The following is a 54,188-nucleotide window of genomic DNA, read 5'->3' on the forward strand; positions in this document are numbered from 1 at the left end:
TCACAAAAATGGCACTGGAAGGCTAAGGACCAGTGCCGTTTTTCAGATATGAAAGAGCCTTTTGATAAAAGAAAGGGTGCCCCTTTCCTATAAATTTAAAAATTCATAGTTTTGGGACACCCTCCTCAAATTAAATTACATCTTCTTTATTCTCTCGATCGCTGCCACTGTATTCTCGTAGGAGCCGAAGGCTGTCAGCCGGAAATATCCTTCCCCGCTGGGGCCGAAGCCTGAACCGGGGGTGCCCACCACGCCGGCATTCTCCAGAAGGTAGTCGAAGAACTGCCAGGAGGTCATTCCGGAGGGGGTCTCCAGCCAGATGTAGGGAGCGTTGACGCCGCCTGATACATTGTAGCCTGCGTCCTTCAGCCCCTGATAGATAACCTTGGCGTTGTTCATGTAGTATGCCACCTGCCCCTTCAGCTGGGCCTTGCCTGCCTCTGAGTAGACTGCCTCGCCCGCCTTCTGCACGATGTAGGGCGCGCCGTTGTACTTTGTGCCGTGTCGTCTTGCCCAAAGGGAGTGGAGCATCACATCACCGGACTTGATGTCCTTGGGCACGATGGTGGCGCCCAGACGCACGCCGGTAAATCCCGCGTTTTTGGAGAAGCTGCGCAGCTCGATGGCGCAGGTCCTTGCCCCCTCACACTCATAGATGGTGTGGGGAACATCCTCCTCGGAGATATATGCCTCGTAGGCCGCGTCGTAGATAATGACAGCGCCCACCTTATTGGCATAGTCCACCCACTCCTGGAGCTGTGCCTTTGTGATGGTGGAGCCTGTAGGGTTGTTGGGGAAGCACAGATAAATGATGTCCGGTGTCTCCTTCGGAAGCTCCGGCGCGAAATTTGTCTCCTTTGTGCAGGGCATGTAGATCACATCACTCCATGTCTCCGTCTTCGGATCGTAGGTGCCTGTTCGGCCTGCCATGACGTTGGTGTCCACATACACCGGATACACGGGATCGCACACAGCGATCTTGTTGTCCTTTGCAAAAATCTCCTGGATATTTCCGGAGTCACACTTTGCTCCGTCTGAGATAAAAATCTCGTCTGCCCTTATATCGCAGCCCTTGTCCTGATAGTCATTTTTTGCCATGGCGCTGCGCAGGAACTCATATCCAAGATCCGGCGCGTAGCCGTGGAACGTCTCTGCGTGAGCCATCTCATCCACCGCGCTGTGGAGGGCGTCGATGATGGCCGGAGCCAGAGGCTGGGTCACATCGCCGATACCAAGGCGGATGATGGATTTCTCAGGATTTGCCTCCTGGTAGGCCGCCACTTTTTTCCCGATAGTAGAGAAAAGATAGCTGCCGGGCAGTTTCAGATAATCTTCATTTACTTTGAACATCTCTTGTATTCTCCTTATCTTTTACTATGTTTTATACCTCGCCGTCAAACACGTGGACAGCGGGCCCTGTCAGCAAAATTTCGCCGGTATCCTCCCGCCACTGTGCCAACAGGTCTCCTCCTATTAATTTTACCGTAACCTGGCGGTCTGTCAAGTCATTTAATACGCCTGCCGCAAGAACCGCGCAGGCACCGGTGCCGCAGGACAGGGTCTCACCGCTCCCCCTCTCCCACACCCGCACCCTGACAGTCCCCCGATCCTCCACCTGGGCAAACTCCACATTCACCCGCCTGGGAAAGCGGCCGTGATATTCTATGGGCGGACCCAAACGCTGCAGATCCAGCCCTCTCACACGGCCTGTAAAAATGACCGCGTGGGGATTTCCCATGGAGATGGCGGTCATCGGGTACTCCACACCGCCAACCCGCACAGGCTCGCGTATCATGCAGGTGTGCTCCGAGATGGCAGGCACCTGGTCCGCCTCCAGCACCGGCTTTCCCATATTCACCTCCACCATGCGGATCTCCCCGCCTGCCGGAACCTCCTCCCCCGCAAACAGCCGCAGATGCCGGATGCCTGCCCCGGTCTGGATGTCCAGCTCTCTCTTATCTGTCAGCCCTCTGTCGTAGACGTATTTCCCCAGACAGCGGATCCCGTTCCCGCACATCTCTCCCCGGGAGCCATCCGCATTGTACATCTCCATAGCAAAATCCGCTCTTCTGGAAGGGCGGATCAGAATGAGGCCGTCCGCCCCCACCCCAAAATGCCGGTCGCTCAGTCGCCTGGCAAGGATATCCGGCTCATTGACCGTCTCCTCCAGACAATTTACATAGATATAGTCATTTCCCGTGCCCTGCATTTTCGAAAATCTCATAGCACGCCTCTGCCTCCTGCCGCAGACCTTCTCGTTTCATATATACGGCCGTAACTGCCTGTTTTAGAAGCGCGCTGCCCATGAAAACCAGCCTCGGCAAAAAGCGCCGCTGAAGACGAAAAAGCGGAAGCCCGCCAGCCATCCCCGGAGACCGCTCCGGGGCGCCTGAAAAGCTCCCGCCATTGGAAAACAACTTTGATTTACACCTTTGCCGTCAGCGTCTTTGCCGTCACACCGGGCTGCATGCCAAGCTTGCCGGAGAGCGCGCTGGCCACCTCTCCCGGCGCGTCCATCACCACACTGATGATAGACACATTTCTCTGGCGGTAGGGAATGCCCATCCTGCCCACGATGTACTGTCTGTACTCGTGGAGCAGGTCATTCACCGCCGCAGCGGCCTCCTCGTCCCTGACAATGATGCTGACCACCACTACTTTACTCTCCATCCTGCATCTCCTCCACGATCTGCTGCGCAAATGCGTCCAGCTCAGTCTCTCTTCCGTTCTGGAGTGCGGACCTGATGGAAATCTTTGTGTCCAGGAGAGTGATATTCTTCATCTCTTCCAGCTTTGCCGTGATAAGCCGGCCGGATGCGGCCGCCCAGGTTCCGTTTTCCATGAGAGCCACAGTCTTGTTCTGCACAGAGAGTGCCTTCATGTCCTCCAGCAGGTCGGCCATGGGCGGGTAGATGCCCCCGTTGTATGTGGAGCACGCCAGCACCACATGGCTGCACCGGAAGATCTCCGCAATGAGCTCTGACACATGAGTCCGGGACACATCGTACATCTTCACATCCTTCACGCCCTTGTCCGTCAGTCGGGAGGCAAGTGCGTCCGCCGCATTCTCCGTATTTCCGTAGATGGAGCCGTAGATGATGGCCACAGCCTTATCCTCGGGCTCATACCGGCTCCACTTGTCATACTTGTCCATGAACCAGGACAGACCGCTCCTCCACACCGGTCCGTGAAGGGGGCAGATCATCTGGATATCCACAGCTGCCGCCTTCTTCAGGAGAGCCTGCACCTGGACACCATATTTGCCCACGATATTTGCGTAATATCTCCTGGCATCCGGCAGCCACTCCCCCTCAAAGTCCACCTCATCGCTGAAAAGTTTTCCGTTCAGCGCACCGAAGGTGCCAAAGGCATCCGCCGAAAAGAGGGCCTTGTCCTTCTCGTCATAGGTAACCATGACCTCCGGCCAGTGTACCATGGGCGCCATGAGAAAATGGAGGGTGTGCGCCCCTGTGGCCAATGTATCGCCCTCCTTTACGGCCATCATCCGCTCTTCAGCGTCGAAACCGCTGACATCGTAAAACTGGCCGATCATCTGGAGTGCCTTGACACTGCCCACCACCTTTGCCTGGGGATAGGTCCTCATGACCTCCACGATCGTCCCGCAGTGGTCCGGCTCCATGTGCTGCACGATAAGGTAATCGAGGTCTCGCCCCTTCAGGGCATAGGCCACATTCTCAAGGAACTGCTGGGATGCGCTGCTGTCAACTGTATCCATCAGGACAGTCTTCTCATCCTGGATGAGATAAGAATTGTAGGAGACTCCGCGGGGAATGGGAAACAGGTTCTCAAAGAGAGCCAGTCTTCTGTCATTGCAGCCAACCCATGTAATGTCGTCTGTTACCTTTCTTGTGATCTGCATATACTAAACCTCCTGTTTATCTATCCGTTTTTTTGCCACTTTATTATACCATGGCCGCACGGCGCCATGGACCTCTGGCAGATGCGCGGCGGGTTTCTGCGGTTCCGCAGAAACCGCTCTATGCGCAGGTATAATAACCACGCTGTGGTTATTATACCATACTTATCCTTCTGTGTATGCTGAATTTTTGACGTATTTTTCGCAGCATAGCGGCAATTTACACAAAAAGGGACAGGCCTTTCCCTGTCCCTCGTATTTTTCCGGCTGTTCAGAATGTAAGCTCCATCCTGGTACCCTTTCCCAGGCTGCTGTCCACATGGATGGAGGCATTGTGGAGAATAGCTCCGTGCTTGACAATGGAAAGCCCCAGTCCCGTGCCTCCGGTCTCCTTGGAGTGGCTCTTGTCCACCCTGTAGAAGCGCTCGAATATCCGTTCCTGCTGGTCCTCCGGTATGCCTATACCAGTGTCAGTGACGATCACCTTCACTCCCTTCAGAGTGCTCCCCACCCAGACGTCCACCTTTCCGCCGGGCTTGTTGTACTTGATCGCGTTCTCACAGATATTGTAGATCATCTCGTTGAGGACCTGGCGTATACCCACGATGCTGACCGGCTCCCCGGACACCTCCACATGTACACTGTGCTTCTCCGCCTTGTGGGCCAGACGCGAGCACACCTCTCTTGTGAGGGCATAGAGATCAACCTCTTCCTTCTCGACCTCACCGCCGCCTTCATCCAGCTTGGAGAGCCGGATGATATCCTCAATGAGCACGATAAGGCGGCTGGCCTCATTGTAGATCCTCTCGGAAAATCCGCGCACATCCTCGGGCCTGACAAGCCCGTTCATCATGATCTCCGCATATCCGGAAATGGACGTGAGCGGCGTTTTCAGCTCATGAGAAACATTTGCCGAAAACTCCTTTCTCATATTTGCAATTGCTTCTTTTTCCTTATTTTGCTTGTCCATACTTTCTAACAATGGAGTCAATTCCTCATAAACATCATTTTCCAGGGGATGTTCCAGATCCAGTTTATTGATAGGTTCTATCAGCTTTGACACCTGCCATTTTGACAGCATCCAGGCCAGGCCTACCATCAGCACTGCTATCACTGCCATTCCCGGCAGGATCTGCAGCGCCGAGCCAAGAGCGCTGGAGATTGTTTTTGAGACCCGTAGGACCGAGCCGTCCGAGAGACGCTGCGCATAGTAAAACATCTGTCTGCCCAGCGTATCGGACTCGCGTATGTCCTGTCCCGCTCCGCTTTGGAACGCCTCCCGCACCTCCGGCCGGTCCGCGTGGTTCTCCATATCCTCCTGTCCCTCCGAGGAATCATACAGGACATCTCCGTCACTGCCGATCCAGGTGACCCTGGTCTCCTCCTGCTGGGCATCCATCTCCTCCAGATATGCGGACCCGGACGCCTCTATCGCCGCACAGATATACCCTGCCTCCTGCCTTGCTTCCTCCTCCATCAGCCCCACGTTCTGCCTGTACACGACAAACGTCAGGAGGGCCATGGAGACCAGGAGCGTGGCCGCAATAACAAGGATCATGCTCCGCTGTATTTTTCGTCTCATAAAATCTCCTATTCGCTCATGCGGTAGCCCACACCGCGGACAGTCTGTATCTGTTCTCCCGCACTTCCAAGCTTCTGCCTGAGAGTCCGGACGTGGACATCCACCGTCCTTGTCTCCCCGTCAAAATCATACCCCCAGATATCCTCCAGCAGCTGATCCCTTGTCAGCACGATATCCGGGTTTTTCATCATCCGCTTCAGGAGCTCAAACTCCTTCAGGGTCAGTGTGACTACTTGTCCGTCCGCCTGGACCTCATGCTTTTTCACATCCATGACAATGTGGCCCAGGGCAATCTTGTCTTCAATCTTCACAGAATTCTTTTTACTCCTGCGCAGCACCGCCTTGATCCGGGAGATCAGCTCCATCATGCCAAAGGGCTTTGTCACGTAGTCGTCAGCCCCCAGGTCCAGTCCCATCACCTTGTCGTACTCTGTCCCCTTTGCGGTCATCATGATCACAGGGATGTCCTGGGTCTTCACCGACGCCTTCAGCTGCTTGAGCAGGGAGATGCCGTCCTCTCCCGGGAGCATGATATCAAGAAGAATAAGCTCTGGCGTTTCCAGCGCCAGAGCCTCAAGAAAACTGCTCCCGTCCTCAAATCCGCGGGCTTTGAATCCTGTTGTCTCCAATGTATATACAACCAGTTCTCGGATGTTGCTGTCATCCTCCACACAAAAAATCATCAGTTTTCTCCCTCGTTATCCTTTATGCCTCGACCGCCTGCGCTCCTTTATGGACACCTGTGATGGAGAACTCCACCCACTCGGCGATGTTGGTGGCATGATCGCCGATACGCTCCAGATACTTGGCGATCATGATCAGGTCGACGCCCTGCTCTCCTCTGTTGCCCTCCGCGATCAGATTGATGATGCTGCCGCGGATGTCGTCAAAGAGCCTGTCGATATTGTCGTCTGCCTCCATGACCTGTCTGGCCAGCTCAAGGTCGCGCTCCACGTAGGCAGTCACGCTGTCATTTACCATCCTTGCCACACCTGCGGACATCTCCTCGATCTTCTTGACATCTCCCGCCTCGGACATGCCTGCGGATATAATGATCTCGGCAATGTCGGCTGTCTGGTCGCCGATGCGCTCCATATCCGTGATCATCTTAAGAGCTGCGGAAATCTGGCGCAGATCCCTGGCCACCGGCTGCTGCTGAAGAAGAAGCTTCAGGCAGAGACGCTCAATATCCTTCTCCATCTGATCGATCTCCTCATCTGCGGCCATGACTTTCTTTGCCTGTTCCAGGTTTCCCTCCACAAGGGCCTTTGTCACCCGGTTGATGGCCAGTTCGCAGAGCTCTCCCATACGTGTCAGTTGTTCGTTGAGCAGCTCAAGCTGCATATCAAATTTATTACGCATATCCTAACCAAACCTCCCTGTGATATAATCTTCTGTTCTCTTGTCTGAGGGGATGGAGAACAGTTTCTCTGTATCATTGTACTCAATGACCTCACCCAGCAGGAAAAATGCTGTATTGTCAGACACACGCACGGCCTGCTGCATGTTGTGTGTAACCATGACAATAGTATAGTCCTTTTTCAGCTCCATCGCAAGGTCTTCGATCTTGGAGGTGGAGATGGGGTCCAGGGCGGATGTGGGCTCATCCATGAGGAGCACCTCAGGCTCCACAGCCAGGGCTCTGGCGATACACAGCCTCTGCTGCTGTCCGCCGGACATGCCAAGGGCGCTGGTCTTGAGACGGTCCTTGCACTCATCCCAGATTGCTGCGTTCCGCAGGGATTTCTCCACGATGTCATCCAGCTTTGACTTGGAGTGCACGCCGTGGGTCCTGGGACCGTAGGCGATGTTGTCGTAAATGCTCATGGGGAAGGGATTGGGCTTCTGGAACACCATTCCCACACGCTTTCTCAGCAGATTGACATCCATCCCTTTGAAGATGTTCTGTCCGTCCAGCTCGATGCTCCCTTCGATCCGGCAGCCCTCCACCAGGTCGTTCATGCGGTTGATAGATTTTAACAGGGTAGATTTCCCGCATCCGGAAGGTCCGATAAAAGCGGTAATCTTATTGGCTTCTATTTCAAGATTTACATTTTTCAGAGCCTTGAAGTCACTGTAGTACAAGTCAAGGTTCTTAATACTTATCTTCGACATTTCCTTTACCTTTCCTATGCTTTAGTCAGTTTTCTTGCGATCACGCTTGACAGCGCGTTGATGCCTACAACGAGGACGAGCAGGATGACTGCCGTCGCGTACGCCTGGTCCATGTAGAGACCTTCACTGGACAGATTGTACATGTGCACAGCCAGTGTACGTCCGGAACCGAACACGCTGGTGGGCACCTGTGCCACTGTACCGGCAGTGTAGATCAGAGCGGCTGTCTCGCCTACGATACGTCCGATGGCCAGGATGATACCTGCCAGGATACCGGGGATAGCAGACGGAAGCACGATGCGGAACACGGTCCGCAGCTTACCTGCCCCCAGCCCGAAGCTTCCCTCACGGTAGGAATCCGGAACTGCCTTTAACGCCTCCTCCGTGGTCCTCATGATAAGCGGAAGGATCATGATGGACAGGGTAAACGCACCGGCCAGGAGTGAGAAGCCCCACCCCAGCGTGTTTACGAAGAAGAGCATACCAAACAGGCCGTACACGATGGAGGGAATACCGGAAAGTGTTTCTGTTGTAAGACGTATGACCTCCACGAACTTGTTGCCCTTGCCGGCATATTCCACAAGGAAGATAGCGGAAAAGATACCAAAGGGGATGGCAATGATCAGGGAGAGCAGCGTCATGATCACTGTGTTGATGAGGGCCGGCACTACCGACGCGTTCTCAGAGGAATATTCCAGCGAGAACAGGGACGGGGTGATGTGGGGCAGCCCGTTTACAAGGATGTATACGATCAGGAAGATCAGCACCGCAAAGGTAATGACCGCCGCGAGCATAACAAGAAGGAATACCACGAAGGAGCCCGGATGCTTCAGATAGGTATTGAACTTATCTTTTATTGTCATTTTATTACTCATGGTCCGCCCCCCTCTTAAGTAATGCCACGCTGAAGTTGATGATCAGGATGAACACAAAGAGCACAACGCCTGTAGCGATCAGCGCTTCTCTGTGCAGCCCTGTAGCATAGCCCATCTCCAGAACGATGTTTCCTGTCAGGGTACGGATACCCTGGAGGATACTGGCTGTCAGACGGGGCTGGTTGCCCACGATCATGATGACTGCCATGGTCTCGCCGATAGCCCGGCCGATGCCCAGGACAATGCCTGCGATCACACCTGATTTTGCCGCCGGGATGATGACCCGGAAGATACTTCTCTCCTTTGTCGCTCCCAGAGCGAGAGAGCCCTCATAGTAGTGGGCGGGCACCGCTCTCATGGCGCTCTCTGTTGTGCCGATGATGGTCGGGAGGATCATCATGCCGAGGATAAGGGAGGTAGTCAGGATGCTGTTTCCGTCTCCCGCACGGTCCACCAGTCCCAGGCTCTTTAATGTCCGTCCGAACTCGCGGATGAGCGGCACAACGACCACCAGGCCGAAGAAGCCGTACACAACGGACGGGATGCCTGCCAGCAGCTCCGTGGCAGCCTTCAGCGGTTTATAGATCTGCTTCGGACAGTACATAGCCATGAAGACAGAGGTGAGTATACCGATGGGCACACCGAAGATGATGGCCCCCGCTGTCACATAGAGACTTCCGATGATCATCGGGAAGATGCCGAACAGCTCATTGTTCGGGCGCCAGATATCACCCGTAATAAACTTTACAAATCCGATTTCACCAATTGCAGGGATACCATTTGCAAAAAGAAAGATACAAATGAGTGCTACCGCCAGCACCGAAGCGCAGGCGGCAACTAAGAACACTCCCTGCATGAATTTTTCAGTCCATGCTTTAGATTTCATTTTTTACTTTTTCCTCTTATCTTATAGTAGGATTACTCAGCGATCTCATCCCAGGAGAATACTTCGCCTGTGTAGATCTGTTTTACCTGGTCAGATGTCATCTCGTCTGTCGGGTTGTTGTTGTTTACGATGACTGCAATACCGTCTGTAGCGATCACGGTCGGTGTAAGCTCAGCAGCCTCATCCTCCTTCAGCTCTCTGGATGCCATACCGATGTCGTAGCTTCCCTCGATAGTGGATGTCATACCTGTTGTGGAGTCAGATGTCTGGAGCTCGATGTTAGCGTTGGGGTTCACTTCTTTGTAAGCCTCTACCAGCTTCTCCATCAGAGGAGATACAGAAGAGGAACCACCTACTACACAGTCGCCTGCCGGCGCTGTTCCTGCATATGCCTCAACGTCTGCCACCGGGATGTAGCCCTCGTCAGATACAACCTGCTGTCCCTCTGTGCTCATGATGAAGCTCATGAAGTCTGCGGCAACCTCGTTTGTGCTGTCAGGCTTTACTGCTACATTGAAAGGTCTGGATACCTTGTAGGATCCGTTCTCAATGTTCTCTGCTGTGGCCTCTGCCCCGTCAATAGAAAGAGCCTTCACGCTGTCGTCGAGAGAGCCAAGAGAGATATATCCGATGGCATATTCGTTCTCAGCTACGGTTGTCATCATAACGGAGGTGTTGTTTGTGATCTGGGCGTCTGCTGTTGTCATGTCGACCTTCTCGCCATCTACTTCCTCCTCGATTCCAAAGAGCTCCACAAAAGCTCCTCTTGTACCTGATCCATCCTCACGGGATACGATGGTGATATCATTGGAGGCATCCCATTCGCTTGCCGCGTCTGCGCTGCCGCTGTCTGAGGATGTGTCGTCAGAAGAGCTGCTGCCGCATCCTGCGAGCATGCCTGTCATCATTCCTGCTACTGCCAGTACTGCCATAAACTTTTTCATTTTCATGGTTTTTAATCTCCTTTTGTTTCCTGCGAAATTTTCTATGTATTTTCTTGACAGTAGCTATCTTATAAGAGCAATGTTAAATCTGAAATCAGCTGAATGTTAAATCTACGTAAAATTTTGAAAGCCTTGTAGAAATTATACTGTCAAAAAAATACCCTTCCCACACAGGGCACACCCGGTGTCCCCATATGGAAAGGATATCCAATTTTTCCGCATATTACACATTTTCAGCTATTTTACAGGAATTCCCTTTTTCGCACGCTGCCCACTGTCAGATCCAGCGTATCAGAGTCTCTTCTCGAAGTTTCCATCCACCGCACATCCCTCTGTAAATATCATAAACGCATTGGGGTCAATGCTGTGCACGATCTGCTTGATCTGCCCCATCTCATACTTGGAGATCATGACGAACAGGATGTAGGAGGTCTTGTTGGTGTAGGCCCCCTCCCCGTCCCAGTTGGTGACGCCCCGGCCCAGCTGCTCCATGATGGCCCGGGAAATGCCTGTCTTCTTCGTAAAGATCATGACGCTCATATTGATGTTCTGGATGTGGACATGGTCAATGGCCACAGACAGGATCGTAGTGTAGATCAGCGAGTAGATGACGATCTCTATGTTGAACATGAAAAGACAGATGGCGTACACAAAGATGTTCATCAGGATATTGATCCTGCCCACGCTGAAGCCGGGATACTTCTTCGTACAGCACAGGCCGATGATATCCTGCCCGCCGCCGGAGCTCCTGCCCCGAAGCACAAGCCCTGTCCCGGTGCCAGCCACGATGCCGCCGATGATGCAGGACGTCAGGTAGTCGTCCACAAGCGGGGCGGCAGGTATGGGGACAATGGTGAGGAACACACTCTGTATGCCGACCGTGATCAGCGTCTTTACGGCAAAGCCCCGCCCCAGAACCCGGTAGCCCATGTAAAAAAGCGGTATGTTCATAATAAAGTAGATAAAGCCCGAAAGATCCACCCCCGCCGGCACCGGCACGTGCAGCCCCTGGACGATGAAGGTCCTAAGCAGCTGGGCAATACCCATAAAACCGCCGTTGTACAGGCCCAGCGGAGTGATCAGCACATTGACGCCAAAGGCAAACAGAAAGCTGCCTCCCACCGCGTAGACCCCCTGGGTGATCAGTTCTTTTTTTCTCGCATCCAACTTACCGTTCATTTCTCCTACCCCCGTTTTTTTTCTCATTCCTGTGTCTTTGTAGTTCCTTTTTCTTCCTTTAGAGCAAAAGGGACTTAAGCCTCCTGCTTAAGTCCCTGACTGCTGTTCTTCCAGACACGCCTGTATCGCCTCGTTGAGCGAGAGCATTTTCTCGTCCAGTGTAGATACCATCTCCGCACATTCGCGGAGGTCACGGCTGATATATTCCGGCGCATTTCCCTCGAATTTATAATAGATCTTATGCTCAAGACTGGCCCAGAAATCCATCGCGATGGTCCGGATCTGGATCTCCACCTTTGTGTCCACCACACTGTCTGAGAGGAAGATAGGTACGGACACCAGCATGTGGTAGCTCTTGTACCCGCTGGGCTTTGGATTTTTGATGTAGTCCTTGATGGACAGCACCTTCAGGTCGCTCTGATTGCCGATCATCTCAGCCAGCTTGTAGATATCTGACGTAAATGAGCAGATCAGCCGCACCCCGGCGATGTCATTGACGTACTTTACCATATTCTCAATGGATGTCTCGTAGCCGTACCTCTTCAGCTTCTTGACAATGCTCTCTGCCGTCTTGATCCTCGTCTTGATGTGTTCGATGGGATTGTACTGATGGACATGCTGGAATTCATCATTGAGGATCTCCAGCTTCGTCCCTACCTCCTTCAACGCCGAAGAATAGAGGAACATGATCGTCTTCCAGCTGTCTACATCCTCGTAAATCTTGATTGGTGTTTCCATAGCTGCTATCTGTACTCCTTACTATGCCACGGGCCGTATGTATATTTCTTTTATCCCTATGGCAGACTGCTTACATAATAGTATATCACAATCCGGAAACAATGTCATAGACTTCACACTTATTTAAGAAAGTAATTATATTCGCTCCGGGCAGGGACAAAGTTTAAAACTCTATCCCCGCCCTGGCGCTCCTGCCCTCATCGTAGGGATGCTTCACCTTCCGCATCTCCGTGGCGTAATTGGCAAGCTGCATCAGCTCGTCTGACACGTGGTGGCCTGTCATGACCACCTCCAGCCCTCTGGGCTTGTGCTGCAGGAAATGGATCAGCTTCTCCTCGCTCAGGAGCCCTAAGTCCGCCGCGCAGACCGCCTCATCCAGAACAAGGACGTCAAAATTGATGCAGAATTTGGCGATCTCGTCCAGTGCCTTTGTGTTGTAATGCCTGTACTCTGCCTTCTCCTCCCTGTTCATCTGGTTGTAGAACTTCACATGCCGTTTTCCCGGCAGGCAGGTCACATTGGGGATCTGCTCCAGGATCTTCCGCTCATTTGAAGTATTATTTTTCATAAACTGGAAGACAAGGACCTTCAGCCCGCTGCCCGCTGCCCGGATCGCCTGCCCCATGGCCGCCGTGGTCTTCCCTTTCCCGTCTCCGTAATAGATGTGTATCAGTCCGGTACCTTTCATTTCTATACCCCCTTGACAGTTCTTCTGTATTCCCTTACTGTTTTCCTCCTCAAGGCACTCTGTAAGCTATTTTAAAATCTATCGCCCGGGAAGTCAAGACAGGATCTCCACCTGGCACATGGCCATGGTCTGGAGGGCCGCCTCGTGGCTGGCAGGGGTGACGCCCGCGCAGCAGGAGCTTCTCACCTTCACCGGCAGCTCCGGGACAGCCGCCTTGATGAGAAGGGCGTTGGACACCACACAGATGTCCGTGCACAGCCCTGTCAGCTCCACCTCATCGTAGCCTCCCTTTGCCACATACTCCATCAGCTCCAGGCTCCCGAAGGAGGGCTTGTCTATCACGCGCCCGGCAAATTCTCTCAGCTCGCCGACGATCTCCCAGCCCTCTGTGCCCCGGATGCAGTGCTCCACCGGGAGCTTCCTGCCCTCCTGGGTCTGAAGATAGTCCGCCGGGTGGGTATCCCGGGTAAAGAGAACCTCCCAGCCCGCCTCCACAGCCTGAAGGATGCGGTCCCTCACCAGGGGAACGATGGCCTGCGCCTCCTTTGTCCCCAGGCTCCCGTCCACAAAGTCCTTCTGCATATCTACCACGATCAAAAGCTTTTTCATGCTCTGTACACCTCTTTCCTCTTTCTTTAATAGATACACTATCCCGGATAAATTTGCAAGTGCCTTGTCCGGATATTCCTGCTTTAGATTTTCTTCAGAAATTTTAGAACTTAATAATCATATCTTCATTTTTTCTTTAGATGACTGTCACAGATTGGACATATTTCCCCTATATACTAAGAACCATCAAAGAAATGAAGTTGACGGGAGTACATAGATATTGGTTCTTGGATTTTCGCCAGCTTCGCCTAAAGACATTAAGTTATATTTAGATAGATTTACCTTTTTTCTCTTATTTCCTTTTTTCTGAGGCAGCCGGAAGCGGCTGCCTCTTCCTTTTGTCCCGCCCCGGTGCTATAATGGTTAGACAAATACCTCAGAAAGGATGGAGCACATGTTTCGTTTATGGGCAAAAGAGTTTAAAGGGGGCCGGATGGTGCAGGATACGGTGATCTGCGATGACAGAGAGGACACCCGCACTCACAAAATTTTCCGCGCGCTGGATGAGATATGCTATGCCTTTGACCTCAGCAAGCCGATCTGGCTGGACTCCACCATCGCCGAGTTCAAGAGACACAGCAAGACAAGGTTTTATCAGGACAATTTTGTGGACTCCATTGAGTTTGACTATCTGGAAATCCAGGTAATAGAAGAAGACTGATCCCCAAGGGACCAGTCTTCTTTTTGTCTTTTTTATCTCACCCGTTCTGTATGGCCGCCAGCGGGCTCAGCTTCATAGCCCGCAGGGCCGGGGCATAGCCTGCTCCCATCCCCACCAGCATGGAAAATCCCACTGCCGCTAGAACCAGCCAGGGGGGAATGAAGGAAATCCCTCCGTCCGCCCCCATGACGTTCTTTGCCGCCGTCAGGGCGTTGATGACAGCGGACACAGCAAAGCTCAGCACACATCCCGCCGCGCCTCCCATCAGTCCGATGAAGGCCGCCTCCAGAAGAAACATCTGGCGGATATTTTTCAGGCTGCAGCCCAACACCTTGATGACGCCGATCTCCTTTGTCCTCTCGTAAATCGACATCATCATAGTGTTGGCGATACCGATGGCCGCCACCAGGAGAGACACTGCGCCAATGCCTCCCAGCACCGCCTGGATGATGGCCAGCTGGCTTTTCATGCTCTTCATGAACTCGGCGTTCGTCTCTGCGTTGTATCCCATCTGCCGGATGGCGGCCGCCACGCTGTCCGCCTGGTGGATGTCGTCCACCCGCACAAGGGCCTGGGTGTAGCAGAATTCCCTGTAGGGCTTTCCCGACTTTGTGACCGGCTGCCCCGGCAGAGGGCGGCCCGCGAATTCCTTTTTCAGCATTTGCTTCAGCGTGTCCAGATCACAGTATACGCTGGAGAAATGCTCGCCGTAATCCTCCAGGCTGCCCTCTACCACGCCACTGGCCTGCACCGCGTACTTGCGCACTGGCCTGCCCGCTCCTCCGCCACTGTCCGCGCCGGCGCCGCTCTGTCCGGAGCTGCTCCCCTGAACCGACACCTGGGCTCCCTCGCCTCCTCCGTTCTCTCCGGGGAGGCCGGCCGGGGACATACCACCTTCCCGGCTCCGGCTGTAGCCGCTCTCGTCCAGCACAAGAAACAGGGTATCACGGGCCAGATCGATATCCGGCTGTCCCCCGGATCCATCGTAGAAGCTGCCGCCCCTGCTGTCCGTAAATGAGGTGAGGACGCCGTTCCCATAGACAAGCTCCAGCTTTCCCGCCCCAGTCTGCGGAAGACGCCCGCCGGGGGCCAGCTTTATGTTCCTGCCCTCCAGTCCCTCCGGCGTCATGCCGGTGAGCTGGACCATCGCCTCATAGCCGCCTTTCAGGAGGACAGCCGACACAGTGTAGACAGGCTGCACGCTCTGCACGTGCCCCATTCCGGCCAGCTGGGTTACGAGCTGATCTGTCACCTGCTTCTGCTCCTGCCCTGTCTTTCCGCCGGAGCTGGCAGGAGCTCTCTCTCCCGCCTCCCTTCCGGTGACGGTGATGGTGTTTAGCCCCCCTGTCTCCTCGATCTGCCTGTACATGGCTCTCTGCATCCCCAGCCCGAGAGAGAACATGACCACAATGGAGGTGGTGCCGATGATGACTCCCAGCACAGTCAGGAAGGTTCGCAGCTTTCTCTTCAGCAGACTGCTGCTACTCATCCTCAGAAGGTCCATCCAGCTCATACTGCACCTCCTCTTCCGCTGCCCTTTTCTTTCTTCTCCACATCAGCGCTGCCGCTGTCCCAGCCGCGACCGTCAGCACCGCTGCCGCCGCGGGCAGAACGGGAAACGGGCGGGCCGCTTCCATATCTGTCTGGCTCCAATCTACAGTCTCCACAGCCGCCGCCACCTCCAGCTGCAGCTCCTTCTCCGCCTTAGAGACCTTTCCCGCCTCATCCTCATAGGTCAGGGTCATCTTCACCTTCTCCGGTCCCTTGGTCTCCTTCTCGCCCTCCAGCATGGCGTCTATAGCAGCGCTCGCCCCCGGCTCCACACTGCCCACAAAGAGCTCTTCCTTCTTGATGCCCTTTCCCTCAAACACAGCCTTTACATTGTAGAGCTTTACTCTCCCCAGATTGTAGAGGCTGCAGGACACGTTAGACTCTTCGCCGGGACTGATGACAGCCGGCGTCACCTCAAAATCACTGAACTCGAACCTTGCCTCCTGCCTGACCGGGATGGAGATGCTGGACTGGGCCTCGATCTGAGACGCGTTCTGATCCTCATATTTCATGGCAAGATTGATGCTGTAGGGCTTCTGCACCAGGTCCGCCTTGGCGTTCAGCTGTATGGAAATATCCGCGGTGCCTCCTGCCCCAATCTGGTCCAGATAGAGAGAGCTGGCGCCTGATGCCGGCAGAAAGGCGGGGGCTGTTGTCTGCTCGTCCCTCCCCTCCGTGGGGGCTGCAAGCTCAAAGAGAATGTTGCTCACCCTGGAGGATTTAGACGTGTTCTTCAGGTGGATCGTCAGCTTGAAATCCGTTCCCGCCTTCACCTCTCCCGGGTCTGTGTCAAATCCGGTGACGATCACCCTGGGCACTGTGCCTGACGCAGACTGTCCGCCGCCTGTCACAGGACCGTTCTCAAAGCCTCCCGCCAGGGCCGGCATGGACCCGTCATCAGCCTGCGCCACTGCGGCCGCCGGCATCCATCCCCCGGATCCGTCCTGTTCCCCTCCGGATCCCTGCCAGCTCTCCCCGGCGCTTCCCTGAGACTGGGAGCTGTCCGGCGTCTTTCCGCTCTCCTGTGCGGCCACATTTACATAGAAGGAGCTGCTGCCCCCGATGTCCTCCTGTCCGTCTCCCACAGCGGACACGTCAAAAACCACCCTGTACCGTCCCGGAGCGGCGTCCGGTCTGGCCGTAAACCCGAAGGACGCCTGCCACGTCTCCCCGGGCGCCATGCTTTCCTTCTCCGCCTCATAGCTCTGGTATTCTGTCGCAAAGGGCCACTGTCCTTCCTCTCCCTCCAGCCTCGGGACTGCCTTTACATTCTTCAGCTCCTCCGTTCCGCTGTTCTTCAGCTCCAGGACAAAGCTCTTCGTCTCTCCCTGCCTGTATGTAGTGACTTTGTTCTCCGGAACAGATACCTGTATCCTGGCGGATGCCGCCCTGGCCTCTCCCTGGGGCATCAGCGCCATTCCAAACACAACTGCCGCCACAGCTCCTGCTGTGATCCTCTTAAACCATTTCTTCATCTTCTGTACTCTCCTTTTTCTTTACTTCAATACTCACGATCTTCCCGTCAATGACTTTGATGATCCTGTCTGCCCAGGACGCGAGCTGGGGGTCGTGGGTCACCATCACCAGGGTGCATCCCTGCTCCCTTACCACCTTCTGCATCAGGGACATGATCTCCCTGGATGTGCGGGAGTCCAGATTGCCCGTGGGCTCGTCCGCGAAGATGATCTCCGGGTCAGACACAAGAGCCCGGGCCACGCCTACCCTCTGCTGCTGGCCTCCCGACATCTGATTGGGAAAGTGCTTTCTGTACTTCCCCAGCATGACCCTATCCAGCATCCGCCGGGCCCTCAACGTTCTCTCTCTTTTCTTCATCCCCCGGAAGCTTAAGGGGAGCGCCACATTTTCCTCCGCGTCCATGGACGCGATGAGCTGGTAGGCCTGAAAGATAAAGCCCACGCGGCGCCTGCGGAAGCTGACAAGCTGCTCTTCGTTCATCCTCTCCAGGTGGCACCCGCTGATGACCACCTCCCCCTTGGTAGGCTTCTCAAGCCCCGCCAGCATATTCAGGAGTGTGGATTTCCCGGATCCGGATGTTCCTACGATGGCGCAGAACTCACCCTTCTGGATCTCAAAATCCACGCCATCCAGGGCCCTCACCGTCTCCTCTCCCAGGTGGTACAGCTTATACAGATTTCTGACTCTGATCACGCTCTGCACGTTCAACCCTCCTTTTATCCTTCTGTTTTATTCTTCTGTGTCCGCCTCCCATATCCCGGTCAGGAATGAGTGCACGACAAGGTGAGGGTATCACATAAATCCTAAGGCTTTGCTTGCAATTTATTTAAGATTTTATGAAGATAAGCGAACCGCATTTTCCATTACTTTTTCATCTTGGGCTCAAACACGAGGGAGGCCAGATACCCGAAAATGAGGGCAGCCGAAATTCCGGCGGCGCTGGCCTTGAAGCCACCCAGGAAAATACCGATAAAGCCCTCCTTTTCCACCGCCTCCTTCACTCCGTTCCAGAGAGTGTTTCCAAATCCAAGCAGCGGGACTGATGCGCCGCCTCCGGCGAACTCCACAAAGGGCTGATAGATGCCCAGAAAGCCCAGCACCGCCCCGGTGCACACGAGAAGGACCATGACCCTCCCCGGCATGAGCTTTGTCCGGTCCAGCAGGATCTGGACAAGGGCGCAGATGGCGCCGCCCACCCAGAACGCGTTGATATACTCCATCCTATTCATCCTCCTTCCAGTCCGGGCACTGCTCCAGCACAATACCGTGGGCGATTCCCGGGACGCTGGCCCCCTCGTTGTAGCTGACTGTGGACATGAGAGCCCCTGTGGGTACAAAGAGGACCCGCCTCCACTCCCCGGATATGATTTTGGGCAGGATGTAGGCAGAGAGGGTCACTGCCGCGCATCCGCAGCCGCTTCCTCCCGCATGGGTATCCTGGGACTGCTGGTCAAAGATGAGCTTGCCGCAGTCCAGATGGAGTCCGCTGATGTCGATGCCCTTCTCCCGCATCAGATCCAGAAGGATGCTCTGGCCCACATACCCCAGGTCTCCGGTGATGATCCGGTCGTACTCCTGCGCCTCCCGCCCGAAATCCTCCAGATTGCAGGCAATGGTGTCCGCCGCCGCGGGGGCCATGCAGGCTCCCATATTCTGGGAGTCCTTGAGACCGAAATCCACGATCTTCCCCACCGTCACGCCGGCGATCCGAACCGGGCCGGGCCTGCCTCCCACCAGGAAGGCGGCGCTTCCTGTCACTGTCCACTGGGCCGACAGAGGCCGCTGGCTGGCGTAGCTCAAAGGAAAGCGGAACTCCTTTTCCGCCGTCCCGAAGTGGCTGGAGGTGACTGCCAGCATGTACTCCCCGTACCCTGCCGCTGCACTCATGGCCGCCAGCGCCAGCGCCTCCCCGGAGGTAGAGCAGGCGCCAAAGAGGCCGAACAGAGGGATCTGGAGCTCCTCCGCCCCCATGGAGGTGGCGATCCCCTGGCGGAGAAGATCCCCGCCGTACAGGCAGCGCACCCTGTCCGGGGTCAGATGGGCCTTCCCCAAAGCCAGCACACAGGCCTCCTTCTGGATGCGGCTCTCCGCCTCCTCCCATGTCCTTTCCCCAAAGAGGTCATCCTCCCCGGCCATGTCAAAGAGCTCCCCCAGGGGCCCCTCGCTCTCCTTCTTCCCCACCACCGAAGCGCTGCTTATGATGCAGGGCGCCTCGGCAAAGGCGAGACTCTGAGCTCCCTTTGTCCGCTGGATCATTGGATCACCCCCATTTCTTCCGCAATCCACCAGGCCAGCCCCAGAAGAGAGCTGGTAAAGATCCCGTAAAGGATCACAGGACCGGCGATGGTAAAGATCTTGCAGCCAATCCCCATGACCTGCCCCTCCTTCTTGTACTCAATGGCGGGAGCCGCCACGGAGTTGGCAAATCCTGTGATGGGAACAAGGGCTCCCGCGCCGCCCCACTTGGCGATCCTTCCGTACAGGTTAAGGCCTGTCAGGAGCACGCTCAAAAAGATCAAGAGGACGCAGCACCAGCCTCCGCTCACATCCTTGTCCAGCCCCAGCCTTTCACCGTAATTTAAAATGAATTCCCCCAGGGTGCAGATCACACCCCCTGTGAAGAAAGCCTTTGCCATATTCAGAGGCAGGCAGTGCACGGGAGTCTTCTTTTTCACATAGTCCCTGTACGCCTGCGCTTCCGTTTCTGTCCTGTTTGCCATATCCATCTCCTCCTGCCTGTCTTTTCCTGCTGCTGCCTCCCTGCCGCTGCCTCCCGCCGCTGTCCTTTGCCACTCCCCGGCACAAAAAGGCCTATCCTCCCCACTGGTTCCAGAAGAAGAGCAACGCTCCCACTCCCTTTCCCAGGGCCATGCCCAGGATTGCCAATGACACGCACTTTGTCAGATTGATCCTGCGGATGAAAACCGGGAATACATTCAGCACCTCCGCCAGGGCCATGGCCCAGCACCCGGTAAAAATCCCCGCCAGCAGTCCGAAGACCGTCAGCAGGGGGGCTCCCCCGGGCAGCGGGATCTGGTAGACGAAAAACAGATTGCCCAGCGCCCCTCCCAGGGCCGCCGCGTCCTCGTAGAGGAGAATGTTGTCCCCCGTGTGGGTCCTGTCCGCAAAGTCGGCCAGGATGCCAAGCTCTATGATAAAGGAAAACAGTCCCCCCGCCACGGTGATCCCGGCGCTAAGTCCCAGAATTCCCAGGACGATCTGCTGTATCCACATCCAGCTCCTTCCCCTTTCTGGAGTAAGTCTCGATGAGCGCGTTCTGTATCTCTCCCTCGTAGGTGCGCATCTGCACCTCGATGGGCGTGGGATCCTCGGAGAAGCGCTTTTTTCCAAAGTGATTGAAGAAAACCAGTATGCCTGCCACAAGCCCGAGGCTGTAGCTCAGCTCCAAAATGGTAAAGCCCTGCTCCTTCGTCCCTGTCATCAACTCGTAGACCTGGCCGAAAAGCCTTGTCACATCCACATCATTGTTGAAGGCCATGATGGAGAAGGCCGCCCCCGCAAATGTCAGCGCAGCCACTCCGGCTGTCTTTACCGCGTGCAGCAGCTTTCCTCCCGACCCGGGTTCCCTGTAGGTGACGATCACATCCGGACTTCCAAGGCATACCACATCGGCCTTTGGGAATTCCCCATGTATGGCCTCAATCGCCTTCAGGGCAGAGACGGCTTTTCTCATAATCTTCTTGTTCCCGGCCGGTCTCTCCCCATCCCGGAACCGGAACAGGCGTATGGTCTTTATCTTCGCCTTCTGGAGGGCGCCGGCGCACTCTATCTGAAATACATCCCCCACAGTCACAGCCGTCTTATCCACTTCCACATTGCCGTCTGCCTTTAAATAGACTGTATCTGTCCTGTCCGCCATAGCTGCTCTCCACCTGCCCCCGGCATGGCCTCCTGCCGCTCCACCAGGGTTCCTTCTGTCACACTTGTATTTTTCTTCATCTCCTGGAAATACCAGACCACACCCAGGATAACGGCCAGAGCCACTACACAGAGAAGGCATACCCTTATCTTTTTCCTGGCTTTCTCCATATCCACTCCTCCTTCACTGCCGTTTCTGGAAATAGTATGGATAAGCCCAAAGGAAAATATACGTCAGGGTATGCCTTTTTTAAATTTTTTCTCTCATCCTCTCCAGTATTTTTTTCTCCATCCGTGAGACCTGGACCTGGGAGATCCCCATCAGCTTCCCCACCTCCGTCTGGGTCTTGTCCGCAATATAGCGCAGGTAGATAAGCCTTCTCTCCTGAGGCTCAAGCTGTTCAAGAAGCTGAGAGAGGAGCATGTGGTCCAGAAGCCTCTCCTCCCTTGCCTCCCTCTCCTCCAGCTTGTCCAGAAGCTGGATCTCCCTCCCATCCTTCTGGTAGATGGTCTTGTGGAGAGACTCCACCTCCGCCCCGGCCTCCATGGCCAGCACCAGCTCTTCGGTCTCCACCCCGGCCTCCCGGGCCACCTCCTCCACTGTCGGCTCCCTCCCGGTCCTCTCCCGCAGCTTCTCCCTGCACGCATTGGCCCTGCCGGCGGTCTCCTTCAGGGAGCGGCTCACCTTGATCATGCCGTCATCCCTCAGAAACCGCTTGATCTCCCCGGAGATCATGGGCACCGCGTAGGTGGAAAATTTCACATCGTAGGACAGGTCGAACTTGTCGATGGCCTTCAGAAGGCCGATACTTCCGATCTGGAACAGATCCTCCACCTCCGCTCCCCGTCCACGGAAACGCTTTACAATGCACCATATAAGTCCTGTGTTTTCCTCCACAATCTGTGCCTTCGCCTCTTCATCCCCTTCGTGAGACTTCTGTATCAAAGCGATTGTGTGGTCCATAGCTCCCTTCCTCTTCCGATCTCCTTTCTCATTTTCACCGTGGTCCCTCTGCCCGGCTCCGACTCCACTTCCAGCTCGTCCATGAATGCCTCCATAAAGGAAAAGCCCATGCCGGACCGCTCCATCTCCGGCTTGGTGGTAAAGAGGGGCTCCATGGCTTTTTTCACATCCGGTATTCCCACACCCTCGTCGGACACCTCCAGGAACAGGCTCTTCCCCTGGATCCAGGCCCGGATATGTACCTTGTGGAGGGTGTTCTCATAGCCGTGTATGATGGCGTTGGTGACCGCCTCCGACACCGCTGTCTTCACGTCCGACACCTCCTCCACCGTAGGGTTTAACTGGGTCATAAAGGCCGCCACCGTCACTCTGGCAAAGGCCTCGTTGGACGAGTGACTGTCAAAAGAAAGCTCCATCTCATTTGTAATATCCCCTATACGCTCCATCTTATTTATCCTCCTCATAGATCTGCATGATTTTCATAACGCCGGACATGGTGAGGATCTTTTTCATCCTCTCATTGGTGTGGACAGCCCACACCTCGCCGCCCATCATGTACACCTTCTTATAGCGCCCCATGATGACTCCTATGCCGGAGCTGTCCATAAAGCCGGTGTCCGCAAAGTCAAAAATGATATAGCGGATGTGCTCCCTGTCAATGAGCCTGTCCGCCTCCCTCTTGATCTCCTCCGCGTTGTGGTGATCCACATCCTCCGGCAGAAAAATAGTGAGACAGTTCTCCTGTACCTGATACTTCAATTGTCATTCCTCCATCCTTTTCTTTTTACAAAAAAGAAGGATATACCTTTTCGTATATCCTTCTCTTTCGTGTCTTTTTATTCCGCTTTTTCTCTGTCATAAGCCCTCTACTGGGAGGACTCATCCCCGGAGCTGTCGTCTCCGGATGTATCAATATTGGGATACTCGGTCTGTACCCGCTCTGTCCATGTGTTCGCATTCTCTGTGTCCCCGGAGGCAGAGTATGCCTGGGCCAAAAGCCACATGGCCTGACCGTCGTCATAGCCTGCGTTCATCTGCATGACTGTGTTCAGGTTTGTGATGGCGTCCGCGTAGTTGGCCACCTCATAGTTCTGCTGGGCCGTGTAGTAGAGGGTCTCACAGTACCGGCCGTAAATGTCCTCTGTCATGGAGTCGAACTGCTCCCTTCCGACCGTGCCCAGCGAGTCCGGGTTGACCTTCAGAAGCTCTGTGACCATGGCGGCGTCGCTCATGTCCTCCGACCGGTAGTGATCGTACATATTCAGGACGATCTCATAGCTCTCCTGGGTGGAGGCCGCCGTCTGCTGGGCCGTCTGGGTGGCTTCGCTGTTGGCCCGGTACTGCTCCAGCTCTGTCTGCAGCGCGCTGATCTGGGCGTCCTGCTCTGCGATCTGGTCGCTGAACTCCTTCACCTGGTGGTTGGTCCTCTTCGCCGTGGAGCTGTTCACGGCGGGCATGATGAGAAACCACATGACAGCCACTCCCACCACCAGTCCGATGACAATGTTCACGATCGTCATGATACCCGCATTTTCCTTGGCTCCCGTTGAGGCAGGCTGGATGATGGTCTCGTTGCCGATGTTGTATGTGACAGTCTGGGGCTTTTCCTTTTTCCCCTCCTTCTCCGCCTGGCGCACGGCCCGGTTCCTGCGCAGCTCGTTCAGCTCGTGCATGTAGCGCAGGGTGATATCGTTGGTGGTGTCCAGCCTGTGGGCCTCCTTCAGCGTGTGCCTGGCTTTCCCGTACTGCTGGGTGTGGAGATAGAGCAGGGATAAGAGCTGATAGGCCTTCAGAAAGGAGGGGTGGTCTGCCACCACCTTCTTCAGCTGTATGATGGCCAGATCCTCACCGTCCTGGTAGCAGTAGGAGAGGCTCTGGTTGAATTTTCGGATAGCCTGGTTTACTTTCTCAAGCTCTGTCGGATTTTCCTGCAGCTTCTTTATATAGTAATTGGCGATGTTCTCATGGGACTGGAAATTCTTGCTGAGGATCCACTCCACAAGCGCCTCCCCGACTTCTCCCCGTCCATAATAGACAAGCCCCAGAAGGTTTCTCGCCGCAATGTTTTCCCTGTTGTACTGAAGGCTCTTCTTCAGGGATGTGACCGCCCCGGACATATCCCTGATCCTGGCCCTCTTAAGTCCGTCATTGTACCAGTAATTGGACTGGTACACCAGTTTCTGTGTATACTCCATATAATCCCCGTATTCTTTCTTATTTCTGACTTCCTTTGTCTGTTCTACTTACTGTTGTTTGTCTGCTCGATCATCTCCCGCAGGATATCGCTCATATCTGTCAGATCCTCCTGATATACTGCGTCCTCTATATCTTCCACTTCCACGCTTGGCTGGAATTTTTTCAGTTCTTCTTCATAGTTCAGCATAAATCTGTACCTCCTCTATGTGCAGACGGCCCTTCTGATGTGCGGGCTGCCTCCTCTGATATACAGGCAGTTCCCTCTGTGATGAGCCTGCGCAGCTCTCCGATCAGATACAGAGAACCGATGCAGTACAGGCTGCGGCCCTCCCTGCGGCTGACAGCCGTTCCAAGAGCCGCTGCCGGCTCAGGGCAGACAAGCACCGGCCTGTCCGTGTAGCGCGTGAACACCTCTTTCAGCTCCCCGGCGGGAACTCTTCTGCCGTCGCTGATTTCTGTAACAATATACAGGCTGGCCTTCACCCTGTCACACAGGATGGATGCCATCTTCTCATACTCCTTGTCCGACACGGCGGAAAACAGGATCACCGGCTCCCTCTCGCCCAGGGCCTCCAGGGTGTCCGCAAAAGCCTCCACAGCCCCCGGATTGTGGGCTCCGTCCAGGAAGATCCCGGGCCGTACCTCCTCCATCCGTCCCTTCCAGACAACGGAGGCCACCGCCTCTTTCCATCTCTCATAATCGATATATTCCTCCGGAAGCACTGTCTCCAGCGCTGCCAGAGCCAGGGACACGTTCATCATCTGATAGGTCCCGCAGCCCCGTATCGTCCAGAGTTCATCTTTATCATACGCACTGGCCCTTGAAAATGCAATATGTTTCCTTGTAATTTCCCGGATTTCGAACGCATTTTTCCCAAGCTTTCTACACGGTGCGTGCAGGGCCTGTGCCCGCTCCCCTATGACCGCGGCGGCCCTGGGATCCGTCCCGTCGAAAATGACAGGCACTCCCTCCTTGATAATTCCCGCCTTCTCCGCGGCGATCTGCTCCACGGTATCCCCCAGGTACGCTGTGTGATCCAGGCTGATGGAGGTGATCACAGTGACAGCCGGGCGCTCCACCGCGTTGGTGGCGTCCAGCCTGCCGCCCATGCCCGTCTCCAGGATGATATACTCCACATCCGCCCTTTCAAAGGCCACCATGGCCATCCCGAAAAGAAACTCAAAATAAGAAGGATGGGAGACGCCGTCCGCCGCCATCCCATCCACTGTCGCTTTCACCTGCTCAAACACGGCAAGGAATTTTTCGTTATCTATCTGTTCCCGTCCGATCACGATCCGCTCGTTCAGGGCGATCAGATGGGGGGAGGTGAAAAAGCCTGTCCGCCGCCCCATCTCCAGGAGCACGGCCCGCATGTAGGCGCAGACAGAGCCCTTTCCGTTGGTCCCCGCCACATGGATGACCTTTTTATCCAGGCCCGGGCTTCCCAGCCTTTCCAGGAAATCCCGGATGTAGGCCAGGGAATGTTTCTCTGTAAATTTCGGTATCTCTTCTATATACCTGACAGCATCCTGATAGGTCATATCTACTCTTCCTCTTCTCCGTTTGCCGCAAGCCAGGATACGCCCTCCTGGTCCGCGCTTCCCGTTCCGGGCACCTTGGTCAGGGTGCCGTCCTGGTAGACATACTCGCAGGAGGTGCGGAAAATGGTGTTGCTGGATCCCACCTGGCTGACTGTCACCACATCGCCGTTCTCCAGCGTGGTCTCGGGCAGCTCGATCCTTGTGTTGTTCAGGAAGGTGCTCTTCTGCCGCTCCCCATTCACATAGACCCTGCTGTTCTTTGTAAAGTTCTCGCCGTAGAGGCTGTAGCCCTCCTCCAGCTTGGGAACCAGATCCGTGATCTCCACATCCTTCACGCCCATCTGCATGTGGCCCTCGGTGATGGGCGGATTTCCGTCATACACATACTGCTCTCCGTACATGATGTCGTACTGGAGAAGCTCCAGGTCAGCCAGATAATTCTTTGTCTGGCGGCGCTCCTGATGATAGTTGAAGACTGTTCCGGAATGGATGTCCAGACGCTCCATCACATCCGCCATGATCTGATAGGAGGGAATATTCCTGTCCTCCTTGGCAAGACCGATATTGTCCCAGATCACATAGTTTGTATTGTAGAGGTAGCGGCTCTTTAGATCCTCCGCCTCCAGCCCCATAGTGGGGAGATGATCCCCGTAAAACACGATGACTGTGGGCTCTCCCCTCTTCTCGATGGCAGCCACCAGATCCCCGGCAAACTTGTCCATCTCGTAGACCTGGTTCACATAGTACTCCCATTTGTTCTTGAGGGCCTCGTCCTCGATGCCCTCCACCTTGATCTTCGGGTTCTCGATGACCTGCTCCTCCGGGTAATCTCCATGTCCCTGGACACTGACTCCGAACACAAAGTCCTCCTGCTCCGTGGTATCCATGGCTTCCAGGATGTTGTCGATGAGCACCTCGTCCTTGGCCCATCCGTTTTCCGTGGTCTGGAGGATGTTCATGAACTCCTTGCTGGTGAAGGTGTCAAAGCCCATCATATTGTACACTCTGGCCCGGCTGTAGAAATTGCCTCCGTTGTTGTGGAGAGCGTGAGTCCCGTAGCCCAGAGCGGAAAAGGCGGTAGCCGCGCTCTCCGTGGGCTGGAACTTTACAATCGTCTTGTAGGGATACTCACCCGGTCCGAAGTACCGCATGTTCATGCCCGTAAGCACCTCGAACTCTGTGTTGGCCGTCCCGGCACCCACAGAGGGCACCTTGAAATAGCCGGATGAATACTTCTGAGCCATGGCGTGGAGATTGGGAGTGGCATCCTCGGAGGTGGTAAAGAACTCCGCCTCGGCCACGTCAAAGTAGGACTCCAGCTGAATGAAGATCACGTTCGGCAGATCCTCCTGGGACCGGCCAGTCTCGTTCTTTGTGATCTCCCCGTTATTGCTGATGGCCTCCATGGTCTCCCGGCTGTAGCCGTTGGGCTCGTCAATGCCTGTGTTGAAAAGGCTGGCCATAAAGCAGTAGGGGAGTCCGTAGTCCTCATAGGCGAAGGCAATGTTTCCAAAATAATTGGACACCACCCTCTTGTCCAGAGCCACCTGGGAAATGAACGTGTAGGCTCCGAAGCACACCACCACGCCAATGAACGCCAGGACGCGGTGCATCTTTCCCTCAAACTGGCCGCCCCGCCTCCACATGGACACGCTCCACACGATGACAGCCGCAAGGCCCACGATCACCAGTACCAGCTCCATTGGTTCAAAATAGTTGTTGATCAGAGCCAGTCCCTCTCCCGCGGCCTTCAGATCCTGGGCATTGAAGGGCGTCACCCGGACCATCAGCATATAGCCGTTGGCCACACCCAGCACCAGCCAGAGCACGCTGATGACAATGCGGGCAAAGACCCGCCTCCTCACCAGGTACACGACCGTGAAGGTCATAAAGATCATAAAGGCATTGTATAGAAATACGAGGGGCGATCCCACCATATAGTCCCAGGCCTCAAAGGCAGAGTGCCTGGAGATCGCTTCTATGACAAAATTGATCAGACACGCCAGCAGGGCATGGAACACCAGCGAAAAGCGGTTCATGAACGCGTAGACCGGCTTCATTTTCCGGGCAAAGGGCCCGTTGCGCCGGGCCTCCAGGATCCTCTCCCGGCGCTCCTTTCTCGCGCGGTGCCACGCCTTGATATCTTCTTTTTTCAAATGTCTGATTTTATAAAGGGTGCCTCTGATATCCGGCTTTTTCAAGTGAATTTTTTTCATTGTCATCCCTTTCCTTTTCCCTGTGGTTCATCTGCTCCCTGCAATCTCCCGGCATTGCCGCCCGGATGCCGCTTACCTGGATATCTTCTCTTTCAGAGAGGCGAGACGGTCTTTTACCTGAGCCATCATCTGCTCATATTTTTCCAGCTTTTCTCTTTCTTCCTGCACTTTGGCAGCCGGCGCCTTGCTGACAAACTTCTCGTTGCCCAGCATACCGTTAGAGCGGGCGATCTCCTTTGTCAGGCGGGCCTCCTCTTTTGTGAGGCGCTCAATCTCCTGGTCAAAGTCGATCATATCTTCAAGCGGCAGGTAGGCAGTCGCATCCGGAACCACCACAGAGATGGCATCCTCCGCAATGCCCGACTTGTCCTGCTGCGCAATAAATTCCGATGCGTTTGTGAGCCTTTGCACAGCGTCCTTCAGCATCTGGAAGCCGGTCAGCAGCTCCTGATCCTGGCTCACCACGTAGATCTTGATCTTTCTGCCGGCAGGCACGTTCATCTCCGCCCGGATGTTTCTCACACCGCTGGCCAGGAGCTTTAAGTGCTCTACCACGTTCTCCGCCTGGGGGAACTCCCACTCCTCTTTATACTGCGGCCAGTCGGACATCATCAGAGACTCCTCCTGGGGAATGAGCTTGCTGTAGATCTCCTCTGTCACAAAGGGCATGAAGGGATGGAGCAGCTTCAGCGCGTTCTTCAGCACTTCTCTCAGAGTCCAGAGAGCCATGCCCGCGGACTCAGGCTCTTCCTTGGCATTGTACATTCTCTGTTTTACAAATTCAATGTACCAGTCGCAGAACTCATCCCAGATAAAGTCGTACACCTTCTGGAGGGCAATGCCCAGCTCGAATTTATCCATGTTCTCCGTCACTTCCCGGATCAGCTTATTGCACTTGGAAAGGATCCAGCGGTCAGCGGGAAGCAGCTTAAGGAGATCCGGCTCTGTGATCTCCTTGCCCTCCATGTTCATGAGGATGAACCTGGAAGCGTTCCACACCTTATTTGCAAAGTTCCGGCTTGCCTCCACTCTCTCATTGTAGAAGCGCATGTCGTTTCCGGGGGCATTTCCCGTCACAAGAGTCATTCTCAGGGCGTCGGCTCCGTACTGGTCAATGATCTCCAGCGGGTCAATACCGTTTCCTAAGGACTTGCTCATCTTGCGTCCCTGGGAGTCCCGCACAAGACCGTGGATAAACACAGTGTGGAAGGGGCACTTTCCAGTATGGGCATACCCGGAAAATACCATACGGATCACCCAGAAGAAAATAATATCGTAGCCTGTCACGAGCACGTCTGTCGGATAGAAGTAGTCCAGATCCTCGGTCTTCTCGGGCCATCCCAGAGTGGAGAAGGGCCACAGGGCGGAGCTGAACCAGGTATCCAGCGTGTCCTCATCCTGTGTGAAATGGGTGCAGCCGCACTTCGGGCATTTTTCAGGCATGCCTCTTGACACCACTACCTCGCCGCACTCGTCGCAGTAGTAGGCCGGAATCCGGTGTCCCCACCAGATCTGACGGGAAATGCACCAGTCGCGGATATTTTCCAGCCAGTGCAGATAGATCTTGTCAAACCGCTCCGGCACAAACTTCAGGTCGCCGTTCTTGACCGCCTCGATGGCCGGCTTTGCCAGCTCGTCCATCTTCACAAACCACTGCTGCTTGATGAGAGGCTCCACTGTGGTGTGGCAGCGGTCATGGGTTCCCACGTTGTGGGAATGGGGCTCTACCTTCACAAGGTATCCCTGCTCCTCCAGATCCTTCACCATGGCCTTTCTGGCCTCGTAGCGGTCCATGCCTGCGTATTTTCCACCATACTGCTCATTGATGGTGGCGTCGTCGTTCATGATATTGATCTCAGGCAGATTGTGGCGCTTTCCGACCTCAAAGTCGTTGGGGTCGTGGGCCGGCGTAATCTTCACCGCTCCGGTTCCGAACTCCTTATCCACATAGTAGTCCGCCACAATGGGGATTTCCCTGTCAGTCAGGGGGAGCAGACATTTTTTGCCCACAAGGTCTTTGTAGCGCTCGTCATCCGGATGTACCGCGATGGCTGTGTCTCCCAGCATGGTCTCCGGACGTGTGGTCGCAATCTCCAGGTAATCGTCAGTTCCCACGATGGGATACTTGATGTGCCAGAAATGTCCCTCCTGCTCCTCGTGCTCTACCTCCGCGTCGGAGAGGGATGTCTTGCACACCGGGCACCAGTTGATGATCCTGGAGCCTTTATAGATATAACCTTTCTCATACAGGCTGATGAAAACCTCCTCCACTGCCTTGGAACAGCCCTCGTCCATGGTGAACCGCTCTCTGTCCCAGTCGCAGGAGACGCCCAGCTTCTTGAGCTGTGCCTCGATGGTTCCCGCATATTCTTCCTTCCACTGCCAGGTGCGCTCCAGGAACTTCTCCCGTCCCAGCTCCTTCTTGTCAATGCCTTCCTCTTTCAGCTGGTTGGTCACCTTCACCTCCGTGGAGATAGCAGCGTGATCTGTTCCCGGGATCCAGAGGGCGTTGTAGCCCTGCATCCTCTTATAGCGGATCAGGATATCCTGCAGGGTGTTGTCAAGGGCGTGGCCCATGTGCAGCTTTCCGGTAATGTTCGGTGGCGGCATCACCGTTGTAAAAGGCTTTCTGCTCCTGTCCACTTCCGCGTGGAAATATTTTTTCTCGCACCACTTGTCGTATAGCTTTGGTTCGATCTCTTTTGGATTGTAGGTCTTCTCCAGGTTCTGACTCATGTTCTTCCTCCTCATAATCATTCTTCCGGCTGCTGCGCAGCTCATGTAACTGATGCGGTGAAGGGTTATTATTGAATAAAAAATCACCCCTCACTGAAACGTAAAGGGCGAATTCTATCTGTCCGCGGTACCACCTTTATTTAATATGGAAGAAACTCCTCCATACATCTTCTCTTATTCTGTAACGTGAACGACTCCGGGATGACTTACCTGCTGCCTGTATCTGCCCGCCATTCGGCCATCCGGCTCCAAAGCTACCTTCCGCAGTCCCTTCTCCAGGCCGCCTCTCAGCCCACGAGCAGCCCTCTCTTTCATGGAGCGGTAACACCTGCGTACTCCTCTTCTTCTCCGCCTTTTTCATAAACTATTCATAATCATAGCCAGACAGTGTAGTTTTGTCAAGGAATTCACTGAATTTTCATAAACTCTTAAGAACTGGGATGGCCCACTTATCCACCACAGATGTGGATAACTTATTTCAATCCGGGGGATAAGTAACCTGTTTTTTCACACAATTACCGGAAAATCTTCTGATAAATATGCAGATCCTCCTCCTTAAACACATCAATTATCACTCGCTCAAGCCTGGAGCCGGACAAATATCGGTCGATCGCCTCCACAGCGATCCGGGCTGCCAGCTTACCTGGAAAATGGAACTCCCCTGTGGAGATGCAGCAGAAGGCCACCGATTTGAGGCCGCTCTTCTCCGCCAGCTTCAGGCAGCTCCTGTAGCAGGATGCCAGCTCCGCCTTCTGCTTCTCCGTCACCTCCACGCCCACCACAGGCCCTACCGTGTGGATCACATGCCTGGCAGGCAGATTGTAGCCTCCTGTGATTTTTGCCCTTCCCACAGGCTCTTCATGACCCTGGGCCTCCATCAGCTCCGCGCACTCGTTCCGGAGCTGGACGCCCGCCGCCGAGTGGATGGCATTGTCGATACAGCCGTGGCATGGCACAAAGCATCCCAGCATCTGAGAGTTGGCCGCGTTGACTACAGCGTCCACAGCCAGAGTGGTAATGTCTCCTCTCCAGAGCACGATGCAGTCATCGTTCTTTACAGCCGTGCAGGGATACTGCTCCCGGATCACCGGCAGCGCCCCTCCATCTGTGATCCCCTTCTCCTCCAGCTCCTCCTGAAGCAGCTCATCCTGCACCCGCAGGAACTCAGGGCTCACTCCACCGGGCCACCGCACGTTCATAAGGCTTCGCAGAAGCCTTCTCTTCTCTGTCTCGTTCACCGGCTCCCGGATGACCTCATAGCCTGGATTTTCTTTTTTCAGCTCCCGGATCAGCCAGGATACTTTCTCAGAACGGTTCATGGCCTTCCTCCAAAAAATCATTTTCACATAAAATCAAACAGCGACAGCTGAATGTCCCTGCTGGACTCCACTTCCCTGTCTGTGATCGTCTCATCCCCCTGCAGATGCCCGATCAGAATGGGGGACTTTGGATCGTGCTCATCCCTCCTGCTCTTTGCGCTGGCAAGGCTGGCCGTGGCGTAGCAGTAGTGGCATCCGTGGACACAGGTGTCGTACATGCCGATATCTATGCTCTCGCAGCAGCCGCACTCCTTCCTCTGTCCCCTGTCCTTCTTCAGATCCAGCTTGTATCCGATGATCTCCCTTATCTTTTCTTTGTCAATACAGGCAGCATGGCGGATGCCGTACTTCTCCAGATCGATCTTCTCCGCACAGGTGTACAGGGGCAGGCCGTATCGGTCGGCAATCTTTGCAAGCCCCTCCGCCAGCGTGATCTTCTCTTCATCCTCCAGCTCACGGAAAGGGCTTCCTCTGTAGGAGTCCACAAAGCTGAAAATGCAACGGGTCGTATAGGGATGCAGCCACTCGCACATCATGTCGAATTTCTCCAGGTGGTAGTCAATGGTATATTTCTCCGTCAGGAGGATGGGATCAAAGCGGAAATCCACCCTGTTTTTCCCCAGCCGCTGGCTCAGAAGGATAAAGGTGGCAATGGACTCCTCCGTGGACGGCAGATGGGGCTCAATGTCCTTCTCATAGTCCGTGATCGTCATCTGAAAATAATACCGGTAATCCAGCCTGTCGATCATCCTCAGATAGGGCAGCATTGGCTCCGGATTTTTCGTCCAGAACACAAAGCAGTCCACCACCTCAGGCGTAAGGCGGATACGGCTCACCTTTTTTCTGTTGTAGGGATTGGGGACCAGGACTTCCTCTGCCAGCAGCCGGTTCATGAACCACTCCGGATACAGGGCAGGAATGTCGGTCCTCCTGCTTGCGCTGATGATCATAAGTCCTCCCTGGCACTGCGGGGTCCGCACGTAGCCGCATCGTCACATGCCGTCTGCATACCACCAAAAATGCATGGATTTTTGCCCCGCATCATACATCATCAATTATAGCACATCCCGTTTTTGAATGACAGAAAAATCAGAGTACTCTCTGTAGCCTGGACTACAGACAATCCTTCTGATCTCGTGTATGATAATCATGTGCAATAATAATGTAATATCCGGAACAGCGGGAGCCGGACGGCTGTGTTCCGCTGTCACAGCGTCTCGCTGGAGCAGTGGGCTGCCAGCAGGTCCGGCCGGAGGATGCGGATCTGCTTCCGTCCTGTGGCAATAATGCCCTCCTGCCGGAGACGAGAGAGATTTCTGGAAAGATTGACCCGGTTGGCAGCAAGGATATCCGCCAACTCCTCCTGGCTCAGATAAATCACTGGGCCCGCCTCCATCTCCTCTCTCTGCCAGGAGATAGAGCAGGTTGCATAGCTTTATGAAGGCGCTGTTGTATTCCTGGTGCGCCGTCTCATAGAGGAGCAGATTGACGTAGGATGCATACCAGTCAATGACCGTCTCTGTGAGAGGAAACCTTTCTTCCATCATGCGGCGGAACTGGGACGGGGAAAATTCCAGCGCTTCCACATCCTCCAGGGCCTGGGTGACAATGGATTTTTCTATTTTAAACCGATTGCTGTGATAGACCGGGAAAACGGTTCCTTTTCCGTGAAAGGAGAGGATCTTCCTGTGCCCCTCCTCGTGGTGGATGCAGGTCAGGGCCAGCCCGGACAGGATGTAATAGACCGGCGAGAAGGGCTGTCCCGGTGCCCACAGACTGTCTCCCTTTTTAAAGGAACACCGTCTCCCCGGAACAGACTTAAAAAAGGTTTCAAATGCAGAAAAATCATCTGCAAAAATATATCTGGGCGTCTGCATGGCAGCTCCCCCTTTCCGGACTGCGTTTTAAGATAATTTCATAATAATACATTCCGGCGTCCGCCTGCAAGGTCTGATCCTGTCCGCTCCTAGCGCCGCGGCAGAGGCCATCAAAAAAGCATAAAAACGGAGGTAATATTTGATGATGAAACGCGTAAAGATCACTGTTCTGAAAACCACTCTTGACAAGGAGCTGGCCGATGAGTACGGCATTGAGGGACTGACCCCCTGTCCCATGCTGAAGGCAGGCCAGGTCTTCTATGCGGACTACGCAAAGCCTGATGGCATGTGCGATGAGGCCTGGAAGGCCATCTACCAGTATGTATTCGCCCTGGCCCACGGTGCCGGGAAGGATCTCTTCTACTACGGAGACTGGATCAGAAAACCGGGCGTCGCCATTGTCTCCTGCAATGACGGACTGCGTCCTGTCATCTTCAAGCTGGAGGCCACTGAGGAAGAGTCAGAGATTGACTACACGCCCGTCAGGTAGATAGGTAGAACGGGAGGTACCCCTATGACCGGCCAGGAAACGCAGGCAGGGCGGCAGGCTGGTCTGTGAGTGTGACAGATAGGAAAAGGGAAGACTTTCCCAGTACTACAGGATCGACCTGTAGTGAATTCCCTTCAGTAATTTCCTGAAAAATGTGGACATTCCCAGGGGGCAGTGATACACTGTCCCCTGTAAGATAACAGCAGCCGCAAATAAGCCCCATTATTTCAGGAGGAACCTATGATCATAGAAAACAATCCAAAAGAGCTGGAAGCAATGAGAGAGTTTCACAGGGGAAATCGGGCCGAAGGCCTGAAGCTCCAGGAAGAATTTGCCGCTCAGTTCAGAGAGGAATACAAAGATAAGGATCACTGCCCCTGCAAAAAGGCGTGCCGCTATCACGGCAACTGCAAGGAATGCGTGGCCATACACAGGGCACACCAGGAGCATGTCCCCAACTGCATGAGGCCCATGCTGAACAAAAAGCTCCGTCTCCTGTCTGAGCTCACCGAGCACACGCTGGCCAATGAGATCGAGCCGCCAAAGGAGGTTCTGAGAAAAGACCTATGATTTACAGAGCATATACCTCTAACGACCTTGCCGCCGTCATCCGCCTGTTCCATGATACGGTCCACGCGGTCTGCGCCCGGGATTACACCCCCAAGCAGCTGGATGCGTGGGCTCCACAGGAGCTGGATATGGAAAGGTGGCAGGCCACGCTCCTGGCCCACCACACTATTATTGCGGAGGAAGCCGGTATCATCACCGGATTTGGCGATATGGACAACGCCGGCTACCTGGACCGCCTCTATGTGCATAAGGATTTTCAGCGCCAGGGCATAGCCACTGCCATCTGCGACCGCCTGGAGTCCTACCTCTCCCCGGAGCTTCTCTGTGCCCGGTTTACAACCCACGCTTCCATCACCGCAAAGCCTTTTTTTGAAAAAAGAGGATACCGCGTTATAAAAGAACAGACCGTGGAGCGCTGCGGTATTCAGCTGACGAACTACACTATGGAGAAGCCTTGTCGGAAAGCTGAGTGATCAGCTCTTCCACCGTCTCAAGGCTCTCCTCTAAATCCTCCGCGATTTCCTGTGCTGTCTTTCCCCTGGACAGCTTTTTCTTTACCTGTTCCTTCAGCACAGACTCTTTCCCGGCCTGGTAGCCCTCATCCATTCCGGCCTGGTAGCCGTCCTCGTAGGCCTCGCTCTTTACAGCCTTTTCATAGCTTTCCTTGTCAAATGTCTCCAGTATCATCTGCATCACCTCCGCCTTCTGCTGGATCAGGATGTCCCTCAGAATTCCGTCCTGGATGCAGTCGTCAATAGTCTGCATGAGCGCCTCCTCCAGAGGCCCTGCTGTCTCCAGGTTCCTCCGCACCCTGTCCACAAAGATCGCGTACTCCTCCAGCCGCCGGCACTTCTCCACAAGAGCCCGGTTGTGGCCGTAGTTGATGTTCAGCATCACTGTAGTACATTCCAGCGCCGGGGACTGTCCCTCCCCACACCTCTCAAAAAGGTCGGAGAGCCGCAGGACTGTCCGGTCCGGCTGGTCTCTCGTCCCATTGTAAAACACGATGTGCTGGGGAAGGGGGAACTTTTTGGGGCTGGAGCTGTAGATATTGATGTTGTCCCGGGCAATGATCTTCCCGTACAGCCTTGCAAAGTACAGCACGCCCCGCATGGGCATATTGGGATTGTAGGTGCTCTGATGCTCATATAAGTTCAGGGTGCCGCTGACAAGGAAGGAAATGTCGTTTTTCATGGAAAGATAGAGCACATTTCTTGTACTCCCGGTCAGCGGTGGGATATTCTGAGTCATCCACATTTATCATATTTACTTTTTTCGTCGTGCACATAAAGATGTCACACCTCCATTATAGACATAAAAACAACAGACTGCAACCTTTTCACCTGTCTGCAGACTTCAGAAAAAGGAATTTCATGTGGCGGAACCCGCCCCGGACAAACGCCGGATGATCATAAATAAGAATGGCTGCCAGGCAGCCTCAGAGAAAAGATTTCCTCTGTAGATGGTTTACATTATATAGAAAACAGACGCGGATGGCAATAGGACACATTGCACAAATTTATGAAAACGATTTTGTGGAAATAATAGACACTGGGGGGCAGAGATGATACACTATGGATAATACTACAGGCAATAAAAGGGACGCAAAGGAGGACGCAGATTATGGTTGACATTTTGTTTGGCGAGAGCGAGGCAGCCTGCATGAAATATGCCAAAACCATCCGCGCACTCCCGGCAGAGGAGGGCGAGCCGGACACGGTGATCTGTCTCGCCTTCATGCTGGACATCGGCGATATCCAGGAAGCAATAGACAGCTCCTACCGGCAGGAGCTGATCTTCTCCATGTACAGCCAGGACCAGGATGGACATGACGAGGCTGCCTGCCGGGAGCTAAAGGAAGCCGGCGCCTCTTACATCCGCGGGCTGGCCCGGCTGGAAGAATATCTAAGGCAGGGCCGGGCTGTTAGGATCTGGTACAGTCACAGCCCCTACTCCCTCTGCGGTCTCTGCTTCCTCTGCGCTTGGATGAAGTCTTACAAAAATCCCGTCTCCGCAGTGGAGCTTCCAAGATACAGGACAAACGGCAGCCGCATTGTATCCTGCCGGAGCTGGGCTGAGGTGTCCCACGATGAATTCCGGCACTTTCTGCCTCTGGAAAGACCGCTTTCCTCTTCAGAACGGGAAATGTACGCGCTGCTGTGGGAAGACCTGCGAGGGGAAAACGCCCCTCTTCGCGCTGTCATCAACGGGAACCTGCTCAGCGTCCCTGAAGAGTTCTATGATTTTCTTATATGGAGGGAGCTCACCGACAAGCCCCTAAAGCAGGCCTTTCTCATCGGGAATATCCTGGGGAAATACCCGGTGGGGACCTACGACTGGTGGTATGCCCAAAGGATTGACACATTCATAGAACAGGGAAAGATAAGGGTAACCCAAGACTCCGAAAAAAAGTACGCAAGGACAATCTGCAGAGCCTGACCCGGAGGCCAAGGACACAGAAATTTTGCGCGCAACCGCAAAGTTGCGCCCGGGTTGATAGAGACAACTGCACATACATGCTATGCTGTTTCTATCAAAAGGAGGGAGCATATATGGAAATTTTATCCTCATTATCTGTTGTCATTGCATTTTTTAATCTCATTTTTATCCTTGGGAGCTTTGTGGGCGGCGTCTATCTCTTTATTTTAGTCGTGAAGGCCCTGAGGAAATACATCCGGTCCGGCAATGTGAACCCGGAAACGGCCAGGACAAGAAAATCTCTTGGCGAAGTGCTGAAGAAGCACCGCACGGACAGGGGAATGACCCAGGAATTCGTGGCCCAGGCGCTGGGCATCAGCAGGCAGGCTGTGTCCAAATGGGAAAATGGAACCTCAGAGCCCACCACCACCAACCTCATTGCCCTGGCAAAGCTGTTTGGAGTGGAGCCAGAGGATCTGCTGCGGGAGGTGCAGAAATGAACCGGAACACGGAAAAATATCTCGCCATCAAAAAGAAATTTGAGGGACAGGAGGACAGACGGATCCTGAGTGGGTGAGAGACTTTATCCGCACCTATGAGGCGAAGATGGACAGTCTGAGCATCCGGGAGGGATCAAAATACCTCTGATATGCCTCTGATATATAAGATGCAACCCCAGGTTGCGCTTCTGCAAGCCAGGGTTGGTGGCCTGCTCAGGGCATTTCCGCTATAATCCAGGCATACCACGAATGCCAGCCGCACATGGAAGCGGCCGGCTCTGACAGCATATCATACATATAAGGAGGCACCCCTATGAGCTTTGGTGAAAATCTTCGCACAGTAAGAAAAGAAAGAAAGATTTCCCAGGAGGAGCTGGCCGAGCAGCTACACGTCAGCAGGCAGGCTATTTCCCGCTGGGAGCAGGGAAACGGATACCCGGAGATGGAGAAAATGATATCCCTCTCCCGGATACTGAAGGTCTCCCTGGACTATCTTGTTTCAGACCAGTCTGACAGCCCGGAGCATCCAGGCACCGCTCCTGATGGTCAGTCACAGCCCGCCCCCACACCAGTGTCCACGGGCAAGATCATGATCCGCAGCCATGACGGCAAACAGCTGGTCAACTGCTATAAGGTAATGTCCATGCGTGTGTCCACCCGCCCGGACGTACCTCATTTTGCCCTTTTCGGAGTGGACAGCTCCTCCTTCTGGGGCGAGAACAGAACCATGCTCGGCTGGTATGCCCACGGGGCGGATGTCCAGAGGGAGACAGAAGCTATCTCACAGGCCATGCTGGAGGGAAAGACGTTCTATGAGCTGCAGTATGCCGCCAAAGTAAAAGAAAGCTTTCTGCGGGTCAGTCTCGTCAGAGAGGAAAACACCGCTCCTGAAAAAGAAAGGGATACAGACATAGGATCATAAGGCTTCGCATGGACACCTTCCCTGCGCAAGCTGAGGGATTCCTTTCATTTCAGAATAAAATTTCAGACTAAAGGAGGAACCACTATGTTAGAAATCGGAACAAAGGCGCCGGCATTTTCTCTGCCGGACCAGAACGGAGACATGCACACGCTGGAGGAATACAGGGGAAAGAAGGTCATCCTCTATTTTTATCCCAAGGACAACACTCCCGGCTGTACCAAGCAGGCCTGCGGCTTCGGGGATCTCTATCCCCAGTTTGCCGAAAAGGGCGCTGTCGTCCTTGGCGTCAGCAAGGACAGCGTGGCCTCCCACAAGAAATTTGAGGAAAAATACGGCCTTCCCTTCACACTGCTCTCTGACCCGGAGCTCACCTGCATCCAGGCCTACGATGTGTGGAAGGAGAAAAATATGTACGGGAGGAAGACCATGGGCGTGGTGCGCACTACCTACCTGATCGATGAGGAGGGCACCATCGTCAAAGCCTTCGGAAAGGTGAAGGCAGCCGACAATCCGGCCCAGATGCTGGCAGAGCTGTAGTCTCCCCCGTCCCGGAAAGGAGGGCAGGACAATGAAAAAGTACAGGAAAGAGCTTGTGATCACTGCGATACAGGCTGTCATGTTTTATCTGTTTCCCCTGACCGCCGGCCCCACTGATATGATGGGACTGGTGGTTGTCCTGCTGTTCTCCTCCTTTCTTCTGTCTCTTCTTCTGGGTGCTCTGTCCCGGACGCCTTTCAAGTATGCCTATCCGCTTCTCGTGTGCGCCCTGTTTCTGCCCACAGTTCCCATCCACTACAATGCCACTGCCCTTTCCCACGCCCTCTGGTACCTGGCGGACGGATATATGGGGCTTGGACTGGGGTGTGTTTTCAGGGCTGTCTATGAAAAGCGGCGGGATTAAGGAAGCCTGGAGCCAGCTCTGCCATTCACCCTTTTAGTATGAAAATCATTGACACCTTGCGTTTTGCTCGTTATACTATATACATACCAAACGAATGTATGTAGGAGGATACCATGGCCAGAAACAAATATCCGGAGGTCACTGTGGAGAAGATACTGGATGTGTCACAGCGGCTTTTTCTGGAAAAGGGATACGACAAGACAACGATCCAGGACATTGTGGACGAGCTGGGGGGCCTGAGCAAGGGCGCCATCTACCACCACTTCAAGTCAAAGGAGGACATCCTGAACGCCCTGGGGGACAGGCTCTTTGCCAGGAACAATCCCTTTGAGGAGGTAAAAAAGCGGACGGATCTGAGTGGCCTGGAAAAGATGAAGCTGGCCATCCTGCTGAACCAGTCCAACGAAGAGCAGACAGCCTTTTCCGCTCAGGCTGTCCCCCTCCTTAAAAATCCCCGGATCCTGGCAGGGATGCTGGAGACAAACCGCCGCACTCTGTGCCCCCGCTGGCTGGAGCTCATCGAGGAGGGCAGGCGGGACGGCTCCATCCAGACAGACTATCCAAAGGAGCTGTCCGAGCTTTTGATCCTCCTGGATGTCTGGCTGATCCCATCTGTCTTTCCCGGCAGCTCTGAGGAGATTATTCGCAGGTACCAGTGCAGCTGCGAGGTGCTCGCCAGGATGGGGCTTCCCATCTATGATGAAAAGGCGGCTGACCTGATCAGAAACCACCCTGCCCTGCAGCAGGACTCATAAAATTGCCTTTCAGAGGCAATTTTATATTAAACATATACATACCTTCGTTCGGTATTAATAATCAAAAAAAAGAAAACATGCGCCACAGCTCACAAAAAGGAGGTAACCCATGGAAGGAAACAATGTATCGATTTGCGTTTCCTCGCTGAAGAAACGCTACAAAGACAGAGAGGTCCTAAGAAACGTCACCTTTTCAGTCCCCACAGGGACCATCTACGCTCTTCTTGGCTCCAACGGCGCCGGGAAGACCACCACAGTCCGCATACTGACCACTCAGCTTTGCCCTGACGGGGGAGCTGCCCGGATCCGGGGCTTTGATGTGATCAGGGAGCCGGAGAAGGTCCACCAGGTCATCAGCGTGACTGGACAGTTCTCCGCCCTGGATGAAAGTCTGACGGGAATGGAAAATCTTCTCCTCATGGGCCGGCTGCGGCACCTGGCAGCCCCGGAGAAATCGGCGGTCCGGCTCCTGGCTTCCTTTAGCCTCTCCCCCGATGCGCACAGAAGGGTCTCCGGCTGGTCGGGAGGGATGAAGAGGAAGCTGGACATCGCCATGAGCCTTGTGGGAAGTCCCGATGTCCTATTCCTGGATGAGCCCACCACCGGACTGGACCCCCAGAGCCGCCTGGCCATGTGGCAGATCGTCCGAAGGCTACGGGACGGCGGCATGACCGTCCTCCTCACCACCCAGTATCTGGAGGAGGCCGAGCAGCTGGCTGACCAGATCGGTATCCTGAGCGAAGGGAAAATCCTGGCAGAGGGGACCCCCGCCCGGCTGAAGTCCCTCCTTCCCCGGGGCGCCGTGCGGTTTGCCTTCCACAGCCCGGAGGATCTGGAGCAGGCCGCCTCTCTTCTGGGAGCCCCTGCGGGAAAATGGCGGACCAGCTGCCTGCCGGAGGAGTGCGCTCTGACTGTGTTTACAGACGGGAGGGCAGACACCCTGGGGGAGCTCTTCTGCTGTCTCCGGGATGGCTCTGTTTCTGTCCGGGAATTCTCAGAGGAGTCCCCCTCCCTGGAGGATGTGTTCTTAACTATGATCAAGGAGGAAAAATCATATGGAAACAACAAAACAAAGCTATAGCGACACCTTCACCATCGCCTGGCGCTGCCTGCTCCTGTCCTGCCGGAACCCGGAGACCTTTCTCACCAGCATCCTGCTGCCCGCCCTCATGATGCTGCTCTTTGTCTCCCTCTTTGGCAGCCTGATCCGCGTGGACGGCACCTCCTACACAGCCTATATCGTCCCCGGCGTCCTCATCCAGTGCGCGGCCCAGGGCTCCTCCACCACGGCCATCATGGTCAATCAGGATATCACCAGCGGGATCCTGAGCAGATTTTCCACTCTCCCCATCCGTCAGGGAGCGCTCCTTTACGGCCATGTGCTGGAGGCCTGTGCGCGGAACCTTGTGACCTCCGCTGTGGTCCTTGTCATCGCGCTGCTCCTTGGCTTCCGCCCGGCCCTTACCCTGACCGGCCTTGGCATCACCTTCCTTCTTCTGTCAGGCATGATCCTGGCGCTGTCCTGGCTGGCCGTCGCTGTAGGGATCCTGTCAAAGAGCGCCCAGGGCGCCAGCTCTCTCTCCTCCCTGGCCATCGTCCTGCCCTACCTGAGCTCCGGCTTTGTACCCACAGAGCATCTGCCGCCGCTGCTGCGGACGTTTGCCCGCTATCAGCCCATGACACCTGTCATCGACGCCATGCGAGACGCCCTGTCGGGCAGCCCTGCGGACGCCGGGACTCTCGGTGCCGCCCTTCTGTGGTGCGCCCTTCTGACGGCTGTCTTTTGCGCCGCCTCTGTACTTTTCCTTAAAAGGAGGCTATTGGGATAGCGGAGCTGAGAATAGAAAACCCTGACAGATAGAGCCCGACAGACAGAACTCCACAGATAGAGCGAAAGGGCCGGATATGCAGGCGTCACATCCCGCATATCCGGCCCTCTTGCTATGCTTCTAATCGAAATTCTTCCGGATCAGCCGGCAGTACTCCTGGAATACCGGTTCCTTCTGAAAGTCCTTCGCAAGGGCATCCCGGACACCCTTGTAGTACCAGCCGATCATTTTCTTATCTTTCATCCGGAAGCGGTTCCAGAGCTCCTCGCCCACCTTGGGGTAATCCCGGTCGATATCACGCATATTGGACAATTTATCTGCAAGCCCGATCATCTGCACTTCCCTGGGAGCGTTCCCAATGGACTGGATCGTTGCGGTCTTCCTCTCCATCCAGGTCCTGGACTTATCCTCGCTCTCTCCGGCCACCATGGCCGCCACCCTGGGACTGAACTCCAGCGCCAGCACCTCCCTGGTCACTCCCTTACAGTCCTCAATTGTGTCGTGGAGTACCGCGGCGCTGATCACTTCCTCATCCCGGGTCATAGTGGACACGATCTCCTTCACCTCAATGGGGTGCACGATATAGGGACGCCTTGTCCCCTTCCGGAACTGCCCTTCATGAGCCTTCGTCGCAAATTCAATTGCCCTGTCGATCATATTCATACCTCTTTTTCATCCTCTGCTTCCATCGCTAATGATAATTTCCTTTAAAATCTCCTCTCTCGGCAAATATCGCTTGTCTGAATCATGCCTACATCATAGCATCAGTGGACAGAAATAGCAACTCCCTTGTAAAATTTAAACCCCTCCTCCAGATTTTCCCTGACGCAGTCATTTTCCCCATTTTTTCTGTCGGTACGCACTGGCGCTCATATGATACTGCTGCCTGAATTTCCTGCAAAAATAGCCGGCATCCGAAAATCCCGTATCCGCGGCAATGGAAGATATGGACTTCTGGGTTGCCTGAAGCTGCTCTGCCGCCTGTGCCAGCCTGTGGCGGATGAGATAAGCCACCGGGGATATATGTATTCCTGACCGGAAAATGTGCAGGGCGCCGCTTTTGCTCAAAGAGGCAGACGCGGCAATCTGTTCAAGCGTTATTTCTTCCATATAGTGATCGTGGATGAACTGCATCATGGTCTGCAGTTTAGCCTGTTTGTGGGTCAGGCGGCGAAGCCGGGAACCGCCCGCCGGCAGATCCATATTCCCTGCCAGCAGCTCCCATATTTCCAGAAGCATTCTCACAGTGGACAATTCGCAGTCCTCCCCTGTCTCCTGAAGATCAAAAATCTGCAGGAGGATCTGCAGGATCTGTTCCTGCCAGCCTGTCTGCGGCTCCAGAACCTGGTACGGGACAGATGAGCTGATGACAGGCATGATGTACTTATGGTAGACAAAAGTGTCTTCTGCCGCAAGAAGATACGGGGAAAAGACGATGTTGGGCGCCCATGCGCTCTCCTGCGCTTCAAATCGGTGCAGCACGCCGCTGTTGATAAAGATCCCGCTTCCCTGCCGCATCTCTATCCGGTCTTCCCCGGCAAAACAGAATACACTTCCTTCAGAAAAATATATAAATTCCACCTCATGGTGCCAGTGCCAGTCTATCCGGTGGAAGTCAAACTGCCAGATATTTTCCGGATAATAGGCAAACGGATAACCGCTGCTTCCATGGACTGCCGTTTCCCGGAGCGTTTCGTCCGTAACTGTCACGCAATGATCCATACTCATCCTCCGATTCATCTCATTTTGTGATATTGTACCATATAAAAGCAATTATATTCAATGATTTGGCATTCTCTATATGATATAATCCATATTCAGAACAGGAGGAGACAAAATGAGAATAAAAAATCAGTATAACAAAACCATTGCAGCCTGCTTCACGGGCTACATCGTCCAGGCTGTTGTCAATAATTTCGCGCCGCTTCTTTTTTTACTGTTTCAGGAAACCTATCATATCCCCCTCTCTCAGATCACGCTGCTTGTAACTTTTAATTTCGGGATACAGCTCCTGGTCGATCTTCTGTCCGTCAGATTCGCAGACAGGATAGGATACCGGGCCTCCATGGTTGCGGCACACATTTTTTCAGCCGCAGGCCTGATCCTTCTCACCGTTCTGCCGGACCTGCTGCCGGTACCGTTTGCCGGCATACTGATCTCCGTCATGGTCTACGCAGTCGGCGGCGGGCTGCTGGAAGTACTTGTCAGCCCAGTCGTGGAAGCCTGCCCCACCGGCCACAAAGAAAAAACCATGAGTATGCTGCATTCCTTCTACTGCTGGGGCTATGCGGGAGTCGTGCTCGTATCCACCCTCTTTTTCCATCTGGCGGGCATGGAAAACTGGAAGTTCCTGGCGCTGGCCTGGGCTTTTCTGCCCATCTGCAACGCTTTCGCCTTTACAAGGGTTCCCATGGCTCCCCTGCTTGAGGACGGTGAAAGCGAAATGACGCCGGGCTCACTTTTTAAAAACAAGCTGTTCTGGGTCCTGCTTGTCATGATGGTGTGCGCCGGGGCAAGTGAACAGGCGGTGAGCCAGTGGGCATCCGTATTTGCCGAGAAGGGCCTAGGCATCTCCAAAAGCGCCGGGGACCTGGCCGGCCCGATGGCATTTGCCCTGCTGATGGGGCTGTCACGTCTGTTTTACGGAAAATACGGACACCGGATCAACCTGGAGCGCTTTATGGCCGCAAGCGGGCTTCTGTGTATTGTATCCTACCTGGGGATCTCCCTCCTTCCGGTTCCCCAGCTCAGTCTGGCCGCCTGCGCTGTCTGCGGCCTGTCTGTGGGGATCATGTGGCCGGGTACCTTCAGCAAGGCGGCCGCCTCTCTTCCAAAAGGCGGGACAGCTATGTTTGCGCTGCTGGCCCTTGGCGGGGATATCGGATGCTCAGGAGGCCCCACGCTGGTGGGCCTTGTCTCAGACGCTATGGATAACGATCTGAAAATAGGTATTTTAGCAGGCGTACTGTTCCCGCTCCTTCTGTCAGCAGGGATCGTGCTTGCAAAAAGGCCGGAGGTGAAATGCAGCAATGAAAGGGATGCTGTCCTTGGAAAAGCGTAAGGATGGATTTATTTTTATCGTATTTTCTGTAGAAAGCACAGAGGAGGTAAATGCGCTGACCATTGACATGATAGAAACAGGTCTGGACGTTCTCTATGAACCTAAAAACATTGGCGGCATGTACGAGAGCTGCTTTGTATGCACAGAAGAAAGCGGACTGAAAATACGCGCCTGCCCGGACAGGTAGACAGCAGGTATACTCTGGTGTAAAATGGGAGAAACGATAAAGACAAAAGGAGAATGTTCATGTCTGCAACACAGTCTGTAAAATACGTACTCGTCACAGGAGCCTCCAGGGGCATCGGCCGCGCCTGCGCCCTCCGCTTTGCCGAGGAGGGGTGGCACGTCTTTCTCAACTGCCGCTCCTCGCTGGAGGAGCTGGAGAAGGTCTGGCAGGAAATCCAGGAGCAGCTCCCCGGCCAGTGCACGCTTGTCCCCGGGGACGTGGGAAACCCGGAGGAGGTCCGGCAGATCTTTAAGAAAATTTATCAGCTCTGTCCCTGTCTGGACGTGCTGGTGAACAATGCCGGCATTTCCCACACCGGGCTCCTCACCGACATGACGGACCTGGAGTGGCAGAGAATGATGGACACCAACCTGTCCTCTGTCTTCTACTGCTGCCGCAGCGCCGTCCCGCCCATGGTGACGCGCAAAAAAGGGCGGATCATCAACATCTCCTCCATGTGGGGGACAGTGGGCGCCTCCTGCGAGGCCGCCTACTCGGCCGCCAAGTCCGGGATCCACGGCCTGACCCGGGCCCTGGCAAAGGAGCTGGCCCCCAGCAACATCCAGGTCAACGCCATCGCCTGCGGGGTCATCGACACATCTATGAACTCCTGGCTCTCCCCCGTGGAGCGGGAGGCGCTGGAGGAGGAGATCCCCGCCGGAAGGTTCGGGACGCCCCGGGAGGCAGCGGACCTTGTGTGGCAGACCGCCCATGCCCCGGCCTACATGACCGGGCAAATCATCGGAATAGACGGAGGGTATATCTGATCCGGAACAGATCAGATATACCCTCCCTTTTCTTTTGTCTTTCCTATTTCACAAGCCGCTGGATCTTCTTGCTCTCCTCTGTACCGGCCTTCTCAAGCAGCTCAAAGAGCAGCGCCTCGTATGTGGTGAGGATAGCCCCCTCCTGCCTGGCCCGGATCAGAGCCGTCTCATAGTCTGTCCTCTTCCTGCTGGAAACGCAGTCTGTCACCAGCACGGGCACAAAGTCTGCGGCACGCAGATCTATCAGGGTCTGCAGCACGCAGATATGGGACTCCACGCCGCAGAGGATAATGTACTTTTTCCCCTGTATCCAGGGATGGCTGCTGACCACATCCTGCCAGGCGCTGAAGCGGATCTTCTCCACAAATTCTTCCGTCCCCGCAGCCTGGGTCAGCTCCCTCACTGTACTGCCCAGCCCCTTTGTGTACTGCTGGGTGAACACCATGGGGATGCCCAGCGCGCGAAGACCCGCCAGCAGGATGGAGGAGTTCTCTATGAGCGTCTCCTTCCTGTCCATGGCAGGAATCAGCTTCTCCTGGTAATCAATGACAACTGCCGCCGCGTGTTCTCTCTCAATCCTCATATTCGCCCGCCTCTTTCCCTTACTTTTCTTTTTCTCTCTTTTCCCTGCTATTTCAGATCCAGCTCCACGGGACAGTGGTCGGATCCCATCACATCGGTCAGTATTTTGGCGTCCTCCAGCCTGTCCTCCAGACATCTGGACACACAGAAATAGTCGATACGCCACCCTGCGTTCTTCTCCCTGGCCTTGAACCGGTAGGACCACCAGGAATAAATCCCCTCCCTGTCGGGGTAGAAGTACCGGAAGGTGTCGATAAACCCAGCCTCCAGAAGCTCCGTAAATTTCTGTCTCTCCTCGTCTGTAAATCCCGCGTTCTTTCTGTTCGTCTTGGGATTTTTCAGGTCGATCTCCCTGTGGGCCACATTCAGGTCCCCGCAGAAGATCACCGGCTTTTTCTCCTCCAGCCTCTTAAGGTAGGCCAGGAAATCGCTCTCCCACTGCATCCGGTAGGAAAGCCTGGCCAGCTCGTTCTGGGAGTTGGGCGTGTACACAGTGACAAAGTAAAATTCCGGGTACTCCAGGGTGATGACCCGCCCCTCCTGGTCGTGCTCCTCCATACCGATGCCGCAGGACACGCTAAGAGGCTCCTCCTTTGTAAACACAGCCGTGCCGGAGTAGCCCTTTTTCACCGCATAGTTCCAGTACTGATGGTAGCCCGGCGTCTCCAGGTCGATCTGCCCCTCCTGCAGCTTTGTCTCCTGGATGCAGAAAATATCCGCATCCACCTCTTTGAAAAAGTCTGTAAAGCCCTTCTGCACACAGGCCCGCAGGCCGTTCACATTCCAGGAAATGAATTTCATATGCTCTGTTCTCCTTGTCGTCTAATAATACACTTTCCGCAGGAACAGCCCTCTGGCCGGCGCCAGAAATCCCGCCAGGCTGCGGTCCTCCGCTGCGATGACCACCGGCAGCTTGCTGGCGTCCCGCCTGCCTGTCCCGATCTCGATCAGAGTCCCTGTCAGGATGCGGACCATGTGGTAGAGGAAGCCGGACCCGTAGTAGGTGATCCTGACCTTCTCCCCGGAACGCACGATCTTGATATTGTAGATCCTGCGGACTGTATCGTTTGTCTCTTTGTTGTCCGTGAAGCTGGCAAAATTCTTGACGCCGATGAGGTATTTCACCGCATCCCGCATGGCCTCTATATCCAGCTTCTCCGGATAGTGGTAGCAGTAGCGCCGGGAAAACACATCCGGCTTCTCCCTGCAGTCTATATAGTACTCGTATTTCTTTCCCTTGGCGCTTTTTCTCGCATGAAAATTATTCTTTACCAGCTCCACCTTGAGAATGCGGATATCCTCCGGGAGGTAGCGGTTTAGCGCAGCCTTCAGCTCCTCCGGGTCGTAGAGGCCGGACAGCTTCACGCTGGCCACCTGCCCTCTGGCGTGGACGCCGCTGTCCGTCCGTCCGGAGCCGTCCACCTGCACCCGGTAGCCCACAATTCTTCCAAGGCTCCACTCTATAATATACTGGATCGTATTGTCCGTCGTGGCCTGCCGCTGCCACCCCTGGTAGCGGCTTCCGTCATAGGCAATGGTCAATTTATAGTTTCTCATATACACACACCCGATCTATCTGTAAAACTTGAAAATAAATTTGCATATCAAAAAAGAAGAAGCTGTATATGCTTCCTCTTTTATCATAGCACTTTCCGGTAGGATGCGCAATTTATTTCTCACCGGGTCAGATGATATTTTCTCCCCGGAAGCCCTCTCGCTTCACCGCGTAAAGGACACACCTGGACACCACGTCCACGATCAGGAAACCCAGGGCAATACCAAGGCAGGTCTCAAGCAGCACGCTTGTCTCCTGGCTTGCCAGGACACTGTCGCCGCTCACCCAGCCGTACATCATATAGTAGAGATTCGGTCCGGGAATGAGCGGAAAGGCTGACGCAGTCAGGAAAATAGTCGCCGGCGCCTTGTTGACCCTGGCCATGATGAAGGCAAACGCCGCTACAAAGACAGCTCCTGCCATAGTGGCCACAAAGTTGCTGGGCCAGACCGCATACACCAGGCAGTAGATAGCCCAGGTGAAAAAAGCACCGATGCCGGAAAAGAGCACCTGCTTCCCCTGGATCTTGAACCACATGGCAAATCCCACGCAGGCTACGGTACAGGAGATAAGCTGGATGGGCACGCTGTGGTTCAGCGTGAAGCCGTCGTAGGCGCCCTCCCCAAGAAGCTGCATGGCGATGGCGATGCCAAAGGCAATGCCCGCCGCTCCCAGGACAGAGTTCATGATATTGATAAGACCGGAGAGAAAATCTCTCTGCAGGATCTCCCGGATCCCGTTCGTGGTGCTCAGGGCACTGATGAGCAGCATGACAATGCCGATCATGATCCGGTCCGGGTGGGTGCCGATCCCCAGGAAATCCATGCCGATGATCACCGTCTCCGACAGAAAGGCCAGGATTAAGTTGTATATCAGGAGATTGTCCTCCCGCTTTCCAAGCCAGTTTCCCACAAACACGATCATGAGGGACACAAGCACTGCCACTACCGCGTCCGTCAGCCCGCATCCAAAGAAGACGGCGAACCCGGTGCCGCCCATGACTCCCGCCAGGTAGGTGATCCAAAGCGGCTGCTCCTTCCGGTTCATGACCTCCACATACCTCCTGTGCAGCTCATCCGCGTCCGGCGTGTGGGCGCACACGTATCTGGCCAGATTGTTCATGTAGTCCAGCCGGTCATAGTTGATGCCCGTGGACTCGATGTGCCGGATCTGGGTGAGGATCTCCCCCTCCGGCGTCTCCACTGTAATCTGGATGTTGCTGGGGATGACAAACACATCGTACCTCTTGAAGCCGTAGCTTTTGCACATCCGGTACATGGTGTCGTCCAGTCTGAAATTTTCCGCTCCGCTGCAGAGCATGGCCTCTCCAATGTCCAGTATGCCTTCCAAAATCCGCTGATAATCCATTGTTTTACGCATTTCCTCTGTCCAGTATTTTCTTAATCTCGTCCATAAATGTGTTTACATCCTTAAATTCCCTGTACACCGAAGCGAAACGGACGTAGGCCACCTCATCCAGCTTCTTCAGCTCATCCATGACGATCTCGCCGATAGCGCTGCTGGGGATCTCCTTCTCCTCCAGGCTGAATATCTTTGTCTCCACCCTGTCGATGCACTTCTGTATCTCAGCTGCGGACACTGGCCTCTTGTAGCAGGCCCGCAGGATGCCCGTCTCGATCTTTCCGCGGTTGTACTGCTCCCTGTTGTTGTCCTTCTTTATAATGATCAGCGGGATAGTCTCTACTTTTTCATAGGTGGTAAACCGCTTTCCGCATACATCGCAGGAGCGCCTTCTGCGGATGGAATTACCGTCGTCTGCCGGTCTGGAGTCGATGACTCTCGTATCCGGATGGTTGCAATATGGGCATTTCATCTTGGTCTTCCGTCCTTTCTCAAATATTAAGACAAGTATATATCCCGCCGGCCGGACTTGTCAATTTATTACTTCGACCTGTGCCTTTTTTCTTCGTGGATCTCCACAAGGATGATATCCGGGCCGATTTTCCTGATACAGTCAAAGGGGATGACGTACTCCCCGGTATCCCCGAACCAGCCGCACAGAAATCCTCCTCTTGGCACGATCACCGACTCAATGCAGCCTGTACACTCGTCAAAGACCAGGTCCGCCACATACCCCAGCTTCCGGCAGTCGCAGGCATTGATCACTTCCTTCTGCTGAAAATCACAAAGCCTCATGCTGTCACCTCCCCTTTCATCATATGCTGATGGAAAAGGGACGGTGAGGGCACAAGGCTCTTTATCCTGTCCTGACTTTTTGTTCTTTTATTCCGCTTTCCTGCCTACAGCGCCATGACCTTCTCGTTGTTGAAGGCTCTGGCAATGAGCACGGTCAGGATACCGCCCAGCGCAAGGGTCTCCACCAGAGTGATCAGGTACTGGGACATAGTCAGTTCATGGCTCAGTATCAACTGGAGGGCAACGGCGCTGTTGTAGAATGGAATATAAAAATCCCAGCGTCCTCCGTCTCCCATGCGGAACATGGTCAGAAGTCCCACAACCAGAACCACCATGTACACCGGCATGATATAGCTGCTGGCCTCCTTCGTCGTCTTCGCGAAGACGGAGATCAGCGCCACAACGGCGGAGTACAGGAAGGCGATGGCAATGAGGAGAAGTCCCATCATGATGATCTGGTCCGCTCCCAGGTTCAGGTTGAGGGCCTCGTCCATACCAGTCATGGAGTCCATCATAAAGGGCGTGCACACCACCATACCTGCCACGTAGATGAGGGAGGAAATTCCCGATACCGCCATCAGGGCGAACACCTTTCCAAGGACAATGGAGGATCGCTTTACAGGCGCCACCAGAAGGCTGGCCATGGTTCCCCTCTCCTTCTCCCCGGCGATCATGTCAGTGCCGATTCCCATGGCTCCGGCAAAGAGAAGGATCGTGATGAAATAGGGAAGCATCATGCCCAGGGCCCGGCCGCTGGCCTTCTCGTCGTCCTGGATCACCATATCGTCATTGTCCGAATTGACGGTAAATACAGTGATGGCGTCCGGGTTTCCCACCCGCCCTGCCAGCAGGGTCTGGCGATAGGACTCCAGCACACCCACGGAAATCTCCTGATATGCCTGAGCGGAGTAATCCTCAGAGGGATTATAGTAGGTCTTGACCTGTGGGACCGGGTCTCCCTCCTGGAAGCCGGCGACCAGCTGATCAAAATTTTCCGGGAACTCTATGAGAAGGTCCGCCTTCCCGTTCAGGATCTGATCCTCCGCCTCCGCCCGGTCGCTGTCAGAGTCCACTGTCCTGACACTGTACTCCATCCCCGCGGAGGAGAGAAAGGCCTCAAAGCTCTCCGGCTCGTTCTGCATCCAGACAATGGACTTGTGATCCTCTATATCTGACTGCATCTGTCCCGCCAGGCTGTTGATGATGGTGAGCAGGGCTACCATGATGATGACCGGGAGAAAAAAGACGGAGAAAACCATCTTTTTGTCCTTCAATATCCTGGCCATCTCTTTTCCAAATATCTGTTTAATACCGTTTAACATCTACCTCTCCCCCTTTCTGGCCGAGTAGAGCTGGAAGAACGCATCCTCCAGGTCGTTCGTGCATGTCTGCGTGAGCAGCTCATCCAGGGTGCCCTCTGCCACCTTCTGCCCGTCGATAATGATGCCGATGCGGTCGCAGAGCTTCTGCGCCTCGGACATGATGTGGGTGGAAACGATGACCAGCTTGCCCTCGTCCCGAAGCTTTTTCAGATAGTCCGTCACATTTCTCGCAGTGATGATATCCAGCCCGTTGGTGGGCTCGTCAAAGATGACGATATCCGGGTCGTGCACAAGGCTGACCGCGATAGCCGCCTTCTGCTTCATACCTGTAGACAGCTCCTTGATCTTCTTGTGGGCGAACTCGCTGATGCCAAAATAGTCAAACAGCTCCTCCCTGCGCTTCCTGAGCTTCTCCTCAGGCACCTTGTGGAGACGGCCGAAGAAGCGGAACATGTAATCCGCGTCAAACTGGTCGTCCAGCTTGATATCGCTTGTGAGAAATCCGATGCAGTTGCGGACCGCCTCCGGCTCTCTTTGCACCTCGTGGCCGTCCACGTAGATCTCGCCGCCGGTAGGCTTTATAATGGTGGAAACGCACCGCAAAGTGGTGGTCTTCCCTGCCCCGTTTGGCCCAAGAAGTCCGTAGATCTCCCCCTTTTTCGCCGTCAGGCTCAGGTGGTCCACAGCCGTCTTCTTCGGATTTTTCGTGTGGGACTCAGCCATCTGTTTTTTGTTCAGTCTGTACACCTTGGTCAGGTCTCTGATCTCAATCATAGCCTCTGTTTCCTTTCTCCCCTCATGGGATGATCTTCCTTATTTTTCAATTCTATTTCCTCAGACGTCTGTATTATTAATTTAGTACAATAATATACATCTTCCGAAAATTTGTCAACACTTTTTCCCTAAATTTTACACAATTTCCAGGCCCGTATGACACAGGGCTGCATCACATCGTCCTGTGGAACCAGATTTTCGCACCCAGGCCCACCAGGCTCACAAAGAGCACAGCTCCGATCAGCACCGCGAACACAGTCATGCTGAAAAATCCCGCCGCAATGGCCGCTGTCAGAAGTCCGAACAGGCTGATGCAGTAGGCTGCCCGGCCCGACTCCCTCTGGATGGCCTGCAGCCGCTCGTCGTGCTCCTTGATGTAGAGCGCCCGCAGCCGCTTCTCATCCCGCAGCGCCCGGACATTCACCACGATCCCGTAGACCGCGATGGTCGCCCAGGCCAGGAACAGGCCGCTCTGAAATCCTCTCATAAAGCTGGCCTCATGCTCATCCGCCCCCAGCCGCATGGCGCTGACGCAGCAGATCACAATGATCATGCAGGAAAAAATGATACCGACGATCATCCAGATGATCTGTCTCTTCAGCTTTGCTCTGTACTCCTTCATCTCACATCTCCTCCTCGTCCACTTCTGAAAAATCAAATACATCCTCAATGGTCACCCCGAAATATCTGGCGATCTTGTGGGCCAGCACAAGGGAAGCCGTGTACTTCTCCTTCTCCAGCGAAATGATCGTCTGCCGGGTGACCCCCACCGCCAGGGCAAGCTCCTCTTGGGAGAGCTTGTATTTCCTGCGCAGCTCCTGAATCCGGGTCTTCATAGGCTCGACATCCCCTTCACAATCGTATAGTTTACTTTACATTTTCAGTATAGTTGGCTTTACATGAAATGTCAAGTGTGTTTTACAATTGTTCATTTCAGACGTAATACTTTTAAAAAGTGTTACGTCTCCTGTTACATTTTTAACACACTTCTTGCATAGAAAAATCCCGGCCGCGGTTCTTGCGCGGCCGGGATCAATAGATCGATATACTGCTTTTTTCTTACCGGATGATTGTGCCGGTCTTTCCCTTGAGTCCGTCCTTCAGCTTGTCAAAGGAAGTGATGAGGGCGCTTCTCCCCTCTCTCTTCTCAATGAACTCCACTGAGGCCTTGAACTTGGGAAGCATGTTGTACACGCCGAAGTGCCCCTCCTCCATGTACTGCTTGGCCTCAGCAAGGGAGATCTCTCCCAGCTCGGACTCCTGAGGGGTGTTCATGTTGATGCGCACCTTCTCCACGCTTGTCAGGATGATCAGCTCGTCCGCGTCGATCTCCTCTGCCATCTTTCCGGCTGTCAGATCCTTCTCAATGACCGCGCTGGCGCCCTTCAGGCGGTGATCCTGCTCCATGACAGGGATGCCGCCGCCTCCGCAGGCAATGACTACCTGATC

Annotated in this window: 65 protein-coding genes and 1 pseudogene (1 of these 66 running past the window's edge); 16 read left to right on the forward strand and 50 right to left on the reverse strand. The window is 54.6% G+C overall.

The genetic code is table 11. The features are described 5' to 3' along the window. Positions 1-135 precede the first annotated feature (135 nt). The 15 genes from H7U36_RS01925 to H7U36_RS01995 all read right to left on the reverse strand — a co-directional run bounded on the left by H7U36_RS01925 (position 136) and on the right by H7U36_RS01995 (position 13,493). Positions 136-1,350, reverse strand: a complete 1,215-nt coding sequence (locus H7U36_RS01925; protein WP_138302878.1) for an LL-diaminopimelate aminotransferase — start codon at positions 1,348-1,350, stop codon at positions 136-138. Between the two features lie 31 nt (positions 1,351-1,381). Then, positions 1,382-2,224 (reverse strand): diaminopimelate epimerase, encoded by an 843-nt coding sequence (dapF, locus tag H7U36_RS01930; RefSeq protein WP_205155636.1) that lies wholly within the window; start codon positions 2,222-2,224, stop codon positions 1,382-1,384. Positions 2,225-2,424: 200 nt separating this feature from the next. Then, a complete protein-coding gene (locus tag H7U36_RS01935; protein WP_087175344.1) occupies positions 2,425-2,670 on the reverse strand; it encodes a TM1266 family iron-only hydrogenase system putative regulator in 246 nt (81 codons plus the stop codon). Next, positions 2,660-3,880 (reverse strand): FprA family A-type flavoprotein, encoded by a 1,221-nt coding sequence (locus tag H7U36_RS01940; RefSeq protein ID WP_205155637.1) that lies wholly within the window; start codon positions 3,878-3,880, stop codon positions 2,660-2,662. The genes H7U36_RS01935 and H7U36_RS01940 overlap by 11 nt, the downstream gene beginning before the upstream one ends. Before the next feature lie 268 nt (positions 3,881-4,148). Then, positions 4,149-5,459: a sensor histidine kinase gene (locus H7U36_RS01945; RefSeq protein ID WP_033125699.1), complete on the reverse strand. Its 1,311-nt coding sequence runs from the start codon at positions 5,457-5,459 to the stop codon at positions 4,149-4,151. A gap of 8 nt (positions 5,460-5,467) precedes the next feature. Next, on the reverse strand, positions 5,468-6,142 hold the full coding sequence (locus H7U36_RS01950; protein ID WP_087175341.1) for a response regulator: 675 nt from the start codon (positions 6,140-6,142) through the stop codon (positions 5,468-5,470). 22 nt (positions 6,143-6,164) lie between these two features. Next, on the reverse strand, positions 6,165-6,821 hold the full coding sequence (gene phoU / locus H7U36_RS01955; RefSeq protein ID WP_205155638.1) for a phosphate signaling complex protein PhoU: 657 nt from the start codon (positions 6,819-6,821) through the stop codon (positions 6,165-6,167). A gap of 3 nt (positions 6,822-6,824) precedes the next feature. Beyond that, positions 6,825-7,574 carry a phosphate ABC transporter ATP-binding protein PstB gene (gene pstB, locus H7U36_RS01960; protein ID WP_076776197.1) on the reverse strand — a complete coding sequence of 250 codons (750 nt, stop codon included), beginning with the start codon at positions 7,572-7,574 and terminating at the stop codon, positions 6,825-6,827. Positions 7,575-7,588: 14 nt separating this feature from the next. Then, complete coding sequence (gene pstA / locus H7U36_RS01965) at positions 7,589-8,449, reverse strand: phosphate ABC transporter permease PstA (RefSeq protein ID WP_033125695.1); 861 nt, start codon at positions 8,447-8,449, stop codon at positions 7,589-7,591. Beyond that, complete coding sequence (gene pstC / locus H7U36_RS01970) at positions 8,442-9,335, reverse strand: phosphate ABC transporter permease subunit PstC (protein WP_076776194.1); 894 nt, start codon at positions 9,333-9,335, stop codon at positions 8,442-8,444. Before pstC ends, pstA begins: the two co-directional genes overlap by 8 nt. Before the next feature lie 32 nt (positions 9,336-9,367). Next, on the reverse strand, positions 9,368-10,285 hold the full coding sequence (locus H7U36_RS01975) for a substrate-binding domain-containing protein (protein WP_033125693.1): 918 nt from the start codon (positions 10,283-10,285) through the stop codon (positions 9,368-9,370). A 285-nt stretch (positions 10,286-10,570) separates the two neighbouring features. Continuing rightward, positions 10,571-11,458 (reverse strand): YitT family protein, encoded by an 888-nt coding sequence (locus tag H7U36_RS01980; protein WP_033125724.1) that lies wholly within the window; start codon positions 11,456-11,458, stop codon positions 10,571-10,573. Between the two features lie 87 nt (positions 11,459-11,545). Beyond that, entirely contained in the window at positions 11,546-12,196 is a 651-nt protein-coding gene (locus tag H7U36_RS01985) for a GTP pyrophosphokinase (protein ID WP_033125692.1), read from the reverse strand. Between the two features lie 163 nt (positions 12,197-12,359). Beyond that, positions 12,360-12,884, reverse strand: a complete 525-nt coding sequence (locus H7U36_RS01990) for a cob(I)yrinic acid a,c-diamide adenosyltransferase (protein WP_033125691.1) — start codon at positions 12,882-12,884, stop codon at positions 12,360-12,362. Positions 12,885-12,977: 93 nt separating this feature from the next. Then, a complete protein-coding gene (locus H7U36_RS01995) occupies positions 12,978-13,493 on the reverse strand; it encodes a cysteine hydrolase family protein (RefSeq protein WP_205155640.1) in 516 nt (171 codons plus the stop codon). Positions 13,494-13,887: 394 nt separating this feature from the next. Between H7U36_RS01995 and H7U36_RS02000 the strand changes: the two genes are divergently transcribed. Next, the gene (locus H7U36_RS02000; protein ID WP_033125689.1) at positions 13,888-14,154 is read left to right on the forward strand and encodes a hypothetical protein; all 267 of its coding nucleotides are present in this window, start codon (positions 13,888-13,890) and stop codon (positions 14,152-14,154) included. Positions 14,155-14,191: 37 nt separating this feature from the next. Here H7U36_RS02000 and H7U36_RS02005 read toward each other — a convergent pair whose 3' ends face one another. The 21 genes from H7U36_RS02005 to H7U36_RS15575 form a co-directional block, all read right to left on the reverse strand. Further along, a complete protein-coding gene (locus H7U36_RS02005) occupies positions 14,192-15,667 on the reverse strand; it encodes an ABC transporter permease (protein ID WP_205155641.1) in 1,476 nt (491 codons plus the stop codon). Then, on the reverse strand, positions 15,636-17,180 hold the full coding sequence (locus tag H7U36_RS02010) for a COG1361 S-layer family protein (protein WP_205155642.1): 1,545 nt from the start codon (positions 17,178-17,180) through the stop codon (positions 15,636-15,638). Before H7U36_RS02010 ends, H7U36_RS02005 begins: the two co-directional genes overlap by 32 nt. Further along, the gene (locus H7U36_RS02015) at positions 17,164-17,883 is read right to left on the reverse strand and encodes an ABC transporter ATP-binding protein (protein ID WP_081958013.1); all 720 of its coding nucleotides are present in this window, start codon (positions 17,881-17,883) and stop codon (positions 17,164-17,166) included. The genes H7U36_RS02010 and H7U36_RS02015 overlap by 17 nt, the downstream gene beginning before the upstream one ends. Before the next feature lie 161 nt (positions 17,884-18,044). Continuing rightward, complete coding sequence (gene spoVAE, locus H7U36_RS02020) at positions 18,045-18,401, reverse strand: stage V sporulation protein AE (RefSeq protein WP_033125685.1); 357 nt, start codon at positions 18,399-18,401, stop codon at positions 18,045-18,047. A 1-nt stretch (position 18,402) separates the two neighbouring features. Beyond that, entirely contained in the window at positions 18,403-19,437 is a 1,035-nt protein-coding gene (locus H7U36_RS02025; protein ID WP_207750573.1) for a stage V sporulation protein AD, read from the reverse strand. Then, positions 19,434-19,907: a SpoVA/SpoVAEb family sporulation membrane protein gene (locus tag H7U36_RS02030; RefSeq protein WP_033125684.1), complete on the reverse strand. Its 474-nt coding sequence runs from the start codon at positions 19,905-19,907 to the stop codon at positions 19,434-19,436. Before H7U36_RS02030 ends, H7U36_RS02025 begins: the two co-directional genes overlap by 4 nt. Before the next feature lie 85 nt (positions 19,908-19,992). Continuing rightward, entirely contained in the window at positions 19,993-20,415 is a 423-nt protein-coding gene (locus H7U36_RS02035) for a stage V sporulation protein AB (protein WP_205155643.1), read from the reverse strand. Then, positions 20,375-21,061, reverse strand: coding sequence for a stage V sporulation protein AA (locus H7U36_RS02040; protein ID WP_138302865.1), 687 nt, complete (start codon positions 21,059-21,061; stop codon positions 20,375-20,377). The genes H7U36_RS02035 and H7U36_RS02040 overlap by 41 nt, the downstream gene beginning before the upstream one ends. Further along, positions 21,031-21,231: a hypothetical protein gene (locus H7U36_RS02045; protein WP_033125681.1), complete on the reverse strand. Its 201-nt coding sequence runs from the start codon at positions 21,229-21,231 to the stop codon at positions 21,031-21,033. Before H7U36_RS02045 ends, H7U36_RS02040 begins: the two co-directional genes overlap by 31 nt. A 79-nt stretch (positions 21,232-21,310) precedes the next feature. Next, entirely contained in the window at positions 21,311-22,024 is a 714-nt protein-coding gene (gene sigF, locus H7U36_RS02050; protein ID WP_205155644.1) for an RNA polymerase sporulation sigma factor SigF, read from the reverse strand. After that, positions 22,003-22,470 carry an anti-sigma F factor gene (gene spoIIAB / locus H7U36_RS02055; RefSeq protein ID WP_138302864.1) on the reverse strand — a complete coding sequence of 156 codons (468 nt, stop codon included), beginning with the start codon at positions 22,468-22,470 and terminating at the stop codon, positions 22,003-22,005. The genes sigF and spoIIAB overlap by 22 nt, the downstream gene beginning before the upstream one ends. A gap of 1 nt (position 22,471) precedes the next feature. Further along, positions 22,472-22,783: an STAS domain-containing protein gene (locus tag H7U36_RS02060; protein ID WP_033125678.1), complete on the reverse strand. Its 312-nt coding sequence runs from the start codon at positions 22,781-22,783 to the stop codon at positions 22,472-22,474. 107 nt (positions 22,784-22,890) lie between these two features. Next, entirely contained in the window at positions 22,891-24,219 is a 1,329-nt protein-coding gene (locus tag H7U36_RS02065) for a tetratricopeptide repeat protein (RefSeq protein WP_052084011.1), read from the reverse strand. Between the two features lie 44 nt (positions 24,220-24,263). Next, positions 24,264-24,407: a hypothetical protein gene (locus H7U36_RS02070; RefSeq protein WP_164488608.1), complete on the reverse strand. Its 144-nt coding sequence runs from the start codon at positions 24,405-24,407 to the stop codon at positions 24,264-24,266. Then, positions 24,401-25,762, reverse strand: a complete 1,362-nt coding sequence (locus H7U36_RS02075) for a bifunctional folylpolyglutamate synthase/dihydrofolate synthase (protein ID WP_205147747.1) — start codon at positions 25,760-25,762, stop codon at positions 24,401-24,403. The genes H7U36_RS02070 and H7U36_RS02075 overlap by 7 nt, the downstream gene beginning before the upstream one ends. 2 nt (positions 25,763-25,764) lie before the next feature. Beyond that, the gene (locus H7U36_RS02080) at positions 25,765-27,978 is read right to left on the reverse strand and encodes an LTA synthase family protein (protein WP_205155727.1); all 2,214 of its coding nucleotides are present in this window, start codon (positions 27,976-27,978) and stop codon (positions 25,765-25,767) included. Between the two features lie 72 nt (positions 27,979-28,050). Then, positions 28,051-30,714, reverse strand: coding sequence for a valine--tRNA ligase (locus H7U36_RS02085; RefSeq protein ID WP_205155645.1), 2,664 nt, complete (start codon positions 30,712-30,714; stop codon positions 28,051-28,053). A 174-nt stretch (positions 30,715-30,888) separates the two neighbouring features. Next, positions 30,889-31,029: a hypothetical protein gene (locus H7U36_RS15570; RefSeq protein WP_440284149.1), complete on the reverse strand. Its 141-nt coding sequence runs from the start codon at positions 31,027-31,029 to the stop codon at positions 30,889-30,891. Positions 31,030-31,229: 200 nt separating this feature from the next. Then, positions 31,230-32,033: a protein-ADP-ribose hydrolase gene (locus tag H7U36_RS02090; RefSeq protein ID WP_205155646.1), complete on the reverse strand. Its 804-nt coding sequence runs from the start codon at positions 32,031-32,033 to the stop codon at positions 31,230-31,232. 23 nt (positions 32,034-32,056) lie between these two features. Beyond that, entirely contained in the window at positions 32,057-32,983 is a 927-nt protein-coding gene (locus tag H7U36_RS02095; protein WP_033125674.1) for a DUF1848 domain-containing protein, read from the reverse strand. Between the two features lie 105 nt (positions 32,984-33,088). Then, complete coding sequence (locus H7U36_RS15575; RefSeq protein WP_330637002.1) at positions 33,089-33,910, reverse strand: Crp/Fnr family transcriptional regulator; 822 nt, start codon at positions 33,908-33,910, stop codon at positions 33,089-33,091. Between the two features lie 145 nt (positions 33,911-34,055). Here H7U36_RS15575 and H7U36_RS02105 point away from each other — a divergent pair, with 145 nt between their 5' ends. The 3 genes from H7U36_RS02105 to H7U36_RS02115 all read left to right on the forward strand — a co-directional run bounded on the left by H7U36_RS02105 (position 34,056) and on the right by H7U36_RS02115 (position 35,443). After that, positions 34,056-34,400, forward strand: coding sequence for a TIGR04076 family protein (locus H7U36_RS02105; protein ID WP_033125721.1), 345 nt, complete (start codon positions 34,056-34,058; stop codon positions 34,398-34,400). A gap of 240 nt (positions 34,401-34,640) precedes the next feature. Further along, complete coding sequence (locus tag H7U36_RS02110; RefSeq protein ID WP_033125671.1) at positions 34,641-34,970, forward strand: hypothetical protein; 330 nt, start codon at positions 34,641-34,643, stop codon at positions 34,968-34,970. Next, the gene (locus H7U36_RS02115) at positions 34,967-35,443 is read left to right on the forward strand and encodes a GNAT family N-acetyltransferase (RefSeq protein ID WP_033125670.1); all 477 of its coding nucleotides are present in this window, start codon (positions 34,967-34,969) and stop codon (positions 35,441-35,443) included. The genes H7U36_RS02110 and H7U36_RS02115 overlap by 4 nt, the downstream gene beginning before the upstream one ends. Here H7U36_RS02115 and H7U36_RS02120 read toward each other — a convergent pair. Beyond that, positions 35,412-36,221 (reverse strand): FliH/SctL family protein, encoded by an 810-nt coding sequence (locus H7U36_RS02120; RefSeq protein WP_205155647.1) that lies wholly within the window; start codon positions 36,219-36,221, stop codon positions 35,412-35,414. The two genes, H7U36_RS02115 and H7U36_RS02120, sit on opposite strands and share 32 nt — an antisense overlap. A gap of 372 nt (positions 36,222-36,593) precedes the next feature. Here H7U36_RS02120 and H7U36_RS02125 point away from each other — a divergent pair, with 372 nt between their 5' ends. The 9 genes and pseudogenes from H7U36_RS02125 to H7U36_RS02165 all read left to right on the forward strand — a co-directional run bounded on the left by H7U36_RS02125 (position 36,594) and on the right by H7U36_RS02165 (position 42,295). Continuing rightward, positions 36,594-37,409 carry a DUF3658 domain-containing protein gene (locus H7U36_RS02125; RefSeq protein WP_205155648.1) on the forward strand — a complete coding sequence of 272 codons (816 nt, stop codon included), beginning with the start codon at positions 36,594-36,596 and terminating at the stop codon, positions 37,407-37,409. Positions 37,410-37,522: 113 nt separating this feature from the next. Further along, positions 37,523-37,888, forward strand: a complete 366-nt coding sequence (locus H7U36_RS02130; RefSeq protein WP_138302856.1) for a helix-turn-helix domain-containing protein — start codon at positions 37,523-37,525, stop codon at positions 37,886-37,888. 64 nt (positions 37,889-37,952) lie between these two features. Further along, positions 37,953-38,036: pseudogene (locus H7U36_RS15480) on the forward strand (DNA alkylation repair protein); the annotation flags it as partial. Between the two features lie 165 nt (positions 38,037-38,201). Further along, positions 38,202-38,810 carry a type II toxin-antitoxin system RelB family anti-toxin gene (locus H7U36_RS02140; protein ID WP_052084008.1) on the forward strand — a complete coding sequence of 203 codons (609 nt, stop codon included), beginning with the start codon at positions 38,202-38,204 and terminating at the stop codon, positions 38,808-38,810. An 84-nt stretch (positions 38,811-38,894) separates the two neighbouring features. Beyond that, a complete protein-coding gene (bcp, locus tag H7U36_RS02145) occupies positions 38,895-39,347 on the forward strand; it encodes a thioredoxin-dependent thiol peroxidase (RefSeq protein WP_033125667.1) in 453 nt (150 codons plus the stop codon). A 31-nt stretch (positions 39,348-39,378) separates the two neighbouring features. Continuing rightward, the gene (locus H7U36_RS02150) at positions 39,379-39,711 is read left to right on the forward strand and encodes a hypothetical protein (protein WP_138302855.1); all 333 of its coding nucleotides are present in this window, start codon (positions 39,379-39,381) and stop codon (positions 39,709-39,711) included. A 113-nt stretch (positions 39,712-39,824) separates the two neighbouring features. Next, complete coding sequence (locus H7U36_RS02155; RefSeq protein WP_138302854.1) at positions 39,825-40,466, forward strand: TetR/AcrR family transcriptional regulator; 642 nt, start codon at positions 39,825-39,827, stop codon at positions 40,464-40,466. 109 nt (positions 40,467-40,575) lie between these two features. Further along, a complete protein-coding gene (locus H7U36_RS02160; protein ID WP_138302853.1) occupies positions 40,576-41,547 on the forward strand; it encodes an ATP-binding cassette domain-containing protein in 972 nt (323 codons plus the stop codon). Beyond that, on the forward strand, positions 41,522-42,295 hold the full coding sequence (locus H7U36_RS02165) for an ABC transporter permease (RefSeq protein WP_138302852.1): 774 nt from the start codon (positions 41,522-41,524) through the stop codon (positions 42,293-42,295). Before H7U36_RS02160 ends, H7U36_RS02165 begins: the two co-directional genes overlap by 26 nt. A 120-nt stretch (positions 42,296-42,415) precedes the next feature. Here H7U36_RS02165 and H7U36_RS02170 read toward each other — a convergent pair whose 3' ends face one another. Further along, positions 42,416-42,952, reverse strand: coding sequence for an HD domain-containing protein (locus H7U36_RS02170; RefSeq protein WP_033125665.1), 537 nt, complete (start codon positions 42,950-42,952; stop codon positions 42,416-42,418). 174 nt (positions 42,953-43,126) lie between these two features. After that, positions 43,127-44,017, reverse strand: a complete 891-nt coding sequence (locus tag H7U36_RS02175) for an AraC family transcriptional regulator (RefSeq protein ID WP_052084007.1) — start codon at positions 44,015-44,017, stop codon at positions 43,127-43,129. Positions 44,018-44,138: 121 nt separating this feature from the next. Between H7U36_RS02175 and H7U36_RS02180 the strand changes: the two genes are divergently transcribed. From H7U36_RS02180 to ymfI, 3 genes are read left to right on the forward strand one after another with little or no spacing between them, the layout of a single operon-like run. Then, on the forward strand, positions 44,139-45,356 hold the full coding sequence (locus H7U36_RS02180; RefSeq protein ID WP_138302894.1) for an MFS transporter: 1,218 nt from the start codon (positions 44,139-44,141) through the stop codon (positions 45,354-45,356). Continuing rightward, positions 45,343-45,543 (forward strand): VOC family protein, encoded by a 201-nt coding sequence (locus H7U36_RS02185; protein ID WP_138302850.1) that lies wholly within the window; start codon positions 45,343-45,345, stop codon positions 45,541-45,543. The genes H7U36_RS02180 and H7U36_RS02185 overlap by 14 nt, the downstream gene beginning before the upstream one ends. Before the next feature lie 59 nt (positions 45,544-45,602). After that, on the forward strand, positions 45,603-46,349 hold the full coding sequence (ymfI, locus tag H7U36_RS02190) for an elongation factor P 5-aminopentanone reductase (protein WP_205147741.1): 747 nt from the start codon (positions 45,603-45,605) through the stop codon (positions 46,347-46,349). Positions 46,350-46,392: 43 nt separating this feature from the next. Here the strand turns inward: ymfI and H7U36_RS02195 are convergent, their stop codons facing one another. The 11 genes from H7U36_RS02195 to arcC all read right to left on the reverse strand — a co-directional run. Further along, entirely contained in the window at positions 46,393-46,932 is a 540-nt protein-coding gene (locus H7U36_RS02195; protein ID WP_138302848.1) for an isochorismatase family protein, read from the reverse strand. Positions 46,933-46,979: 47 nt separating this feature from the next. Then, positions 46,980-47,732, reverse strand: coding sequence for an exodeoxyribonuclease III (gene xth, locus H7U36_RS02200; RefSeq protein ID WP_033125660.1), 753 nt, complete (start codon positions 47,730-47,732; stop codon positions 46,980-46,982). A gap of 21 nt (positions 47,733-47,753) precedes the next feature. Further along, complete coding sequence (gene truA / locus H7U36_RS02205; protein WP_033125659.1) at positions 47,754-48,488, reverse strand: tRNA pseudouridine(38-40) synthase TruA; 735 nt, start codon at positions 48,486-48,488, stop codon at positions 47,754-47,756. A 127-nt stretch (positions 48,489-48,615) separates the two neighbouring features. Continuing rightward, a complete protein-coding gene (locus H7U36_RS02210; protein WP_033125658.1) occupies positions 48,616-49,854 on the reverse strand; it encodes a threonine/serine exporter family protein in 1,239 nt (412 codons plus the stop codon). A gap of 4 nt (positions 49,855-49,858) precedes the next feature. Continuing rightward, positions 49,859-50,320, reverse strand: coding sequence for a transcriptional regulator NrdR (gene nrdR / locus H7U36_RS02215; protein ID WP_033125657.1), 462 nt, complete (start codon positions 50,318-50,320; stop codon positions 49,859-49,861). 68 nt (positions 50,321-50,388) lie between these two features. Continuing rightward, complete coding sequence (locus H7U36_RS02220; RefSeq protein WP_033125656.1) at positions 50,389-50,643, reverse strand: PRC-barrel domain-containing protein; 255 nt, start codon at positions 50,641-50,643, stop codon at positions 50,389-50,391. 104 nt (positions 50,644-50,747) lie between these two features. Beyond that, positions 50,748-51,965: an ABC transporter permease gene (locus H7U36_RS02225; protein WP_191493426.1), complete on the reverse strand. Its 1,218-nt coding sequence runs from the start codon at positions 51,963-51,965 to the stop codon at positions 50,748-50,750. After that, positions 51,966-52,739, reverse strand: coding sequence for an ABC transporter ATP-binding protein (locus tag H7U36_RS02230; protein ID WP_033125654.1), 774 nt, complete (start codon positions 52,737-52,739; stop codon positions 51,966-51,968). It abuts the gene before it with no gap. 172 nt (positions 52,740-52,911) lie between these two features. Next, a complete protein-coding gene (locus H7U36_RS02235; protein ID WP_033125653.1) occupies positions 52,912-53,361 on the reverse strand; it encodes a hypothetical protein in 450 nt (149 codons plus the stop codon). 1 nt (position 53,362) lies between these two features. Beyond that, the gene (locus tag H7U36_RS02240; protein ID WP_033125652.1) at positions 53,363-53,575 is read right to left on the reverse strand and encodes a helix-turn-helix transcriptional regulator; all 213 of its coding nucleotides are present in this window, start codon (positions 53,573-53,575) and stop codon (positions 53,363-53,365) included. A gap of 223 nt (positions 53,576-53,798) precedes the next feature. Continuing rightward, positions 53,799-54,188 carry the end of a carbamate kinase gene (arcC, locus tag H7U36_RS02245; RefSeq protein WP_033125651.1) on the reverse strand. The gene runs 540 nt beyond the window's last position, so 390 of the gene's 930 nt are visible here — the last part of the coding sequence; its start codon lies beyond the right edge, outside the window — the gene reads right to left on this strand; it ends in the stop codon at positions 53,799-53,801.

It is taken from the genome of Faecalicatena fissicatena (assembly GCF_016900595.1).
GTDB lineage: Bacteria > Bacillota > Clostridia > Lachnospirales > Lachnospiraceae > Claveliimonas > Claveliimonas intestinigallinarum.

What these genes read in the sequence shown, in the direction of transcription:
- H7U36_RS02150 (WP_138302855.1), top strand. Translation starts at nt 39,379, where the DNA reads ATGAAAAAGTACAGGAAAGAGCTTGTGATCACTGCGATACAGGCTGTC.
- H7U36_RS02040 (WP_138302865.1), bottom strand. Translation starts at nt 21,061, where the DNA reads ATGGCGGACAGGACAGATACAGTCTATTTAAAGGCAGACGGCAATGTG.
- H7U36_RS02130 (WP_138302856.1), top strand. Translation starts at nt 37,523, where the DNA reads ATGGAAATTTTATCCTCATTATCTGTTGTCATTGCATTTTTTAATCTC.
- H7U36_RS02090 (WP_205155646.1), bottom strand. Translation starts at nt 32,033, where the DNA reads ATGAACCGTTCTGAGAAAGTATCCTGGCTGATCCGGGAGCTGAAAAAA.
- sigF (WP_205155644.1), bottom strand. Translation starts at nt 22,024, where the DNA reads ATGGACCACACAATCGCTTTGATACAGAAGTCTCACGAAGGGGATGAA.
- H7U36_RS02210 (WP_033125658.1), bottom strand. Translation starts at nt 49,854, where the DNA reads ATGGATTATCAGCGGATTTTGGAAGGCATACTGGACATTGGAGAGGCC.
- H7U36_RS02000 (WP_033125689.1), top strand. Translation starts at nt 13,888, where the DNA reads ATGTTTCGTTTATGGGCAAAAGAGTTTAAAGGGGGCCGGATGGTGCAG.
- H7U36_RS02235 (WP_033125653.1), bottom strand. Translation starts at nt 53,361, where the DNA reads ATGAAGGAGTACAGAGCAAAGCTGAAGAGACAGATCATCTGGATGATC.
- H7U36_RS01990 (WP_033125691.1), bottom strand. Translation starts at nt 12,884, where the DNA reads ATGAAAGGTACCGGACTGATACACATCTATTACGGAGACGGGAAAGGG.
- H7U36_RS02120 (WP_205155647.1), bottom strand. Translation starts at nt 36,221, where the DNA reads ATGACTCAGAATATCCCACCGCTGACCGGGAGTACAAGAAATGTGCTC.
- H7U36_RS02165 (WP_138302852.1), top strand. Translation starts at nt 41,522, where the DNA reads ATGGAAACAACAAAACAAAGCTATAGCGACACCTTCACCATCGCCTGG.
- H7U36_RS01940 (WP_205155637.1), bottom strand. Translation starts at nt 3,880, where the DNA reads ATGCAGATCACAAGAAAGGTAACAGACGACATTACATGGGTTGGCTGC.
- H7U36_RS15575 (WP_330637002.1), bottom strand. Translation starts at nt 33,910, where the DNA reads ATGCAGACGCCCAGATATATTTTTGCAGATGATTTTTCTGCATTTGAA.
- H7U36_RS02075 (WP_205147747.1), bottom strand. Translation starts at nt 25,762, where the DNA reads ATGACCTATCAGGATGCTGTCAGGTATATAGAAGAGATACCGAAATTT.
- H7U36_RS02225 (WP_191493426.1), bottom strand. Translation starts at nt 51,965, where the DNA reads ATGTTAAACGGTATTAAACAGATATTTGGAAAAGAGATGGCCAGGATA.
- H7U36_RS01935 (WP_087175344.1), bottom strand. Translation starts at nt 2,670, where the DNA reads ATGGAGAGTAAAGTAGTGGTGGTCAGCATCATTGTCAGGGACGAGGAG.
- H7U36_RS02025 (WP_207750573.1), bottom strand. Translation starts at nt 19,437, where the DNA reads ATGATCCAGCGGACAAAGGGAGCTCAGAGTCTCGCCTTTGCCGAGGCG.
- H7U36_RS01945 (WP_033125699.1), bottom strand. Translation starts at nt 5,459, where the DNA reads ATGAGACGAAAAATACAGCGGAGCATGATCCTTGTTATTGCGGCCACG.
- xth (WP_033125660.1), bottom strand. Translation starts at nt 47,732, where the DNA reads ATGAAATTCATTTCCTGGAATGTGAACGGCCTGCGGGCCTGTGTGCAG.
- H7U36_RS02065 (WP_052084011.1), bottom strand. Translation starts at nt 24,219, where the DNA reads ATGGAGTATACACAGAAACTGGTGTACCAGTCCAATTACTGGTACAAT.
- dapF (WP_205155636.1), bottom strand. Translation starts at nt 2,224, where the DNA reads ATGAGATTTTCGAAAATGCAGGGCACGGGAAATGACTATATCTATGTA.
- pstC (WP_076776194.1), bottom strand. Translation starts at nt 9,335, where the DNA reads ATGAAATCTAAAGCATGGACTGAAAAATTCATGCAGGGAGTGTTCTTA.
- H7U36_RS02195 (WP_138302848.1), bottom strand. Translation starts at nt 46,932, where the DNA reads ATGAGGATTGAGAGAGAACACGCGGCGGCAGTTGTCATTGATTACCAG.
- H7U36_RS02070 (WP_164488608.1), bottom strand. Translation starts at nt 24,407, where the DNA reads ATGCTGAACTATGAAGAAGAACTGAAAAAATTCCAGCCAAGCGTGGAA.
- H7U36_RS02085 (WP_205155645.1), bottom strand. Translation starts at nt 30,714, where the DNA reads ATGAGTCAGAACCTGGAGAAGACCTACAATCCAAAAGAGATCGAACCA.
- nrdR (WP_033125657.1), bottom strand. Translation starts at nt 50,320, where the DNA reads ATGAAATGCCCATATTGCAACCATCCGGATACGAGAGTCATCGACTCC.
- bcp (WP_033125667.1), top strand. Translation starts at nt 38,895, where the DNA reads ATGTTAGAAATCGGAACAAAGGCGCCGGCATTTTCTCTGCCGGACCAG.
- H7U36_RS01980 (WP_033125724.1), bottom strand. Translation starts at nt 11,458, where the DNA reads ATGAACGGTAAGTTGGATGCGAGAAAAAAAGAACTGATCACCCAGGGG.
- H7U36_RS02005 (WP_205155641.1), bottom strand. Translation starts at nt 15,667, where the DNA reads ATGAGCTGGATGGACCTTCTGAGGATGAGTAGCAGCAGTCTGCTGAAG.
- H7U36_RS02105 (WP_033125721.1), top strand. Translation starts at nt 34,056, where the DNA reads ATGAAACGCGTAAAGATCACTGTTCTGAAAACCACTCTTGACAAGGAG.
- spoIIAB (WP_138302864.1), bottom strand. Translation starts at nt 22,470, where the DNA reads ATGGAGCGTATAGGGGATATTACAAATGAGATGGAGCTTTCTTTTGAC.
- H7U36_RS02030 (WP_033125684.1), bottom strand. Translation starts at nt 19,907, where the DNA reads ATGGATATGGCAAACAGGACAGAAACGGAAGCGCAGGCGTACAGGGAC.
- H7U36_RS01995 (WP_205155640.1), bottom strand. Translation starts at nt 13,493, where the DNA reads ATGAAAAAGCTTTTGATCGTGGTAGATATGCAGAAGGACTTTGTGGAC.
- H7U36_RS02160 (WP_138302853.1), top strand. Translation starts at nt 40,576, where the DNA reads ATGGAAGGAAACAATGTATCGATTTGCGTTTCCTCGCTGAAGAAACGC.
- H7U36_RS01985 (WP_033125692.1), bottom strand. Translation starts at nt 12,196, where the DNA reads ATGGAAACACCAATCAAGATTTACGAGGATGTAGACAGCTGGAAGACG.
- H7U36_RS02115 (WP_033125670.1), top strand. Translation starts at nt 34,967, where the DNA reads ATGATTTACAGAGCATATACCTCTAACGACCTTGCCGCCGTCATCCGC.
- H7U36_RS02140 (WP_052084008.1), top strand. Translation starts at nt 38,202, where the DNA reads ATGAGCTTTGGTGAAAATCTTCGCACAGTAAGAAAAGAAAGAAAGATT.
- H7U36_RS01975 (WP_033125693.1), bottom strand. Translation starts at nt 10,285, where the DNA reads ATGAAAATGAAAAAGTTTATGGCAGTACTGGCAGTAGCAGGAATGATG.
- H7U36_RS01950 (WP_087175341.1), bottom strand. Translation starts at nt 6,142, where the DNA reads ATGATTTTTTGTGTGGAGGATGACAGCAACATCCGAGAACTGGTTGTA.
- phoU (WP_205155638.1), bottom strand. Translation starts at nt 6,821, where the DNA reads ATGCGTAATAAATTTGATATGCAGCTTGAGCTGCTCAACGAACAACTG.
- H7U36_RS02080 (WP_205155727.1), bottom strand. Translation starts at nt 27,978, where the DNA reads ATGAAAAAAATTCACTTGAAAAAGCCGGATATCAGAGGCACCCTTTAT.
- H7U36_RS02230 (WP_033125654.1), bottom strand. Translation starts at nt 52,739, where the DNA reads ATGATTGAGATCAGAGACCTGACCAAGGTGTACAGACTGAACAAAAAA.
- H7U36_RS01925 (WP_138302878.1), bottom strand. Translation starts at nt 1,350, where the DNA reads ATGTTCAAAGTAAATGAAGATTATCTGAAACTGCCCGGCAGCTATCTT.
- H7U36_RS02220 (WP_033125656.1), bottom strand. Translation starts at nt 50,643, where the DNA reads ATGAGGCTTTGTGATTTTCAGCAGAAGGAAGTGATCAATGCCTGCGAC.
- spoVAE (WP_033125685.1), bottom strand. Translation starts at nt 18,401, where the DNA reads ATGGAGTATATCAACGCGTTCTGGGTGGGCGGCGCCATCTGCGCCCTT.
- H7U36_RS15570 (WP_440284149.1), bottom strand. Translation starts at nt 31,029, where the DNA reads ATGAAAGAGAGGGCTGCTCGTGGGCTGAGAGGCGGCCTGGAGAAGGGA.
- truA (WP_033125659.1), bottom strand. Translation starts at nt 48,488, where the DNA reads ATGAGAAACTATAAATTGACCATTGCCTATGACGGAAGCCGCTACCAG.
- H7U36_RS02035 (WP_205155643.1), bottom strand. Translation starts at nt 20,415, where the DNA reads ATGTGGATACAGCAGATCGTCCTGGGAATTCTGGGACTTAGCGCCGGG.
- H7U36_RS02240 (WP_033125652.1), bottom strand. Translation starts at nt 53,575, where the DNA reads ATGAAGACCCGGATTCAGGAGCTGCGCAGGAAATACAAGCTCTCCCAA.
- H7U36_RS02170 (WP_033125665.1), bottom strand. Translation starts at nt 42,952, where the DNA reads ATGATCGACAGGGCAATTGAATTTGCGACGAAGGCTCATGAAGGGCAG.
- H7U36_RS02125 (WP_205155648.1), top strand. Translation starts at nt 36,594, where the DNA reads ATGGTTGACATTTTGTTTGGCGAGAGCGAGGCAGCCTGCATGAAATAT.
- ymfI (WP_205147741.1), top strand. Translation starts at nt 45,603, where the DNA reads ATGTCTGCAACACAGTCTGTAAAATACGTACTCGTCACAGGAGCCTCC.
- H7U36_RS02110 (WP_033125671.1), top strand. Translation starts at nt 34,641, where the DNA reads ATGATCATAGAAAACAATCCAAAAGAGCTGGAAGCAATGAGAGAGTTT.
- H7U36_RS02095 (WP_033125674.1), bottom strand. Translation starts at nt 32,983, where the DNA reads ATGATCATCAGCGCAAGCAGGAGGACCGACATTCCTGCCCTGTATCCG.
- pstA (WP_033125695.1), bottom strand. Translation starts at nt 8,449, where the DNA reads ATGAGTAATAAAATGACAATAAAAGATAAGTTCAATACCTATCTGAAG.
- pstB (WP_076776197.1), bottom strand. Translation starts at nt 7,574, where the DNA reads ATGTCGAAGATAAGTATTAAGAACCTTGACTTGTACTACAGTGACTTC.
- H7U36_RS02175 (WP_052084007.1), bottom strand. Translation starts at nt 44,017, where the DNA reads ATGGATCATTGCGTGACAGTTACGGACGAAACGCTCCGGGAAACGGCA.
- H7U36_RS02155 (WP_138302854.1), top strand. Translation starts at nt 39,825, where the DNA reads ATGGCCAGAAACAAATATCCGGAGGTCACTGTGGAGAAGATACTGGAT.
- H7U36_RS02045 (WP_033125681.1), bottom strand. Translation starts at nt 21,231, where the DNA reads ATGGAGAAAGCCAGGAAAAAGATAAGGGTATGCCTTCTCTGTGTAGTG.
- H7U36_RS02010 (WP_205155642.1), bottom strand. Translation starts at nt 17,180, where the DNA reads ATGAAGAAATGGTTTAAGAGGATCACAGCAGGAGCTGTGGCGGCAGTT.